The 57,671-nt window shown below is 68.6% G+C and carries 50 protein-coding genes (1 of these 50 running past the window's edge); 33 read left to right on the top strand and 17 right to left on the bottom strand.

What is annotated here, in order from left to right; all coding sequences use genetic code 11:
• Positions 1–1,157, top strand: the 3' portion of a protein-coding gene (locus AB0N89_RS27215) for a sensor histidine kinase (RefSeq protein WP_364209661.1). Its footprint begins 376 nt before the window's first position; only the last 1,157 of its 1,533 coding nucleotides appear in the window; its start codon lies beyond the left edge, outside the window; the stop codon is at positions 1,155–1,157.
• Positions 1,154–1,816, top strand: coding sequence for a response regulator (locus AB0N89_RS27210; RefSeq protein ID WP_364209658.1), 663 nt, complete (start codon positions 1,154–1,156; stop codon positions 1,814–1,816). The genes AB0N89_RS27215 and AB0N89_RS27210 overlap by 4 nt, the downstream gene beginning before the upstream one ends.
• A 146-nt stretch (positions 1,817–1,962) precedes the next feature.
• Here the strand turns inward: AB0N89_RS27210 and AB0N89_RS27205 are convergent, their stop codons facing one another.
• Entirely contained in the window at positions 1,963–2,778 is an 816-nt protein-coding gene (locus tag AB0N89_RS27205) for an isocitrate lyase/phosphoenolpyruvate mutase family protein (RefSeq protein WP_364209655.1), read from the bottom strand.
• Between the two features lie 4 nt (positions 2,779–2,782).
• Positions 2,783–4,072, bottom strand: a complete 1,290-nt coding sequence (locus AB0N89_RS27200; protein ID WP_364209652.1) for a PLP-dependent aminotransferase family protein — start codon at positions 4,070–4,072, stop codon at positions 2,783–2,785.
• Positions 4,073–4,474: 402 nt separating this feature from the next.
• Between AB0N89_RS27200 and AB0N89_RS27195 the strand changes: the two genes are divergently transcribed.
• Positions 4,475–5,272: an AfsR/SARP family transcriptional regulator gene (locus tag AB0N89_RS27195; RefSeq protein WP_364209699.1), complete on the top strand. Its 798-nt coding sequence runs from the start codon at positions 4,475–4,477 to the stop codon at positions 5,270–5,272.
• Positions 5,273–5,383: 111 nt separating this feature from the next.
• Here the strand turns inward: AB0N89_RS27195 and AB0N89_RS27190 are convergent, their stop codons facing one another.
• The 7 genes from AB0N89_RS27190 to AB0N89_RS27160 are packed head-to-tail and all read right to left on the bottom strand — an operon-like array spanning position 5,384 to position 12,404.
• The gene (locus AB0N89_RS27190; protein WP_364209649.1) at positions 5,384–5,638 is read right to left on the bottom strand and encodes an acyl carrier protein; all 255 of its coding nucleotides are present in this window, start codon (positions 5,636–5,638) and stop codon (positions 5,384–5,386) included.
• Between the two features lie 28 nt (positions 5,639–5,666).
• Positions 5,667–6,926, bottom strand: coding sequence for a ketosynthase chain-length factor (locus AB0N89_RS27185; RefSeq protein WP_364209646.1), 1,260 nt, complete (start codon positions 6,924–6,926; stop codon positions 5,667–5,669).
• Positions 6,923–8,197: a beta-ketoacyl-[acyl-carrier-protein] synthase family protein gene (locus AB0N89_RS27180; RefSeq protein ID WP_364209643.1), complete on the bottom strand. Its 1,275-nt coding sequence runs from the start codon at positions 8,195–8,197 to the stop codon at positions 6,923–6,925. Before AB0N89_RS27180 ends, AB0N89_RS27185 begins: the two co-directional genes overlap by 4 nt.
• 16 nt (positions 8,198–8,213) lie before the next feature.
• Positions 8,214–9,224 carry a class I SAM-dependent methyltransferase gene (locus AB0N89_RS27175; RefSeq protein WP_364209640.1) on the bottom strand — a complete coding sequence of 337 codons (1,011 nt, stop codon included), beginning with the start codon at positions 9,222–9,224 and terminating at the stop codon, positions 8,214–8,216.
• 34 nt (positions 9,225–9,258) lie between these two features.
• The gene (locus AB0N89_RS27170) at positions 9,259–10,032 is read right to left on the bottom strand and encodes a cyclase family protein (protein WP_364209637.1); all 774 of its coding nucleotides are present in this window, start codon (positions 10,030–10,032) and stop codon (positions 9,259–9,261) included.
• A 30-nt stretch (positions 10,033–10,062) separates the two neighbouring features.
• Positions 10,063–10,806 (bottom strand): SDR family oxidoreductase, encoded by a 744-nt coding sequence (locus AB0N89_RS27165; protein ID WP_364209634.1) that lies wholly within the window; start codon positions 10,804–10,806, stop codon positions 10,063–10,065.
• A complete protein-coding gene (locus AB0N89_RS27160) occupies positions 10,803–12,404 on the bottom strand; it encodes an FAD-dependent oxidoreductase (RefSeq protein WP_364209631.1) in 1,602 nt (533 codons plus the stop codon). The genes AB0N89_RS27165 and AB0N89_RS27160 overlap by 4 nt, the downstream gene beginning before the upstream one ends.
• A 154-nt stretch (positions 12,405–12,558) precedes the next feature.
• On the opposite strand from AB0N89_RS27160, the gene AB0N89_RS27155 reads away from it, so the two are divergent.
• From AB0N89_RS27155 to AB0N89_RS27140, 4 genes are read left to right on the top strand one after another with little or no spacing between them, the layout of a single operon-like run.
• Positions 12,559–14,133: a class I adenylate-forming enzyme family protein gene (locus AB0N89_RS27155; protein ID WP_364209628.1), complete on the top strand. Its 1,575-nt coding sequence runs from the start codon at positions 12,559–12,561 to the stop codon at positions 14,131–14,133.
• Between the two features lie 27 nt (positions 14,134–14,160).
• The gene (locus AB0N89_RS27150) at positions 14,161–14,463 is read left to right on the top strand and encodes an antibiotic biosynthesis monooxygenase family protein (protein ID WP_364209625.1); all 303 of its coding nucleotides are present in this window, start codon (positions 14,161–14,163) and stop codon (positions 14,461–14,463) included.
• A gap of 36 nt (positions 14,464–14,499) precedes the next feature.
• Complete coding sequence (locus AB0N89_RS27145; protein WP_364209622.1) at positions 14,500–15,522, top strand: methyltransferase; 1,023 nt, start codon at positions 14,500–14,502, stop codon at positions 15,520–15,522.
• Entirely contained in the window at positions 15,519–16,409 is an 891-nt protein-coding gene (locus AB0N89_RS27140) for an SRPBCC family protein (protein ID WP_364209620.1), read from the top strand. The genes AB0N89_RS27145 and AB0N89_RS27140 overlap by 4 nt, the downstream gene beginning before the upstream one ends.
• A gap of 13 nt (positions 16,410–16,422) precedes the next feature.
• On the opposite strand, the gene AB0N89_RS27135 is transcribed toward AB0N89_RS27140, so the two are convergent.
• Positions 16,423–16,971: a TetR/AcrR family transcriptional regulator C-terminal domain-containing protein gene (locus AB0N89_RS27135; RefSeq protein ID WP_364209617.1), complete on the bottom strand. Its 549-nt coding sequence runs from the start codon at positions 16,969–16,971 to the stop codon at positions 16,423–16,425.
• A gap of 102 nt (positions 16,972–17,073) precedes the next feature.
• On the opposite strand from AB0N89_RS27135, the gene AB0N89_RS27130 reads away from it, so the two are divergent.
• Positions 17,074–18,516: a DHA2 family efflux MFS transporter permease subunit gene (locus AB0N89_RS27130; protein WP_364209614.1), complete on the top strand. Its 1,443-nt coding sequence runs from the start codon at positions 17,074–17,076 to the stop codon at positions 18,514–18,516.
• Between the two features lie 89 nt (positions 18,517–18,605).
• Here AB0N89_RS27130 and AB0N89_RS27125 read toward each other — a convergent pair whose 3' ends face one another.
• Both AB0N89_RS27125 and AB0N89_RS27120 read right to left on the bottom strand, forming a co-directional pair.
• Positions 18,606–20,219 (bottom strand): FAD-dependent monooxygenase, encoded by a 1,614-nt coding sequence (locus AB0N89_RS27125; RefSeq protein WP_364209611.1) that lies wholly within the window; start codon positions 20,217–20,219, stop codon positions 18,606–18,608.
• Between the two features lie 22 nt (positions 20,220–20,241).
• A complete protein-coding gene (locus AB0N89_RS27120; protein WP_364209608.1) occupies positions 20,242–20,685 on the bottom strand; it encodes a nuclear transport factor 2 family protein in 444 nt (147 codons plus the stop codon).
• Positions 20,686–20,881: 196 nt separating this feature from the next.
• Between AB0N89_RS27120 and AB0N89_RS27115 the strand changes: the two genes are divergently transcribed.
• From AB0N89_RS27115 to AB0N89_RS27010, 22 genes are all read left to right on the top strand, one after another.
• Complete coding sequence (locus tag AB0N89_RS27115; RefSeq protein ID WP_364209605.1) at positions 20,882–21,805, top strand: SRPBCC family protein; 924 nt, start codon at positions 20,882–20,884, stop codon at positions 21,803–21,805.
• Complete coding sequence (locus AB0N89_RS27110) at positions 21,802–22,464, top strand: class I SAM-dependent methyltransferase (RefSeq protein WP_364209602.1); 663 nt, start codon at positions 21,802–21,804, stop codon at positions 22,462–22,464. The genes AB0N89_RS27115 and AB0N89_RS27110 overlap by 4 nt, the downstream gene beginning before the upstream one ends.
• Before the next feature lie 121 nt (positions 22,465–22,585).
• Positions 22,586–23,788 (top strand): ROK family transcriptional regulator, encoded by a 1,203-nt coding sequence (locus AB0N89_RS27105; RefSeq protein ID WP_191258179.1) that lies wholly within the window; start codon positions 22,586–22,588, stop codon positions 23,786–23,788.
• Positions 23,789–24,147: 359 nt separating this feature from the next.
• Positions 24,148–25,410: an ROK family transcriptional regulator gene (locus AB0N89_RS27100; RefSeq protein ID WP_364209599.1), complete on the top strand. Its 1,263-nt coding sequence runs from the start codon at positions 24,148–24,150 to the stop codon at positions 25,408–25,410.
• The gene (locus AB0N89_RS27095) at positions 25,407–26,909 is read left to right on the top strand and encodes a sugar ABC transporter ATP-binding protein (protein WP_364209597.1); all 1,503 of its coding nucleotides are present in this window, start codon (positions 25,407–25,409) and stop codon (positions 26,907–26,909) included. Before AB0N89_RS27100 ends, AB0N89_RS27095 begins: the two co-directional genes overlap by 4 nt.
• Complete coding sequence (locus tag AB0N89_RS27090) at positions 26,906–27,922, top strand: ABC transporter permease (RefSeq protein ID WP_364209594.1); 1,017 nt, start codon at positions 26,906–26,908, stop codon at positions 27,920–27,922. Before AB0N89_RS27095 ends, AB0N89_RS27090 begins: the two co-directional genes overlap by 4 nt.
• Before the next feature lie 34 nt (positions 27,923–27,956).
• Positions 27,957–29,009 carry a substrate-binding domain-containing protein gene (locus tag AB0N89_RS27085; protein WP_364209591.1) on the top strand — a complete coding sequence of 351 codons (1,053 nt, stop codon included), beginning with the start codon at positions 27,957–27,959 and terminating at the stop codon, positions 29,007–29,009.
• Between the two features lie 42 nt (positions 29,010–29,051).
• A complete protein-coding gene (locus tag AB0N89_RS27080) occupies positions 29,052–30,221 on the top strand; it encodes a Gfo/Idh/MocA family oxidoreductase (RefSeq protein ID WP_364209588.1) in 1,170 nt (389 codons plus the stop codon).
• Between the two features lie 108 nt (positions 30,222–30,329).
• Positions 30,330–31,487, top strand: a complete 1,158-nt coding sequence (locus AB0N89_RS27075; RefSeq protein ID WP_364209585.1) for an inositol-3-phosphate synthase — start codon at positions 30,330–30,332, stop codon at positions 31,485–31,487.
• Complete coding sequence (locus AB0N89_RS27070) at positions 31,484–32,332, top strand: SCO3242 family prenyltransferase (RefSeq protein WP_364209582.1); 849 nt, start codon at positions 31,484–31,486, stop codon at positions 32,330–32,332. Before AB0N89_RS27075 ends, AB0N89_RS27070 begins: the two co-directional genes overlap by 4 nt.
• Positions 32,329–33,741, top strand: a complete 1,413-nt coding sequence (locus AB0N89_RS27065; RefSeq protein ID WP_364209579.1) for an EboA domain-containing protein — start codon at positions 32,329–32,331, stop codon at positions 33,739–33,741. Before AB0N89_RS27070 ends, AB0N89_RS27065 begins: the two co-directional genes overlap by 4 nt.
• A 4-nt stretch (positions 33,742–33,745) precedes the next feature.
• A complete protein-coding gene (locus tag AB0N89_RS27060) occupies positions 33,746–34,609 on the top strand; it encodes a TatD family hydrolase (protein WP_364209576.1) in 864 nt (287 codons plus the stop codon).
• On the top strand, positions 34,606–35,685 hold the full coding sequence (eboE, locus tag AB0N89_RS27055) for a metabolite traffic protein EboE (RefSeq protein WP_364209573.1): 1,080 nt from the start codon (positions 34,606–34,608) through the stop codon (positions 35,683–35,685). Before AB0N89_RS27060 ends, eboE begins: the two co-directional genes overlap by 4 nt.
• Positions 35,682–37,055: a nucleotide pyrophosphatase/phosphodiesterase family protein gene (locus AB0N89_RS27050; protein ID WP_364209570.1), complete on the top strand. Its 1,374-nt coding sequence runs from the start codon at positions 35,682–35,684 to the stop codon at positions 37,053–37,055. Before eboE ends, AB0N89_RS27050 begins: the two co-directional genes overlap by 4 nt.
• Before the next feature lie 206 nt (positions 37,056–37,261).
• Positions 37,262–40,321, top strand: a complete 3,060-nt coding sequence (locus AB0N89_RS27045) for a ThuA domain-containing protein (RefSeq protein WP_364209696.1) — start codon at positions 37,262–37,264, stop codon at positions 40,319–40,321.
• Entirely contained in the window at positions 40,321–41,325 is a 1,005-nt protein-coding gene (locus AB0N89_RS27040) for a sugar phosphate isomerase/epimerase family protein (RefSeq protein WP_364209567.1), read from the top strand. Before AB0N89_RS27045 ends, AB0N89_RS27040 begins: the two co-directional genes overlap by 1 nt.
• Before the next feature lie 10 nt (positions 41,326–41,335).
• Complete coding sequence (locus tag AB0N89_RS27035) at positions 41,336–42,220, top strand: sugar phosphate isomerase/epimerase (RefSeq protein ID WP_364209564.1); 885 nt, start codon at positions 41,336–41,338, stop codon at positions 42,218–42,220.
• Positions 42,221–42,234: 14 nt separating this feature from the next.
• Positions 42,235–43,254, top strand: a complete 1,020-nt coding sequence (locus AB0N89_RS27030; protein ID WP_364209561.1) for a multicopper oxidase domain-containing protein — start codon at positions 42,235–42,237, stop codon at positions 43,252–43,254.
• A gap of 19 nt (positions 43,255–43,273) precedes the next feature.
• Positions 43,274–47,239 carry a ThuA domain-containing protein gene (locus AB0N89_RS27025; protein ID WP_364209558.1) on the top strand — a complete coding sequence of 1,322 codons (3,966 nt, stop codon included), beginning with the start codon at positions 43,274–43,276 and terminating at the stop codon, positions 47,237–47,239.
• Between the two features lie 69 nt (positions 47,240–47,308).
• Positions 47,309–49,192, top strand: a complete 1,884-nt coding sequence (locus AB0N89_RS27020; RefSeq protein WP_364209555.1) for a copper-binding protein — start codon at positions 47,309–47,311, stop codon at positions 49,190–49,192.
• 144 nt (positions 49,193–49,336) lie between these two features.
• The gene (locus AB0N89_RS27015; RefSeq protein WP_364209552.1) at positions 49,337–50,200 is read left to right on the top strand and encodes a sigma-70 family RNA polymerase sigma factor; all 864 of its coding nucleotides are present in this window, start codon (positions 49,337–49,339) and stop codon (positions 50,198–50,200) included.
• Between the two features lie 30 nt (positions 50,201–50,230).
• Entirely contained in the window at positions 50,231–50,707 is a 477-nt protein-coding gene (locus AB0N89_RS27010) for a carboxymuconolactone decarboxylase family protein (protein ID WP_364209549.1), read from the top strand.
• A 66-nt stretch (positions 50,708–50,773) separates the two neighbouring features.
• Here AB0N89_RS27010 and AB0N89_RS27005 read toward each other — a convergent pair whose 3' ends face one another.
• Both AB0N89_RS27005 and AB0N89_RS27000 read right to left on the bottom strand, forming a co-directional pair.
• Positions 50,774–52,519 (bottom strand): BCCT family transporter, encoded by a 1,746-nt coding sequence (locus AB0N89_RS27005; protein WP_364209546.1) that lies wholly within the window; start codon positions 52,517–52,519, stop codon positions 50,774–50,776.
• 230 nt (positions 52,520–52,749) lie between these two features.
• Positions 52,750–52,893 carry a hypothetical protein gene (locus tag AB0N89_RS27000; RefSeq protein WP_191258159.1) on the bottom strand — a complete coding sequence of 48 codons (144 nt, stop codon included), beginning with the start codon at positions 52,891–52,893 and terminating at the stop codon, positions 52,750–52,752.
• Positions 52,894–52,980: 87 nt separating this feature from the next.
• Here AB0N89_RS27000 and AB0N89_RS26995 point away from each other — a divergent pair, with 87 nt between their 5' ends.
• Complete coding sequence (locus AB0N89_RS26995) at positions 52,981–53,937, top strand: helix-turn-helix domain-containing protein (RefSeq protein WP_364209543.1); 957 nt, start codon at positions 52,981–52,983, stop codon at positions 53,935–53,937.
• 17 nt (positions 53,938–53,954) lie between these two features.
• On the opposite strand, the gene AB0N89_RS26990 is transcribed toward AB0N89_RS26995, so the two are convergent.
• The 3 genes from AB0N89_RS26990 to AB0N89_RS26980 all read right to left on the bottom strand — a co-directional run bounded on the left by AB0N89_RS26990 (position 53,955) and on the right by AB0N89_RS26980 (position 55,448).
• A complete protein-coding gene (locus AB0N89_RS26990; RefSeq protein WP_364209540.1) occupies positions 53,955–54,449 on the bottom strand; it encodes a hypothetical protein in 495 nt (164 codons plus the stop codon).
• Positions 54,450–54,486: 37 nt separating this feature from the next.
• Positions 54,487–54,675, bottom strand: coding sequence for a hypothetical protein (locus AB0N89_RS26985; protein WP_364209537.1), 189 nt, complete (start codon positions 54,673–54,675; stop codon positions 54,487–54,489).
• 80 nt (positions 54,676–54,755) lie between these two features.
• Positions 54,756–55,448, bottom strand: coding sequence for a hypothetical protein (locus AB0N89_RS26980; RefSeq protein ID WP_364209534.1), 693 nt, complete (start codon positions 55,446–55,448; stop codon positions 54,756–54,758).
• Between the two features lie 108 nt (positions 55,449–55,556).
• On the opposite strand from AB0N89_RS26980, the gene AB0N89_RS26975 reads away from it, so the two are divergent.
• Both AB0N89_RS26975 and AB0N89_RS26970 read left to right on the top strand, forming a co-directional pair.
• Entirely contained in the window at positions 55,557–56,120 is a 564-nt protein-coding gene (locus AB0N89_RS26975) for a TetR/AcrR family transcriptional regulator (protein WP_364209531.1), read from the top strand.
• A 19-nt stretch (positions 56,121–56,139) separates the two neighbouring features.
• Positions 56,140–57,336: an FAD-dependent monooxygenase gene (locus AB0N89_RS26970; RefSeq protein WP_364209528.1), complete on the top strand. Its 1,197-nt coding sequence runs from the start codon at positions 56,140–56,142 to the stop codon at positions 57,334–57,336.
• Positions 57,337–57,671: the final 335 nt, after the last annotated feature.

The following is a 57,671-nucleotide window of genomic DNA, read 5'->3' as shown; positions in this document are numbered from 1 at the left end:
GCTCGATCGTGGCGCACGTCCCGGTGCTCGACGAAAAGGGCGGCAAGGTGGTCCGGATGGTCGCGGCGGGCTCGAAATCGCCCGGTTTCTTCGCCGGGTTCCTCGACTCGCCGGACAACGCCCTGCGCGTGCTGGGTGTCGCGCTGGTGATCGGCGTGAGCGGTTCGCTGCTGCTGGCGCGCCGGGTGAAGAACCAGACGCTCGGGCTGGAACCGCACGAGATCACCGCGCTGGTGGAGAACCGTGAGGCGCTTCTGCACGGCATCAAGGAGGGTGTCGTCGGCCTGGACCCGGAGCACCGGATCACCCTGGTGAACGACCACGCCCGCGAACTGCTGGCCCTGCCGGAGGACGCCGTCGGCCGGTCGGTCGAGGACCTCGACCTCAACGAGCGGATCCGCGACCTGCTCACCGGCCGCGCGACCGGCGCCGACCAGATCGTGTTGCGGCAAGGGAAGGTGCTGACGCTGAACCGGATGCCGATCGACGTGCGGGGCGCCGTCGTCACCCTGAGGGACCGCACCGATCTGATGACCCTGCGGGACGAACTCGACGCCAGCAGGCACGCGACCGACACGTTGCGGGCGCAGGCGCACGAGTTCAGCAACCGGCTGCACACCATCTCCGGGCTGCTGGAACTCGGGGAATACGACGAAGTCCGCGGGTATGTCAGCCGGATCAGCTCGGCGCAGGGCGAGTGGCGCGCGGAGGTCGGCTCCCGCGTCGGCGACCCGGCCGTGGCCGCACTGCTGATCGCGAAGGCGTCCCTGGCGGCGGAGCGCGGGGTCGGCTTGCGCATGGCCCCGGACAGCGAACTGGACCGCGTCGAGGACGCGCTGTCCACGGATTTGGTGACCGTGCTGGGAAATCTCGTCGACAACGCGTTGGACGCCTTGGGTGGCGAGCAGGGCTGGATCGAGGTCGGCGTGTGGCAGGAGGAGAGTGAAGTGCGGGTGGAGGTCCGCGATTCCGGGCCGGGAGTCGCGCCGGAGATCGCGGAGGAAGTGTTCGAGCACGGCTTCACCACGAAGGCCGCGGCGCACGGCCAGCGCGGTCTCGGGCTCGCGCTGATCCGGCAGGCGTGCGTCCGGCGGGGCGGTTCGGTCGAGGTGCACAACTCCGGTGGCGCGGTGTTCACGGCGAGGTTGCCGCGATGATCCGGGTGCTCGTCGTCGACGACGATTTCATGGTCGCGAAAGTCCACAGTGGATACGTCGCGCGCACGGAGGGCTTCGCCGTCGTGGGTGTCGCGCACACCGGCGCCGACGCGATCCGCCTGGCACGGGAGCTGAAACCGGACCTGGTGCTGCTGGACGTCTACCTGCCGGACGTCGACGGGCTGTCCGTGCTGCGGGAATTGCGCGCCACCGAAGACGTCGACGTCATCCTGATCACCGCGGCGACCGACGTGGAGACCGTGCGGCAGGCGATGCGGGGCGGCGTCCTGCACTACCTGATCAAGCCGTTCGAGTACGCGTCGTTGCGGGATCAGCTCACCCACTTCGCGTCACTGCACCGGCGGCTGGACCGGCTGGCCGAGGCCGGGCAGGCCGACGTCGACCAGGTCTTCGGCTCGCGGCCGAGCGCGAAACCCGTGCTGCCCAAGGGACTCACCGCCGAGACCGCGCGGCTGGTGGAGACCGCGCTGCGCGGCGCGTCCGGCGGGATGTCCGCGAGCGAATGCGCCGAGGCGACCGGCGTCGCCCGGGTGAGCGCGCGCCGGTACCTGGAGCATTTCGTGGCGACCGGGAAGGCCGAGGTCACGCTGAAGTACGGCGGGACGGGACGGCCTGAGCGACGGTACCTCTGGTCCTGACCCGCCCCGCGCTGCATTTCGTCCTCTGAATGCGGCAGGACACCGCACTCGCGTGATCAGAGCCGGAACTCCGAGTGCGGCGTCCACTCACGTGAGTTCCGGCTCCAAGCACGCGAGTCACGTGTCCGATCACGCGAGTTACGCCTTCACCCTCGGCGATCCCTGTGGTTGGCCGTCTCAACGCGTGGGGTGAGGAGGGTGTTCAGGGCGCCATAGTCGAAGGACTCCTCCAGACGCGAGTACGTGCCGGTCGAGAAGAGCTCCCGGGCGCTTTCCCGCACGAGGGCGTACGCGGACTGGCTGATCCCGGAGCCGACGCTCACCCGCGCGACCCCGAGTCCGGCCAGTTCCTTGACACTCGGCGCGCCCGGGTGGGCCATCACGTTCACCGGCGCGTCGATGCCCTCGACGAGCGCGGTGATCACGGCGGGGTCGGTGGCGCCGGGCACGAAGATCCCGTCGGCGCCCGCCGCCAGGTACGCGGCCGCGCGCTCCAGCGTCTCCGGAACGCCGCCGAGTCCTCGGAGGAAGGTGTCGATCCGGGCGTTGACGAACACGTCGTCGCTCGCCGCGCGGGCCGCCGCGATCCGCGGGACCACCTCTTCGGGTGGCCGTGGGCCGTCCTCGATGTTGATCCCGACCGCGCCGGCCGCCACCACCGCGGCGACGGTTTCGGTGACGCCCTCGGGCGTGTCCGCGTGGCCGCCCTCGATGTCCGCGGACACCGGAACCGTTGTCACACGGGCGATCCTGGCGATCAGGTCCACCGCGAGGTCGCGGCCGATCAGGTCGCCGTCGGGGGCGCCGAGGCTCCACGCCACTCCGGCGCTGGTGGTGGCGATCGCGGCGGCGCCCGCGTCTTCGACGATCCGGGCGCTCGCGACGTCCCACGCGTTCGCCAGCACCAGCGGACTGGCCGGGACGTGCAGGGAGCGGAACAGCCGGGCTTGTTCGGTTGTCATGGCTTCAGTCCAGCAGGTTTGCGACATCCCGGTCTGGCGGATTCGCGACATCGACGTCGCGGGGCGAAGACGCCCTGATGAACCCGGCCAGTCGCCGGATGCCCTCCTCGAGTTCGTCACGGGTCAGCGAGCTGAAGCCAAGCCGGATGATGTTGGCTCCGCCGTCACCGACGTAGAACATCCGCATCGGCGCCCACACCACACCGTGATCGCGGGCCGAGGTCTCCAGGGCGGGGTAGCCCGCGTCGAACGGGACCTCCAGGAGCAGGAAGAACCCGCCACCCGGCACGTTCCATCGCACACCGTGCTCGGGGAACCGGGCTTGGGGGAAGTGCTCTTCCAGGCAGCGCACCGTGGTTTCGAGATGCCCGACGTAGAGGTCGGCCAGTTCACGGGTGGCTTTGCGCAGGCTGTGCCCGGCTTCGGCGAGCAACCCGCCGATCAGCGCTTGTGAGACGCCCGCGGTGTTCACCGTGAACATGCTCTTGACCTTGGCCAGTTCTTCGGCGAAGGGCCTCGGGTCACCGGTGCCGCCGAGCACCGGCTGATCGGCGACGAGGTAGCCGACCCGGGCACCGGGGAAGGCGGTCTTGGCGAAGGAGCCGAGGTAGATCACCCGCTGCTCGGTGTCGAGCGCCTTAAGGGTCGGGATCTCCTCGCCTTCCCGGCAGAAGAGCCCGTACGGGTTGTCTTCGAGGAGCAGCAGGTCCTCGTCGCGGGCGACCTCCAGCAGCTCACGCCGGGTCTCCAAGGACAGCGAGTGCCCGGACGGGTTGGAGAAGTCGGCGGTCACGTAGCAGGCGACGGGACGACGGCCCGCGGCCTTGACCCGCCGCGCGACCTCGGCGAGCGTCGCCGCTTCGAGCCCGTTCTCACCCTCCGGGACCGGTTCTATGTCGATGTCGAGCAGTTTCGCTGCCCCGGCGATGCCCACGTAGCAGGGGGAAACGGTGAGAAGCACGTCGTCCGGGGAAGCGAACAGGCCGCGGAGCGCGATCATCATCGCCTCCTGGCAGCCGTGCGTGATGAGGATCGACTCCGGTCCGACGTGAATGCCCTCGTCCGCGTTCAGCATGCGGGCCACCGCGTCGCGGATCACGCCGTTGGTGGGGCCGTACTGGAATACCGCCTTCTTGACGCGTTCCTCGGGCAGCCCGCGCGCCAGCGAATCGTCGACGAATCGGTCGAGATAGCGGTGCAGGTCGGCGAACTCGAAGAAACCCTCGTATGGCCTGCCGGAAGCGAACGACAACGCCTTCGGGTAGCGGAAGGACGTCTCGCTAAGCAGGCGCATCGAATCCATCCGGGGATCGGCGACACCAGGATGCAAGCAGGACAGGTGCAGGCCTGAACTCATCGGTAGCCTTCCTTCAGAGCTGGACAGTGCGGATTCGGCTGAGTAGGGTCCGGCGATTCGCCGCGATCCCCCAATGCGACTGTTCCAGGGCTCGCTCGAATACGGGTATCGCAATACTCGAAGGCAAAGTGACGCGCCGTGGTCCAGCTCACCCGCGCTGGTCTTTTCGAGTGAGCAGTCTTGTCTGCCTGGATAAATCCTTGACCCGCACTGGTGGTGTTCGTATACATGGAAGAGGGTCTTCTGCGGGGTTAATGAGACCTCTATCTGGAATGTGCATTGTTTTCCCGATTAATCCGGATAGTAAACGTGGAAATTATTCTTTGGGGGTTGACTTTCGTGCATATCGACCTGCTCGGTCCATTGGTGGCGCACCAGGGCGGCATTTCCTTCGTGCCCACCGCGGTGAAGCCGAAGAAGGTTCTGGCCCTGCTCGCACTGAACGCGAACCGGTTCGTGCACCTGGGGGCCATCGAGAACGAGCTCTGGGGTACTACGCCGCCGAAGAGCGCGCTGACCACCATCCAGACCTACATCATGCAGATCCGCAAGCGAATGGACGCCGCACTGGCCGACGGCGGGTCCTCGGCGAAGGATGTCCTGGTCACCGGAACAAGCGGCTACCGGTTGCGGATCGCGGCACCCGCCCTGGACGTCGCCCGCTACCAGGATCTCGTGGCCAGGGGTGAAGCTGCCCTCGTCTCGGGGGAGTATCGCCACGCGGCTTGCCTGTTCGCCGACGCGCTGGCCGTCTGGCGGGACGACGCGCTGGTCGACGTGCGCCACGGGCCCGCCATCGAGACGGAGGTCAGGGAGCTTGAAGCGTCTCGGACGCTCACCCTGGAACGCCGCATCGAAGCCGAACTCCGGCTCGGCCAGCACTACGGCGTGCTGACCGAGTTGACGGTGCTGACCAGGCGGCATCCCTTCAACGAGAACATGCACGGACAGTTCATGCGCGCGCTCTACCGTTCCGGGCGGCGGGCCGAGGCGCTTTCGCTTTACCGGCGGCTCCGGGAACGGTTCATCGGCGAGCTGGGTATCGATCCCTCTCCCTGGCTGCGAGAGCTGCACCAGGTCGTCCTCAACTGTGACGACTATCGGGACGAGGTGTTCTCGCTGGGGTCCCCGGCGTGAAATCCGCCTGCCGAAATGGACAATCAAGACAATTCCGATAATTCATCGAGTGACGAGTAAAGCGATTCGGCGGGATCCCCGATCATCGGGAGTCCCGCCGAATGGCTGTTCCTATGCCGATTCGGCGACGGCGAGCGCTTCATTGACCCGATCCAGCAGAAATCGGGGGGTGGTGGCTTCGGTTACGACGTCGTCAGGGAGCGAGATCCCGTTCTCTCGTTCTATTCGGCCGACCGTGTTGAATAGGGCGAGCGAGTCGTATCCGAGTTGCTCGAAGGGGGTGTCCAAAATGTCCCCATCAAGGTCGACGCCTTCCTCCTCGCCGGCGCTTTCCCGGAGGACGGAGGTCAGTTCCCGCAGGTTCATCTCGTTCCTTTCTCGTGGCGAAGATGGCTTAGTCCGCCCGGCGGAGGACCATCGCGGAGTTGAACCCGCCGTGTCCCCTGGCGAGCACCACCGCGACCTGCGGCGCAGTCGCCCTCGGCTCGTCGCGGACGAGGTCCAGCAGGTCGGGGTGTGCCGGGTGTCCGATATGGATGGTCGGCGGGACGACGCCGTCGCGGAGCGAGAGCGCCGCCGTCGCCAGGTCAAGGGCTCCGCCGCCGGCGAGCAGGCGGCCGGTCATCGTCTTGGGCGCGGTCACCGGGACGGCTCGCGGCCCGAACACACCCGCGATGGTCTCGGCCTCGACGGAGTCGAGGCTGGGCAGGCCACTCGCGTCAGCGAAAACGACGCCGACCTCGTCGGGTCGGGTCCTGGCCCGCTCCAGCGCCAGGTCGATGGCCCGGCGCAGAGCCGGACCCCGGCCGGAGCCGGGGCGCGGGTCGAACGTCGCGGCATACCCGGCGATTTCGCCATAGCTCCGGGAAACGCCTCTCGCCAGGGCATCCGCCCGGTCCTCGATGGTCAGCAGCGCCCCGCCCTCACCGGGCGCGTGCCCGTTCGCATGGCTGTCGAAGGGGCGGTATCCCTCCGCCGCGTCGGCGGCCGTGGTCAAGCCACCGGAGGCGATCATGCAGATCCATCCCCACGGGCATAGCGAGCCGTCGACCCCGCCGCTGACCATGAGAGACGTCCCGAGCCGCAGCCGCCGGACCGCCTTGGCGACCGCGTCGAGCCCGCCTGCCCCTTCGGCGACGACGGCGCCGCTCGCGCCGCGGATGCCATGCCGGATGGAGATCTGCCCGGTGTTGACCGGGTAGAACCAGGCGAACGACTGATAGGCGCTGACGTATGAGCCGCCCTTGCTCCACAGCGCTTCAAGCTCCCGCTGACCGAACTCGAAACCCCCGCCCGAGGCCGCCGTCAGCACGCCGACGGCGTAGTCCGGCAGTTGGCGGGGATCGGCGCCCGCGTCGGCGAGGACCTCGTCCGCCGTGATGAGGGCGAGCCGGGTCATGTGGTCGGTCTGCGGCAGGAGCCTGCCCGGCAGATGCCGTTCGGGGACGATGTGGGCCTGGCCGGCCAGTCGGGCCGAATAGTCGCGGGTGTCGAATCGGGTCACCGGTCCGATGCCGCTCTTCCCGGCCAGCGTCGCGGCCCAGTACTCCTCGACGCCCAGCCCGGTCGCGGCGACGACGCCGAGCCCGGTCACCACCGGCCGGACCGTCCTCGGGGCACCGCCGGTCCGGGCGGTCTCAGTCGCGGCCGTCATGGCTGCCGCCAATCCGGCGCGGTCAGCACGATCGCGCTTTGGAACCCACCGAACCCGCTGCCGACGCTGAGCGCGACGTCGACCCGGCGTTCCCTCGCCGCCAGCGGGACGTAGTCGAGGTCACAGGCGGGATCGGGTTCGTGCAGGTTGGCCGTCGGCGGGATCACCCCGTGTTCGATGGCGAGCGCGGAGGCGGCGATCTCCAGTGAACCGATGGCCCCGAGCGAATGCCCGACCATGGACTTGATCGAGCTGATCGGGACCCGGTACGCGTGCTCGCCGAGCGCGAGCTTGTACGCGCCCGTTTCGTGCCGATCGTTCTGTTTGGTCGCCGAGCCGTGGGCGTTGACATATCCGAGATCGGCGGGCTCCGTCCGGGCCCGCGTCATCGCGCCGTGAACGGCATCCGCCAGTTCACGGCCGTCGGGCCGCAGGCCGGTCATGCTGAACGCGTTGCAGCGCGATGCGTAGCCGCCGACCTCGCAGTAGACGTGCGCGCCTCTGGCCAGTGCGCGTTCCCGTTCCTCGAGGACGAAGAACGCCGAACCCTCACCGAGCACGAACCCGTTGCGCGTCCGGTCAAACGGCCGGGACGCGGTGTCCGGCTCGTCGTTGCGGGCGGTCGTCGCCTTGATCGCGTCGAAGCACGCGGTGGTGATCGGCGAGATCGGCGCGTCGGACGCGCCGGCGATCATCACCTCGGCAGAGCCGTCGGCGATCAGATCGGCGGCGTGCCCGACGACGTCGATCCCCGACGTGCACCCGGTCGACACCACGCCGACCGGTCCCTCCGCCTCGACGAGCCAGGCGACCTCCGCCGCCATGGACGACGGGACGAAGTAGTCGTACAGCTGGGACGAGCCGAGCTTTTCATCCACCAGCCAGTCACGGCCGCCGCGGCTGACCACGCCGTACTCGCGGTCCAGGCTCATCGTCAGCCCGACGGCCGTCCCGGTGAGCACACCGGTGGACGTCGGGCCGAGTTCGCCGAGCAGGCCGCTGTCCAGCACTGCCTCGCGGGCGGAGACCAGAGCGAACTGCGTGGCCCGGTCCCAGCGTCCGACGTCCTCCGGGGCCAGCCCGGCGGCGACCGGGTGGAAATCGCATTCGGCGGCGACGCGGGAACGGAACGAGCTCGCGTCGAACAGCGAGATCGTCCGGGTGGCGGTCCGGCCCGCGGTCAGCAGGTCCCAGAACTGCTTGGTCCCGGTGCCGCCCGGCGCGACGACGCCGATCCCGGTCATCACCACTCTTCTTTCCTCGGGATGCATGGGTCTCCTCGCCTTATCAGGCCTTCTCGGCGATGAAAACGGTGTGCTGCGCTTTCGGGCCCGTGTACCTCCGCGTGCCTGTGAACCCGCTCGCCGCGAGCATCCGCTCGTAGGTCTGGATCGAGTGGGTCTCGCCGTCGTGCGTCTGTACGAGCATGCTGACCGAGAACAGGAATGGCATCGGCGTACGCGCCGGATCCGCACCCTCGGGGAAAGTGTGGCCGACGACCGCGATCCGCCCGCCCGGCTTCACCGCGGCGGACAGTCGTTCCAGCAGCCCGGTCGCGGTCTCCTCGGCGAAGTGGTGCAGCACGTTGGTGAGCAGGACGAGGTCGTATGGACCGCCCAACGGGACCGAGAACATGTCGCCGGGAATCAGTTCGAGCCGGTCGGCCAGCCCGGACCGTTCGGCGTTGCGCCGCGTGTGAGGCAGGACGTTCGGCCAGTCCAAGCCCCAGATGCGGGCGCGCGGTTCCCGGCGGGCGAAGGCGAAACCATACGATCCGTGACTGCACGCGACGTCGAGGACGTCCACGCTCTCGCGGTCCTTCGCCCACGGCATCAGCTGGTCGGCGAGCAGATCCGCGGCACCGTTGTTGAACCAGGTGGTGTGCTCCGCGAAATCCTCCCAGTAGTCCAGATCTGGGGTGAGGTAGTGCTCGTCGAGTACGGTGCCGCCCTTGCGGACCGAGTCGGTGAGCCGCTTCTGCGCGTCCCACTCCCAGTCGCTCGCGCCGAGCCGCACGGCTCCGCCGAAGTACTGCGGGCTGGACGTCGGCAGATAGTTTTCGCCGCCGGGAGCGAGCCGGTAGCCGCTGCCCGCCTTCGTCAGCAGCCCGATCGCGACCAGGCCGTCGAGCAGGATCCGCAACGCCCGCGCGTCCACGCCGAGGGTGGTGGCGATCGCGCCGGAATCGGCAGGGGCGTCCACCATCGTGTCGAACAGCCGCAGATCGATCGCGGTGCGCAGCATGGCGGTCTTCAGATAGCCGCGGGAAATCTCGTGCAGCGTCTGCTTGGTGATCATGATTGCCTTTCCGTTTTCCTGGGGGTGGAGGGGTTCAGGACTCGACGAGGGCGGCGGCGCGGGCCCAACCCGCCCCGGCGCCGGCGATCTTCACCGGCAGGCAGAGCACGGTGAAGCCGGTCGCGGCGGGCAGCGCGGACAGATTGGCCAGCCGTTCGATCTGGCAGTACTCTCGGCGTCGTCCGGCGAAATGCGCGGGCCACAGCACGTTCTTGTCGTGGGTGCGCCGGTATTCGCCGATCATGTGGCCGAACGGGGCGTCCAGGCTGAACGCGTCGGTGCCTATCACCCGCACCCCGAGGTCGAGCAGAAGGTTGGTCGCCGGACCGTCGAGGCCGGTGAAATCGGTGAAGTACTTCGGGGTCCCGGCGAACTCGTCCGCGCCGAACCGCAGCAGCACGATCTCACCCGGCCGGGGGCGGTGGCCGATCTCTTCGAAGGCCGCTTCGAGGCGTTGGACGCCGACCGTGCCGACGGGTTCCTCGCCCAGATCGAGCAGCACCCCCGAGCCGATGAACCAGTCGAGCGGGAGTTCGTCGATGTGCCGGGGCCTGCCGTAGGCGGCCTTCGAGCCGTAGTGAGACGGCGCGTCCACGTGAGTGCCGGTGTGCGTGGTCAGGGTGAGGGTGTCCAGCGACAGCAGTTCGCCGTCCGGCAGATCGGCCGGGTCGAACTCGACGCCGAACTTCTCCGCCATCGCCTCGGCCATGTGCCGCCCGCCTTCTTCGGGCGAGAGGATCCGGTGCTCGACCGGATCTGGTTCCCACTGCCCGGCGTCGACCGGGGTGGACAGGTCGATGATCCGCATGAGTCTCCTCGTATCCGTTCGTGATCGGTGTCAGGCGAGCAGGGAGAGCCCGCCGTCCACGGTGAGCACCTGTCCGCGCAGTGCGGCGGCTTCGGCCTGGCAAAGCAGGAAAACGGCGTCCGCGAGTTCTTCGCGACGCGCCAGCCTGCCGGTCGGGGTTCGGACGGCGACCATCGCCGATATCGGGTCGTCGCCCTGTTCCACTCGCTCGTCGAGCTTCCCGCCGGCGACCGCGTTCACCGTGACACCGCGCGCCGCCAGGTCGACGGCGAGGTAGCGGACCAGGTTCTCCAGCGCCGCCTTGGCCATGCCGAGCCCGACGTAGCCGGGTATCACCGAACGCGCGCCCAGGCTGGACACCACCACGACGCGTCCGCCCTCCGCGGGGAACAGGTCGGTGAGTTTCTTGGTGCCGTACAGGAACGGCCCGAGGGCGACCCGCATGTCCGTCGCGCAGGACTCCGCGTCCAGATCGGACGACGCCATCGGGTGATAGGTGGCGGCGTTGTGCACGAAGACGTCGAGCCTGCCGTGCTTCTCACGGATCCCGTCGAGCAAGTCGTCGACCCCGGCGGCGGCGCTGATGTCCGTGCGGACCGAGGTGACTTTCCCCGGCAGCACGGACAGCGCGCGGACCACGGCCGCCGCACCGGTGTCGTCCTGCGCGTGGGCGATGATGACGTCGCAGCGCTCGGACGCGAGTTTTCGTGTGATGGCGAGGCCGAGCCCCCGGTTCCCGCCGGTGACGACGGCGACTTTCCCGCGCAGGCTCATCGGCTCGCCTTCGGACGCAGGTGGACGTCGCTCAGCACCGAGGTCAGGTCCGTGCCCGCGAGGGTGCCGCGTGCGGCCAGGTAGCCGTCCGGCCTGATCAGGAGGAAGTCACCTTCACGAGCGTCGAGCCCGCCGCGCAGGAGGTCGCCGGGATCGGTGAGCCGATGCGGAAAGGAGTCCACTGTGGATACAGTGCGGACCGACACGGCACCGGAGAAGTGTTCGTCGATCTCGGCCAAGGTGTCCTTGAAGCCCGCTTCGGTACCCGGGAACGCCAGCAGGGTCCAGCGGGGATCGGCGAGTTCGGCGCACAACGCCCGCCAGCCGGGAGAGGCCTGTTCGGTCTCCGCCGAGCAGCCGACCCGGTCGCCCGCCTGCAGCCCGTCCGCTTCCTTGACGCCCTGGCTCAGCGGACTCTCCCGGTAGTGCAGGGCGAGTCCGGACATTCCACGCAAGATCTTGCGTTCGATCCTGCGCCTCAACGGCGTGACCCGCTTGAGTATGCCGAGCCCGACCGGGAGCAGCACTGGTGCGCCGAAGTTGCGCAAAGCGATCAGCGCGGTCGCCGTCTTGGTGGAACCCAGCAGGACCTCGCCCACCGGGACGCGTTCCACGCCATAACTGTCCAAAAGAGACTCTTCCGCTTCGCCGCGGACGACCTGCGCCAGCTTCCAGCCGAGGTTGTGCGCGTCCTGGATCCCGGTGTTCATCCCTTGCCCGGAGGCCGGGCTGTGCACGTGCGCCGCGTCCCCGGCGACGAAACAGCGGCCGGACCGCATGCTCGGGATCATCCGCTGCTGGATGGTGAACGCCGAGACCCACGTCGGTGTCGAAACTTCCACAGGCTTCCCCAACGCGAGCCTCAGCTTCCCGGCGAAACGGGCGCCGACGGCGGCGTAGTCGCCGGCGTTGTCGACGTCGGCGGTGTCCAGCAGCCGCCACTTCCCCGGAGTGGCGAACGGGACCAGCAGCACGGTGCCGTTCCCGGTGTGCAGCCAATGGAGGCTGTCCCTCGGCAGATCCAGGTCGATCATCGCGTCCGCGACCAGCCAGGTCTCGGTGGAGTCGCCGAGCAGTTTCAACCCGAGGCTCCGGCGGACGAAACTGTGTGCCCCGTCGGCACCGACAAGCCACGGGACGGCGAGCTTCTCGGTGCCGCCGTCACGGCTCAGGTCGACGGTGACGCCGCGCGCGTCCTGGCCGAGCCCGGTCACCTCGCACGACCATTCGACGTCGGTCCCGAGTTCGCTCAGCCGCTTGCGGAGCACCTCCTCGGTGAAGACCTGATCAATCTGCAGGGTGAACGGGAACCTGGTCGGGAGTTCGGAGTAGTCGGTTCCGAGCCGGGCCAGCATCCGCCCGCCGCGGTGCATCGAGAAATGCCCGACCCGCTGCCCCCGCGCCAGCAGCTCCTCGAGCACGCCCATCTGGTGGTAGACCTCGAGAGTCCTCGCGTGGGTCGCGGTGGCGCGGCTGGTGGGCGCCGGGCCGTCCGCCCGGTCCACCACCCGGACGCCGACGCCGCGGCGGCGCAGTTCGTGCGCGACGGTCAATCCCACCGGTCCCGCTCCGACGACGAGCACATCGACCGTGTCCATCACGTTCCTCCAATCGGCATGACGCCAGCCTCACCGCAGCTGCTCTAGTCCGGGCACAACGGCGGTGGAACGTCGCGTCCTCGGTGTTCGACCCGTTTTCCAGTCAGTGCTGTGAGCCTGGAATCCGCGAACGGAAACCGGCGGAAGGACGGCCATGGCGGCGGGTGTGGAGAAAACGGGCGATCGGACGGTTTCGGGCCCGGGCCTGGATGCCCTCGGCTCACTCACCTGCGGGCCGAGGATCGACGATCTCCTTGCCCGGGCGGCGAAAACGGCGCCGGAACACATCGCCCTGCGATCGCCGGACGCCGCCGTCACATACGGAGAGCTGGACCGGCGGGTGACCTCTTTCGCCGCCGCGTTGTGCGAGCCGGGGGTGGACGCCGGGGAAACCGTCGCGCTGGCCGTCGGCCTCGATCTCGCCTTCGCCGTGGCCTATCTGGGGATTTCCCGGGCGGGGCGGGTGAGCGCGATCGTGAACCCGCTACTGCCGGACGATCGGCTGGCTGGCTCACTGGCCCGATCCGGTGCGACCACCGTCGTCGTGACTCCCCCGGTGTACCGGCGGCTGGCCGCCCTGCGGTCGGGTTTCCCGGCGGTGCGGCGGATCGTGCTGACCCACCGTGACGCCGAACTGGACGCCGAAGGGGCATCTTTGTCCACAATGGACGAACTGATCGCAGCGGGCTTCAGGTTGCCCGAGGTCACGGTGGGCGAGGTGGCCGCGCTCCAGTTCACGAGCGGCACCACCGGCCCGCCCAAGACCGTACGGCTGACCCATCGGAACCTGACCGTGAACGCGGCACAGACCGCGTACGGGAACCGGCTTTCCGGCACCTCGGTGCTGTTCAACTTCCTGCCGACTTTCCACCCGATGCACCTGACCACCGGGATCGCGGCGGGAGCGACGCACGTCCTCTTCCCAGGGAAGGATCCGGTCGAAGCGGTCCGGTTCGCCGCCGAGGCCGGTGCGACGCACTTCTACAGCCTGCCGATCCGGTTGTCCCAGCTCGCCGGCGATCCGCGGCTGCCGGGCCTGAAGGTGCCGACCCTGCGCGCGATCCTGTGCGGTGGCTCGGCACTCCCGCCCGCGGCCGCCGAGACGCTTTCCGCGCGGTTCGGCGTCCCCGCGATGCAGGGCTACGGGCTCGCGGAGACATCGCCGTCGGTCACCCTCGGGGATCCGGACCTGCCGAAGCCCGGATCGTCCGGGGTGCCCGTGCCGGGTACGGAGTGCCGGGTGGTCCATGTCGACACTGGATCGGTGCTCGGGCCGGGAGAGAAGGGGGAGATCCAGGTCCGCGGGCCACAGCTGATGAAGGGCTACCTCGGCGGCCCCGACCTGGCGCCGGGTGACTGGTTCGCGACCGGTGATATCGGCCGGTTCGACGACGAGGGCCATCTGTTCGTGGTGGACCGGATCAAGGACGTCTTCAAATGCGACAACTGGCTGGTCGCGCCCACTGAGATCGAGCGGGTGCTGAAAAGCCATCCCGCCGTCACGGACTGTGTGGTCTTCGACCGGCCGGACGACCTCCACGGCGCGGTCGCCTGCGGAATCGCGGTCCTCGCCGAACCCGTCGAGGAGGACGAACTCCTCCGGTTCGTCAACGTCCAGGTCGCCGAATACGAACGGCTGCACGAACTACGGCCGGTATCGGAGATTCCCCGCTCGCCCAACGGAAAGATCCCCCGGCGCGCACTGCGAGACCGGTTCCTTGCCAGTTGAACTCGAGAAACCGAGAGAAGGAGAGCGATGTTCCACTTCATCAACCGTTTCACCGTGACCGGCGACCACGCCGAGTTCCAGCGGATCCTGGGTGACATCAACAAGTACATGTCGGCGCAGCCCGGTTTCCGCAAGCACCGGCTCTACCACTCGGCCCGTGACTCACGGATCTACGTCGAGACGGCCGAATGGGAAAGCGCCGAGCTGCACAAGAAGGCGATCAGCGGCAACGAGTTCCTCGATGGCGTCAAGCAGATCATGGCGCACGCGACGGCCGAACCCGCTCCGTTCACCGTCGTGCGCGAGAACAGCGCCGCCGGTGTCCGCTGACCCGTTTTCCCGTCCATACCGCGAAAGGCGGTCCTAATGACCAGCACAGTTCCCCCCGCCGTGCGGCAGTTGCGGGAGATGGCCCTCAGCGCCGCGTGGGCGGCGTCGATCCGCGCCGCCGCCAAGATCGGAGTCGCCGACGCCCTCGGCGACGAGCCGGCCCCGGTCGACGATCTCGCCAAGGTGGTGAAAGCCGACCCGGAGGCGCTCAACCGGCTCCTGCGGGCGCTCGCGTGCCACGGCATCTTCGACGACCGCGGCGACGGATGGTTCGCCCACACCGACGTCTCCCGGTTGCTTCGCGACGATCACCCGAACAGCCTGCGGTACATGACCCTGTGGGCCACCGAACCGTGGACCTGGGAGCTGTGGGCGCGTCTCGACGAGGCGATCCTCTCCGGGGAGAACGTCTTCCAGTCCTTGCACGGCAAGGACTTCTTCGACTACCTCCACGCCGATGCCCCCGAATCGGCCGAGGTGTTCGACAAGGCGATGACCCAGGCGAGCAGGTTGTCGGCCCGGCGTCTCGCCGAGACACTGGACCTGTCCGGCGTCGAGACCGTGGTCGACATCGCGGGCGGACAGGGGCAGGTGCTCGCGACCCTGCTGGAGTCCGCTCCCCATGTCCGCGGGGTGCTGTTCGATCTGCCCGAGGTGGTGGCGAACGCCGATCCGAGGCTGGACGAGGGTGGCGCGCTCGCCGCCCGCGCCGAACTGGTGGCGGGCGACTGCCGTCGCAAGGTCGGCGTGCCCGCGGATCTGTATCTGCTCAAGAACGTCCTGGAATGGGATGACGACAGCACCGTCGACACCCTGCGGAATCTCGCCGTCGCCGCGAAACCGGGCGCGCGCATCGTGATCGTGGAGAACCTCATCGACGGCAGCCCCGAATCGCGGTTCACCACCGCGATGGACCTGTTGCTGCTGCTGAACGTCGGCGGCAAGAAGCACACCCAGGACGGGCTGCTCAAGCTCGTCTCGATGGCCGGGCTGCGGGTCGAGGAGGTCCGCCCGGTGAACGCGTACCTGCACATGGTCGTGGCGACGGTGGCCTCGTGAGCGGCGAGCACGCGCTGGTGCGGGCGGAGATCGACTCGCCCGCCAAGGTGGTCTACGACCTGCTGACCGATCTGCACACCTGGCCGTGGCTGTTCCCGTGGATCCTGCACACCGAACGGCTGGCCGGGGACGGGACCGAGGACATCGTCCGCTACTGGGGCGTCACCGCGGACGAGACGATCCGGACCTGGGTGTCCAGCCGCCGTCTCGACCCGGCAAGGCTGCGGATGGACTTCACTCAGCAAGGGTCCGTCGGCGAGGTGACGCGGCTCAGCGGTTCGTGGACCTGCGTCGAGCTGCCCGGCGGCGGGACCAGGGTCGAATCCGACCACGAGTTCGAGGTCGGAGAGGGAGTGTCGAAGGAGAAGGTCGCGGCGATGTTCGCCGGACGGGGAGAGGTCCAGGTGGCGCGGCTGCGTGAATGCGCCGAGCGCCAAGTGGACGTCGAGCGCCGTATGTTGTCCTTTGTGGACAAAATGTTCATCGCGGCGGACGCCGACACGATCTTCACCATCCTGGAGGACGCCGGCGCCTGGGCGGAGCGGCTTCCCGGTGTCCAGCGTTCGGACGTCGTCCGCTCGGAGGCGGACGTGCGGTTCGTCGAACTGGAGACCGCGGCCGGTGCGAGCCGGTCCGCGCGGCTTTCCCTGGCGGAGAAGCGGAAGGTGGTCTGGAAGCAGCTGGCCCCGGCGGACGGCCTCGGTCTGCGCGCAGGGCACTGGGAGTGTGTACCCACGCCCGAGGGCACGATCGTGCACGCGACGCAACTGGCGATCATCGAACCGTCGGCCGAGCCCGTCGAGCAGGCCCGGCGCCGGGTGCGCCGGGACCTGACGGGGGAGAGCGTCGCATTCCTGACAGAGGTGAAGGAGACCACGGAGTCCTGACCGGACTCCTCCGTCACGGGGTCGAGCGCCGGAGCCCGGAGATCAGCAGCTGCAGGCCGAATTCGAAGGAGGCGGCCGGATCTTCCTGGTGCTCGATCCCGCCCTCGTCCCCGACGTGCTGCTGCTCGTCGATCGCGCAGCCGAGGGTGTACCGGCTCACCGTCAGTATCGCGTAGACGGCGTCCTGTTCCGGGAAACCGGCTTCCAGCAACGGTTTGATCAATGGGGTCATCGAGGACTGTTCGGTGGGCCGGGAGCCCGCGTGCAGACGGGCGCCGTCCCGATAGGACAACAGTGTCCGGCGGATGGTGCGGGCGCGTTCGGCGAGCCATTCGGCCCAGTCGGTCATGGTGGCGGGGTCGTCCAGCGGAGCCAGTCGATCGTCCAGCATGGTCTCGGCCATTTGATCCAGCAACGCCTGCTTGCTCTTGAAATGCGTGTACAGGGCCGGGCCCTGTACACCGAGTTTCTCCCCGAGTTTGCGCAGGCTCAGCCCGTCCAGCCCGACCTCGTCGAGGAGCTCGAGCGCGGCACGTACGTAGCCATCGCGTCTAACGACCATGGGCACAACCTTCGCCGGTGGATGTCCGGCTTGACAACCCGAAGCCGGTCCAGCCAATATTAGCATCGCTAAGTTCTTAATGGTGCTAAGGTTTGGATCCCGATGACGAAGATGGCCCCGGTGGAGGCCCCTGACGACGAGCGCATCACGCCTGCGCTCTGGGGAATGGCTTCGATCTTGACCCTGGGCGGGGTCATGTCCATGTTCACGTCGACCGTGGTCAACGTGGCGCTGGGCACGGTCAGCGAAAAGCTGAACGCCCCGCTCGGCACGGTCCAGTGGATCGCCACCGGCTACCTCATCGCGCTCGCCGCGATGGTGCCGGTGAGCGGCTGGGCCAGCAGGCGATACGGCGCGACCAAGCTCTGGCTGGTGTGTGTCGGCCTGTTCGCGGTGTTCTCCGCGCTCAGCGCGATGGCGACGTCGATCGAGATGCTGATCGTCTTCCGTGTTCTGCAGGGCGTCACGGGCGGCCTGCTGGTGCCCGCCGGGCAGATCTTGTTCGCGGTGGCGGCGGGCCCGAAGCGGCTCGGCCGGATGATGAGCGTGCTCAGCATCCCGATCTACCTGGCCCCAGTGCTCGGCACGCTGTTCGGCAGCATGCTCACCGAGGGGCTCGGCTGGCCGTGGCTGTTCCTGGTGAACGTGCCGATCTCGGTGATCAGCCTGCTGCTGGGCTGGAAGTGGCTGCCGCGGCAGACCCCGACCGGTGAGCAGCCGCTGGACTGGCCGGGGCTGCTGCTGGCCATGGTCGGCCTGCCGCTACTGGTGTACGGTGTCGCGGAGTTCGGCGAGTCCGGTGGCCAAGCCGGGGCGATGCAGCTGATCCCGACGATCGCCGGCGTGATCCTGCTCACGGCGTTCGTCGTCAACGCGCTGAGGTCGAGCCATCCCCTGCTGAATTTGCGTTTGTTCCGCGACAGCGCGTTCTCTTCAGCCGCCGTGGTCATCTTCTGCATGGGCATCGCGCTGTTCGGCGCGATGATCGTGCTGCCGCTGTACTACCTGGACGTTCGGCACGAAAGCCTCGTCGACACCGGTCTGCTCACCGCGCCGCTGGCGCTGGGCACGGTGGCGGCATTGCCGCTGGCCGGCAGGCTGACCGACAAGATCGGCGGCGCGCGGGTGATCTTCGCCGGGCTGATCGTCACGATCATCGGCACGGTTCCGCTGGCGATGATCACCGAAACCGACAGCTACTGGTGGCTTTCGGCGGTGCAGGTCGTCCGCGGTATCGGCATCGGCCTGACCACGACGCCGGCACTGGCCACCGGGCTGATCATGGTGCCGAAGGAACAGATCTCCCACGCGATGCCCATCTTCAACATGCTCCAGCGGATCGGCGGCTCCTTCGGGACCTCGATCCTCACCGTGATCGTCGCCTTCCAGCTGGCCACCTCCGCCCCCGGGACGGCTGCCGGAGCGGCGGCGGCCATCGCCTACACCCATTGGTGGATCGTCGGGGTCACCGCGATCGTGCTGATCCCGTCCGTGATCCTCGTCCGGGCCGAAGCCCGGCGACGACGGGAGTCCGCCGCCGCCTGACCCCGAGACCGGGTTGTACGCGATAGGCACGTGAAGGACTCCTTCCCTCGGCTCAGGCCAGGGAAGGAGTCCTTCACGCTCTTCTGGGGTCAGCGCAGAGCGGCGATCTGCCGGACCGCGGTTTCGAGGACGGCTTCGGGCGACTCGGCGTCGCCGGTCACGCGCCAAGCGACCTGGCCGTCGGGGCGCACCAGCAGGGCGCCCGACGGGCCGATGCCCGCCTTGCGTTCCCAGATCCCGCCCGTGTCGAGGACGAACGCGGCGATCGCGACACCGGTCGCCTTCGCCACCGTGCTCGCGGCCTCCGTCCAGGCAGTCCCGTCCTGACCCGTGAGCAGGGTGAAGCGCTCCCGGGCCAGGTCCACAGTGGAGAGGCGAATGCCCTCGTGGTCCAGTTCGAGATGCGGTACGCGGGTTCCCGGCGAACCGTCGAGGTTGGCGCCGGCGTCGGTCCCGGACAGCGGTTCGGTGCGTGGCTCGACGATCGCCGCCGACCGGTACACGTCGCACAGGTGCGCGATGGAATGTTCCGCGATTCCCGCCGCCGCACGATCCTCCGCGGTTCCCTTGCCCCAGTGGAGATCGGGATGCCGCATGCGCAAGAGCACCTGCTCGGTGAGGAACACCGAACGCGGACGGCGTTCGGCGTCGTAGGAGTCGAGCAATCCTTCGCCCGCCTCGCCCCGGAGGACCATGGCGAGTTTCCACGCGAGGTTGTAGGCGTCGCAGATCCCGGTGGTCAGTCCGAACACGCCGACCGGCGGCAGAGTGCGAGCGGAATCCCCAGCCAGGAAGACCCGGCCCTCGCGGAACCGGTCGGCCAGCCATGAGGTGGGCCGCCACGGCGAGGTGCTCAGGATTTCCAATTCCTGGTCCGGTTTTCCCAGACCGGCCCGGATCACTTCGCGGCAGCGCTCCTCGGTGTAGTCCGCCGGTGTCGCGCCGCCGTCTTCCGGGACCATGATGTGATAGCACCACCGATTCCGTTCGGACAGGGCGATCAGCATCCCCGCCGCGTCGGGATGGGTGATGATGCTGGGGGAGAAGAAGCCCTTGCTCGCGATCAGTTCGCTCAGGTCGGCGCGGAACAACACGTTGATGTGATAGCCACCCACGATCCCCCGGCCGTCCCGGCCGATCCCGGCCAGCTCGCGTACGCGGCTTTCCGCGCCGTCGGCGCCGATGAGATAGTCCGCTTCGATCACGGTTGTCTCCTCGCCCGCGCGTACGGTGGCGATGACACGGTCCGCCTTCTGCTCGAAGGAAAGCAACTCGGTGGAGCGGCGCACCTCGCCGCCACCGGCTTCGACCACCCGCATCAGGATGGGATCCAGCTGGTGCTGTCCGCAGCCGCCGAGGTCGAAGGCCGGGGTGTGGTCCCGGATCAAGCCCACAAAGGACTTCGATACGTCCGACGGCGGTCCCGCCGCAGCTGGATCGAATTCGGCGATGCTCCTGGCCTTGATCGGCGGTTTGCTCTCGCTGCGTCGTTCCGCGACCGAGAGGAACTCCTCGCTCCGCCCGGCGCTGAGCAGCGCTTCCCAGGCGCGCGGTCCGATCGAGGTCGCCCGCGGATGGTCGGACAACGCGGCCCGCTGTTCCAGCAGTAGCGGTCGGATGCCTTGCCGGGTGAGGAAGGCGGCGGCCGCCAAGCCGACGGTGCTGCCGCCGGTGATCAGCACCGGCACACGTTCCGGATTCATCGGATCCCGTTCTCCTTCCGGCTCAAGCCAGGTCGTCGCGAGTGACGAAACGGTCCCGTACGCGCAACGCGCCGTCCTCCCGGACCAAGACGTCGCGGCAGACGCAGACCCGGTGCAGCCGGGAGGGCCCGCCCTCAGGTGAAGCGAAGACGAGCGCATAGCAGACGACGTCGAGCGCGCCGTCCGGCCGGTCGTCGACGGTGATCATCCCGTGCCAGTGGCGGTGCTTCTCGCCTTTCTCGGCGAGTTCCGCCCTCGTGCGCCGGACTGCGGCGATCAGCGCGGCGCGCCCGCGAGTCGGCTCGGGCAGAGTGGGCACCGCGAAGGTGCCGTCCTCGGTGAAGGTTTCCGCCCACGCCTCGGCTTCGCCTGCGTCGAGCAGTTGCAGGTGCCTCGAATAGAACCGTTCGATTTCGAGATAGGTACCGTCGGAAACGGTTTCTTCGGCCAGTCGCCGGGTCCGCATCGCCACTCCTCGCAGTCTTCGTCCTTCGTTCACCGACACCATCCCCATCCTCGTTCGAACGGCGCTGGAGGATCCGCGGCGCGACCTCCACCGGCGGTGAACCCGTGCTCCAGTCCCGATCCCGAGAATCGTCTTGGTCAGAGACCTGGCAGGCACAGGATGGAGGAACCGGGCAATGACTCGGAAAATTCACCGGGTGGAAGAGAGTCGTGTCATCGCGGCAGCGGCCGAAACGGTCCGTGGCCTGATCGACGATCTCGACACCTGGTCGCACTACCACCCAGCGGCGGTTCACGCCGAATACCTGGAGCGCAAGGGCGACGAGAGCCTGGTCGAGCAGTGGGCGCTGACCGGCGGCGAGACGGTGCGCACCTGGAAGATGCGGCGTTGGGACAAAGAGGGCGGAATCGCCTTCGCGCACGAGCCCGCCGCGGCTCCGTTCGCCGACGTGCACGGGGAATGGGTTTTCGAGAAACGGGACGACCAGAGCACCCTCGTGCGGATGGTGCACGAGTTCAAGCTGGCCGAAGAGGATGCCGCCGCCGCCGAACGGCACCGGGAGAAGATCCGGCAGGGTAGTGTCGGATTCCTCGACACGTTGCAGAACGTCTCGGAGAACCGCGAGGAACTGTCCCGGTTGACGATCACCTTCGAAGACCCGCTCTTCATCGCCGGGTCGATCGAAGACGCGTACGCCTACCTTTACGAGGCCGACAAGTGGCCGGAGCGCATGCCGCACGTCGCGGCGCTCCAGCTCGAAGAGACGGTGCCCAACATCCAGTTCTTCGACATGGACACCGCCGATCCGGACGGCGCGCACCGGCACAGCACGCGTTCGGTCCGGATCTGCCTGCCACACCGCAGGATCGTCTACAAGCAGATCAAACTGCCGAAGCTGCTCGACGGGCACACAGGACACTGGGACTTCTCGGAAACGCCCGAGGGGATCGTCGCGACCACCCGGCACACCGCCACCATCAAGCCATCCGCGCTGGACGTGCTCGGAGAGGGGACGACCGTGCAGGACGCGCGGAACTACCTCCGTCGTGTGCTGACCAACAACAGCATGAGCAACCTGCGCTTGACCAAGGCCTATGCGGAAGAGCGTGCGGGCTGGTGACCGCGCACGAAGAGCGCGCGCTCGCCGGCGTGCAGAGCTACAGCCGGAAGATGCTCGCCGTCTACGACCTGTGGATCCTCGGGGTGGTCTGCCCGGTGGTGTGGCACTGTTCGCGCGGGACGATGGCGGCGCACTACGCCCGCAACGTCGGGAAGCGACATCTCGACATCGGTCCGGGCACCGGATATTTCCTGCGACGCACCAGGTTCCCGGTTGAGCGGCCGGAGATCACGCTGGTCGATCTCAACGAGGACGTGTTGTACACGGCGTCCCGGCGGCTCGCGAAGTACCGGCCGTCGACCTTCCGCCGCGACGTGCTGCGCCCGCTCGGCCTCGGCGACAGCCGGTTCGACTCGGTGGGGATGAACCTGCTGCTGCACTGCCTGCCGGGTGATCTCACCGAGAAGGCGGTCGTCTTCGACCATGTGCTGCCCCACCTCGAACCGGGTGGACGCGTTTTCGGCAGCACTGTGCTCTCCCATGGGGTGAAGCACGGGCTCTTGGCGCCCAAGGCGCTGGAAGCGCTGAACCGGGACAACGACATGAGCAACGCCGAAGACTCGCTGGAGCAGCTGGAAACCGCGCTGGCGAAACGGTTCTCCGAGCACCGGATCACCGTCCGCGGATCGGTCGCTTTGTTCGAGGCGAAGCAGGCTTAGCCCACCTTCGCCGCCGCGTGGGTTTGTTGCCGCCCACGCGCGGCGGAGGGTTCCGAATGTCGTGGCGAGTCGAGTCGTGGCATTCGGGACACTCGGTGGACAACGCCGTAGGCTCGGGGGAATGAGCACGGCATCCACCACGGAGCATCCGATGGTCGAAACCCGGCACCAGACCCAGTTGCTCACCCTGTTGCGCGACGAGGGACCGATGTCCCGGGTCGAACTGGGGGAGCGGCTGGAGTTGCCGCGTGCCCGGGTGGGCGCCGAGGTCGCGCGCCTCGCCGAGGTCGGCCTCGTCGAAACCGCGGGCCCGTCGGCGAGCCGGGGCGGCAGGCGGTCCACGCTGGTCCGGCTGGCGGGAGACCTGCGCGTGCTCTCCGTCGACGTCGGCGCGACGTCGGTCGGGGTCGCCCTCACCGACGCTTCGTGCGAGGTGCTGGTGCACACCGTCGAGGATTGCGACGTCCGGCAGGGGCCGCACGCGGTCCTCAAACGCGTGACCGCCCTCGCGGAGAAGATCCGCGAAGAGGCGCCCGGAAAGCTGATCGCCGCCGGCATCGGGCTTCCCGGGCCGGTGAGTTTCGCCGAGGGCATGGCGGTCGCGCCGCCGATAATGCCCGGCTGGGACCGGTTCTCGGTGCGCGACCATCTCGGCGGGCTGCTGCGCTGCCCGGTCACCGTCGACAACGACGTGAACTCGATGGCGCTCGGGGAACGGCACGCCGGGGTCGCCCGTTCCATCGACGACCTCGTGTTCGTCAAGATCGGTACCGGTATCGGCTGCGGGATCGTGCTGGGCGGCAAGGTGTACCGCGGCGTCGCCGGCACCGCGGGCGACATCGGGCACATCCGCCTCGACGACTACGGGCCGACCTGCGCCTGCGGTGAGACGGGCTGCCTGGAGGCGTACTTCGGCGGCGCCGCGCTGGCCCGCGACGGTTTGACGCTGGCCCGCAGCGGCCGGTCGACCTACCTCGCCGACGTCGTCGCGGCCCGCGGCGCGATCACCGCCCAGGACGTCGGCCGCGCGGCGGCGTCGGGCGACTTCGGCGCGGTCAACCTGATCCGCGACGGCGGACGGCGGCTCGGCCAGGTGGTCGCCTCGCTGGTGAGTTTCGTGAACCCGGGCATGGTCGTGATCGGCGGCGGCGTCGCGCAGCTCGGGCATCAGCTGCTCGCCGAGATCCGCAGCTCGGTGTATCGGCGGTCGCTGCCTCTCGCGACCGGGAACCTGCCGATCGTGCTGTCCGAGCTGGGTGACACCGCCGGGGTCATCGGGGCCGCCTGGTCGGCCACGGACCGGGCTTTCACGCTGAGCAGCTGACGCGGCGGCGGGAGCCGTGAGCGGCGATCCGGCTTCTCTCGTGACTGGATGGACGACGCGCGTGATCAGACGGACGACACGTGTGATCAGGCGGACGACAGGCCGTGCGGCGGGAGGTCCTTGCTTCGGCTCCATGCCACGTTGGGCACCCACCTGATTCCGATTAGTAACGTCAAGATCGTACAGACTTTCGCTCGAACAGTGCAAAAGTCTGCGTCGATTTGGACGTCTATTCGGGTGATGGCGGGCTTTAGTCGACATTTCTGTCCTGTTGTCACCTTGACGAGTGACGGGCGCCACCCTACTTTCGCTGGCTAAGTAACAAAGTTTGTTACGGCCGACTTGTAAGTGAGGGATGTGTGTCCGCCACGGAACCCGGGCAGCTCGACCCGGTCAGCCCACGCACGGCGAACGGCGGTGACGGGTTCTCGGCGGGAAAACGTACCTCGAACCTCGCCGTGCTCCTGCGGGCGTTGCGCGTGGGCCCCCTCTCGCGTACCCAGCTCGCGGCGCGCTGCGGACTCACCAAGGCGGCCGTCTCCGGGCTGATCACCGAGCTGACCGACCGCGGTCTCGTCCGCTCCGCCGGACTCCAAGGCGGCGGCAACGGCAGGCCCGGCCAGCTGGTCGAGCTGAACGGCGCCAGCGCGTGCGGGCTCGCGCTCAGTGTCGAGCCCGACCGCTTCGCCGCCGTCGTCACGAACCTCGAAGGCAGTGTCGTCGCCGAACGCACCGAGACCGCCGACGTCGCCGCGCTCGGACTGCACCGGAGCATGGACGAACTCGCCTTCCTCGCCGGACAGGTGCTGGGCGACGAGCAGCCGGTCGGCGTCACGGTGTCCGTTCCCGGCCTGGTCGACTCGGCCGCCGCGGTGCTGCGATTCGCGCCGACCCTGCGCTGGCGCGACGCCGAGATCGCCGATCTCCTCGCCGCCCGGCTCGGCGTCTCGGCCGACGCCATCACCGTCGACAACGAGGCCAACCTCGGCGCGGTCGGCGAGGCGGTCGCCGGGGTCGGCCGCGGCGTGCGGGAGCTGTTCTACCTCAGCGGCGGGACCGGCGTCGGCGGCGGACTCGTGTCCGGCGGCGCGATCCTGCGCGGGGCGAGGGGATTCGCCGGCGAGGTCGGGCACATCGCCGTCGACCCGTCGGGCGAAAAGTGCCCCTGCGGCCGGGTCGGCTGCCTGGAGACCAAGGCGGGACTCAACGCCGTACTGCGCGGCGCCGCGTCGCCCGGCGACCCGCTGCACGATCCCGCGCTCGGCGTCGACGGCCGGGTCGGGCTGCTCAAGCACCGCGTGCGACGCGGTGACCAGCGCGCCGTCGCGGCGGTCTCGGAACTCGGGGTCGCGCTCGGCATCGCGGTGTCCACCGTGGTCGACGTCCTCGACCCGGACGTCGTCGTGCTCGGCGGCTACTTCGCCGAACTGGGCGAATGGCTGGTCGAGCCGGTGCGCCGCGAACTGTCCGCGCGTCCGCTCGGGCACGAGCCCAGCTGCCGCGTCGAGCCGTCGCCGCTGGGCACCACCGCCGCGCTGCGCGGCGCCGCACACCTTGCCACCGAACGGCTTTTCGCCGACCCGACGCTAGTTCCCAACTCGGCCGAGGAGGCGCCGGCATGACCCTGCTATCCGTCCGGGGGATCGTGAAGACCTTCCCCGGGGTCCGTGCGCTCGACGGGGTCGACTTCGACGTCGAACCCGGCGAGGTGCACTGTCTCCTCGGGCAGAACGGCGCGGGCAAGTCCACGCTGATCAAGACGCTCGCCGGGGCCCACCGCCCCGACGGCGGCGAGATCTTCTGGCAGGGCGAGCCGGTGACACTGCCGTCGCCCGTCGCTGCGCTGAAGATCGGCATCGCGACCATGTACCAGGAACTCGACCTGGTGCCCGGGCTTTCCGTGGCGGACAACATCTTCCTCGGCCGCGAGCGCGCGACGTTCGGGTTCACGCGGATCAGCGAGTCCCGGAACAAGGCCGCGAAGCTCATGGCCCGCCTCGGACATCCCGAGATCACGCCGTCGACCGAGGTCGGCAAGCTGTCCGCGGCGGGGCAACAGCTGGTCTCGATGGCGCGGGCGCTCGCGTACGACGCGAAGCTGCTGGTGATGGACGAGCCCACCGCGGCGCTGGCGGGCGAAGAGGTCGACAACCTGTTCCGCATCGTCGGCGAACTGACCGCCGAGGGCGTCGCGATCGTCTACATCTCCCACCGGCTCGAAGAACTGCGCCGGATCGGCCACCGCGTCACCGTGCTCAAGGACGGCAAGACCGTCTCCACCGGCCTCGACGCCAAGGAGACGCCGACCTCCGACCTCGTCGCGCTGATGGCGGGCCGCAAGGTCGAGACCGTGTTCGGCCCGCGTCACCAGGAGCACGTGGACCCGGCCAACGAGGTCCTGAAGGTGGAGAACCTGACCACCGTCGGCGAGTTCGAGAACGTGAACTTCACCGTGCGCGCCGGAGAGGTCCTCGGGATCGCGGGCCTCGTCGGCTCGGGACGCAGCGAACTGCTGGAGACGATCTTCGGCGCGCGCAAGCAGGACACGGGTTCGGTGTCGGTCGACGGCGAACCGGTCCGGCCGGGCAGCGTGTCCGCGGCGGTCAAGGCCGGGATCGGCCTGGCGCCGGAGGAACGCAAGAGCCAGGGGCTCCTGCTCGACCTGCCCGTCGTGCACAACGTGACCCTGGCGAGCCTGAGCAAGTACGCGACGTTCGGTTTCACCGAGCGGGGCAGGGAACTCGACGACGCCGGGGAAAGCCTGCGGCGTCTCGATCTCCGGCCCGCCGACCCGCACCGGATCATCCGCACGCTGTCCGGCGGCAACCAGCAGAAGGCGGTGCTGGCCCGCTGGCTGGTCCGCGGCTGCCGGGTCCTGCTGCTGGACGAGCCGACGCGCGGGGTCGACGTCGGCGCGCGGGCCGAGCTGTACCGGCTGATCGAGGAACTGGCCGCGACCGGGGTCGCGATCGTGCTCGTCAGCAGCGAGATCCCCGAGGTACTCGGACTGTCCGACCGGGTGCTGGTGCTGCGTGAAGGACGTGTCCTGGCTGAAAAGCCGTCTGCGGAGCTGACAGAGGCGGATGTGCTCGACGTGATTCTCGAAGGGAGTGCGGCGTGACCGACCAAGCCGAGTCGGTGCGCACGGAAGCCGCCGTGGAAACCGTGCCACCCAAGAAGAACGGATTCAAGTTCACCGCCGATCCCCGGCTGCTCGGGCTGACCGGTGTGCTGGTGATCCTGTGCGTCGTCGGCCAGGTGACCCGGCCCGACCAGTTCTTCACCGACGGCAACATCTCCACGATCCTGCGGCTCGCCGCGGCCATCGGGGTGGTCAGCGTCGGGATGACGTTCGTGATCATCGCCGGCGGCATCGACCTCTCGGTCGGGTCGATCGTGGCGCTCTCCAGCGTCTGGCTGACCACCTTGGCCACCCAGTCCTACGGCCCGTGGGTGATGATCCTTTGTGGACTCCTGGTCGGCCTCGGCTGCGGGCTGGTCAACGGGATCCTGATCTCCTACGGGAAGATAGTGCCGTTCATCGCGACACTGGCGATGTACGTCTCGGCCCGCGGGCTCGCGGAACGCATCAGCGGCCGCCGCACGCAGGTGGTGTCGGACGCGGGCTTCCTGGAGTTCTTCCGCGGCGACCTGCTCGGCGTCCCGGTGCTGATCTGGATGTTCGCGCTGGTGTTCGCCATCGGCTGGGTGGTGCTGAACCGCACCACGTTCGGCCGCCGCACCTTCGCCGTCGGCGGCAACGCCGAGGCGTCACGGCTGGCGGGCATCAACGTCAAGCGCCACACCGCACTCGTCTACGGCGTCGCCGGCCTGTGCTGCGGCATCGCCGCGCTGATGGTCGTCGCCCGCACCACCGCGGGCGCCTCGACCAACGGCCTGCTCTACGAACTCGACGCCATCGCGGCGGTCGTCATCGGCGGCACCCTGCTCACCGGCGGCCGCGGCTCGCTCATCGGCACCCTGATCGGCGTGCTGATCTTCACCGTGCTGTCCAACATCTTCACGCTCAACAACCTGGACACCGACATCCAGAACATCGCCAAGGGCGTGATCATCGTGCTGGCCGCGCTCCTGCAGTTCCGCTCCGTCAAGAAAACCAAGACGAGTACTTAGTGGTCACCCCCGTCACCGTGGATGGAGAGTCCTCATGACCGAACAATCCCTGCACCGCCGCCGTTTCCTGCTGGGAGGCGCGGCCGTCGGAGCGGGTGCGCTGCTGACCGCGTGCACCTCGAACGAGGCACCGGCGCAGAACAACGCGGCCAACGTGGCCAACGCCGGGGCGAACTCGCAGCCCGGAACCCCGGTCACCATCGGGTTCTCGGCCCCGGCCGCGGACCACGGCTGGATGGCGGCCATCACCAAGAACGCCCGCGCGCAGGCGCAGAAGTTCAGTGAGGTCACGCTCAACGCGACCGAGGGCACCAACGACGTCAACCAGCAGATCTCCCAGGTGGAGACGCTGATCAACGCCAAGGTCAACGTCCTGGTGATCCTGCCGTTCGACGGCAAGGCGCTGACCGCGGTGGGCCAGCAGGCGATGGACGCCGGCATCCAGGTGATCAACCTGGACCGCGTGTTCGACACCCCGCTCGCGTACCGCACCTGGATCGGTGGCGACAACTACCGCATGGGCGTCAACGCCGGGAACTACATCGCCCAGCAGATGAAGGCGAAGAACATCGCGAGCCCGGTGATCGGCGAGGTCGCCGGCATCGATTCGCTGCCGCTGACCCAGGAACGCAGCAAGGGTTTCAAGGACGCCTTGGCCCGTCAGGGTTTCCAGGTCGGCCCGCGGGTCTCGGCGGAGTTCACCCCGGAGTCGGGCGAGAAGCAGACGTCGAACCTGCTGCAGTCGGCGGCCAAATTGGACGCTCTCTGGAACCACGACGACGACCAGGGGGTCGGCGTCATCGCGGCGATCAACAACGCCAACCGCAAGAACTTCCTGATGGTCGGCGGCGCCGGTTCGAAGAACGCGATGAACCTGATCAAGTCCGACGCCGAACCGCTGAAGGCGACGGTGCTCTACAGCCCGTCGATGGCTTCTTCGGCGATCTCGCTCGCGCGTCTGCTCGGCCAGGGCAAGGGGGCCGGCGACTTCGCCGAGCACGAGATCCCCGCCGAGATCACCACGTACTCCGCGGTGGTCACCAAGGAGAACGTCGACAAGTACATGGACGTCGGCTTCGACTCGTAAGACCCGCGTACCCGACACACGCACGCGCATTTAGGAGGGGTATTGAGCACGGCAAAGGAAACGATCGGGATCGGCATGGTGGGCCACGCGTTCATGGGTGCGGTGCATTCGCACGCGTGGCGCAGCGTGCACCGGTTCTTCACGCCACCGCTGATCCCGCGACTCGCCGTGCTCGGCGGCCGTGACGAGGTGCGGGCGAAGGCCGCGGCCGAACGGTTCGGCTGGGAGGACGTCGAGACGGACTGGCGCGCCCTGATCGCCCGCGACGACGTCGACCTGGTCGACATCTGCACGCCGGGCGACAGCCACGCCGAGATCGCGATCGCCGCGCTCGAAGCCGGGAAGCACGTGCTGTGCGAGAAGCCGCTGGCCAACACCCTCGCCGAGGCCGAAGCGATGGCCGAGGCGGCGGCGAAGGCGCGGGCGAACGGCGTCCGGTCCATGGTGGCGTTCAACTACCGCCGGGTGCCCGCGCTCGCGCACGCCAGGAAACTGGTCGCGAGCGGGGCGCTCGGCGAGATCCGCCACGTGCGGTCGGTGTACCTGCAGGACTGGCTGTCCGACGCCCAGGCGCCGATGACCTGGCGGCTGCACAAGGACAAGGCGGGTTCGGGCGCGCTGGGCGATCTCGGCGCGCACATCGTCGACGCCGCCCAGTTCGTCACCGGCGAGAAGATCACCGGGGTTTCCGCGCTGACCAACACTTTCGTCAAGGAACGGCCGGACGGCGACGGCGGCACCGGGCAGGTCACCGTCGACGACACCGCGCTGTTCCTCGGCCGGTTCACCGGCGGGGCGGTGGCGAGTTTCGAAGCGACCCGGTTCGCGCTGGGCCGCAAGAACGCGATGCGGCTGGAGATCAACGGATCGAAGGCGAGCCTCGCGTTCGACTTCGAGTCGATGAACGAACTGTCCTTCTTCGACGGCGGCCAGCCCGCCACCGAAGCCGGATTCCGCCGGATCCTGGTCACCGAACCCGAGCACCCGTACGTCGGGGTCTGGTGGCCGCCGGGGCACCTCCTCGGCTACGAGCACACCTTCACCAACGAGGTCGCCGATCTGCTCACCGCGATCGGGGACGGCACGGATCCCGAGCCGTCGTTCGAGGACGGGTTGAGGGTCCAGCAGGTCTTGGACGCGGTCGAGCGCAGCGCGTCCGAAGAGGCGCGATGGACCGCCGTACCCGGCGTGGCCCCGAAGGGAAGTGACTGAGAAGTAGATCCAGCCGAAAGTCGCATGACGGCTATCACTGCGACTTGGTTCGATCCGAAACATCCGACCATCGGAGGTCGGGTTCTCGGGTTTGGAAAGGTGGAGGAAATGCCTGCTCAGGAACGCACGGGCATCTGGTTGATCGGGGCGAGGGGATCTGTCGCCACCACCGCCGCGGTGGGGCTGCTGGCCCTTCGCGCGGGGGTGACGGGCGGAGGCGGCTGTGTCAGCGAACTGCCCGCGTTCGCCGGGGTTCCGTTGCCCGGCTGGGATGATCTCGTCCTCGGCGGGCACGACATCGTGCACACCCCGCTGGAGAAGCGCGCCGAACAGCTGGCCCACGCCGGCGTGTTCGGGCACTCGGTGTTCTCGGCGGTCCGATCCGGGCTGGCCGAGGTGGACGCCGAGATCCGCGACGGCTACCACCCGGCGACGCATACGGGCGCCCAGGCCGACGCGGCCGCCCGGCTCACCGCGGACATCCGAGCTTTCGCCGGCCGTCACGACCTCGCGCGGGTCGTGGTCGTGAACGTGTCCTCCACCGAGGCCCCGTGCCCCCACCTGCCCGAACACGACGACCTCGACGCGCTGGAAGCGGCGCTGGCCGATCCCGCCCGGGCGGTGCTGCCCTCCAGTTCCCTGTCGGCCTATGCGGCCCTGAAGGCGGGAAGCCCGTACGTCGAGTTCACGCCGTCTGCCGGGGTCACCCTGCCCGCGCTGCGGAAGCTCGCCGAGCGGGAGGGCCTGCCGTACGCGGGTTGCGACGGCAAGACCGGCGAGACCCTGCTTCGCACCGTCCTCGCGCCGATGTTCAGCGCGCGGGCGCTGAAGGTCCGTTCCTGGGCGGGCACCAACCTGCTGGGCGGCGGCGACGGCGAGACCCTCGCCGACCCGGTGACCGCGAACAGCAAGCTGGAATCCAAGGCCCGCGGGCTCGCCGCGCTGCTCGGCGAGGACGTCACCGCGCCGCTGCACATCGACAACGTGCCGGACCTCGGCGAGATCAAGACCGCGTGGGACCACGTGTCGTTCGAGGGTTTCCTCGGCGCGCGCATGAGCCTGCAGTTCACCTGGACCGGCTACGACTCCGCGCTCGCGGCGCCGCTGATCCTCGACCTCGCCCGCTTCGTCACCGCCGCGCACGCCGGCGGCCAGAGCGGCGCGCTGACCGAACTCGGGTTCTTCTTCAAGGACCCGCTGGGCAGCGATGAACACCGCTTCGCCGAGCAGACCGCTCGCCTGGTCGCCTGGGCGGGAGCCCTGTGAAGGCGTACGTAGAACTGGTGCGGGCGCCCGCCGCGCTGACGGTGCTCGGTGACACGGTCGCCGGATCCGCCGCGGCGGGGCTCAAGATGACCGGGCGCCGACTGCTGCTGCCGCTGTCCTCGGTCGCCTTCTACTGGGCCGGGATGGCCCTCAACGACTGGGCGGACCGGAATCTCGACGCACGAGAGCGGCCCGAGCGGCCGATCCCGTCCGGGCGGGTGAGCGCGAGTGCCGCGCTCGCCACCGGCGCCGCGCTGACCGCCGCCGGGCTGGGCCTGGCCGCGCTCGGCGGCGGAGGCCGGGCGATGCGGGTCGCGGTCCCCCTGGCCGCTTCGGTCTGGGCCTACGACACCGTGCTCAAGCCGACCCCGGCCGGACCGGTCGCGATGGCGGCCTGCCGCACGCTCGACGTCCTGCTGGGAGCCGGTGACGAACCTCGGCTCGCGGCCACCGCGGCGGCGGCGGTGGGCGTCCACACGCTCGGCGTCACGGCCCTGTCCACCGGGGAGGTCCACGGCGCGAACCCGGCGACGGCCCGTGCCGCACTGGCCACCAGCTGTGCGGCGACAACGTTGGCATTGGCTGGACCAGCACGGGGAGGCTGGCATCGCGCGGCCTCGATGGCCGCCGGTTCGGGCTACGCGGGCCTGGTCGGCCGGGCCCAGGCGGACGCCGTCCGCGACCCGTCGGCGAAGTCCGTCCGCTCCGCGACCAAGAGCGGCATCCACGGCATGGTCCCGCTCCAGGCGGCGGTCACGGCCAAGGGGTCGGTCCTGGCGGCCGCGCTGGTCGCCGCCGCGCTCCCGATCGCCCGCAAGCTGTCGAGGAAGGTGAGCCCCACATGACGTTCTCGCTGGGATACGGCACCAACGGGTTCTCCAACCACCGCCTCGACGACGCCCTCGCGATCATCGCCGACCTCGGGTACACCGGGGTGGCGCTGACGCTGGACCACGACCACCTCGACCCGTTCGCCGACGATCTGGCGCGGCAGGTCGACCACGTGGCTTCCCGGCTTTCCGCGCTCGGCCTGAACCGGGTCGTCATCGAGACGGGCGCGCGGTATCTGCTCGACCCGTGGCGCAAGCACTCGCCGACGCTGCTTTCGGACGATCCCGCGCTGCGGGTCGACTTCCTGGCCCGGGCTTTGCGGATCGCCAGGGATCTCGGCGCGGACTGCGTCTCGTTCTGGTCCGGAGTGTCTACAGTGGACACCGGCGTCGCGTGGTCGCGGTTGCGTGACGGCGTCGCCGCGGTCCTGGAGCACGCGGACCGGCTGAACGTGCGGCTGGCGATGGAACCCGAGCCCGGGCACCTCGTGCAGCACCTGGGCCAGGTCCTGGACCTGCGCAAGGAGCTCGGCGAGCCGGAGCTGTTCGGCGTCACGCTCGACGTCGGGCACTGCGTCGCGGTCGAGCCGGTCAACGCGGCCGAATGCGTCCGCCTCGCTGGCCCGCTGCTGTGGAACGTGCAGCTGGACGACATGCTGCCGCGCGTCCACGAGCATCTGGAGTTCGGCGACGGGCATCTGGACCTGCCCGGGACACTCTCCGCGCTGGCGGAGATCGGCTACACCGGGCTGGCCGCGGTCGAACTGCCCCGGCACAGCCACGCCGCGCCGGACACCGCGCGCCGGGCCTTCGAGGCGCTCACCGCCGCGATGCCGCAGACGTGGTCGGCCAAGGCGGAACGCCGGATCCGGGAGAAGCCGTCGATGATCGGCTCGCTCTTCCCGGCGGTCGGCCGCGAGGTCGGCCGGGCCGCGCTGCGGCCGGACACCGATCCGCAGGGGCTGATCCACGGCACCGTCGACGACCGGGCGCGGGTCCGGCTCGTGACGGTGCTGGCCGACGTCCTCGACGACGCCGCGCTGGCCACGGAACTGCGCGATCTCTACCGGTTCGGCGACGACGCCGAGCGGCGCGGGGTCCTGCGGGCCCTCGCGGCGCTGGAGTCCCCGGGCGCCGAAGTCACCGACGCCGGGATCAAGCTTGTTGAGGACGCCTTGCGCGCCAACGACATCAGGCTGGTCGCCGCCGCGATGGGTGCCTTCGCCCGGTTCCTGGACGACCACACCTGGCGCCACGGCGTCCTCAAATGCGTCTTCGTCGGCGTGCCGCTGGCCGCCGTCGCGGATCTCGGCACCCGCGCGGACGACGAGCTTCTGAGAATGCTCGCCGATTTCGCCGACGAACGCAGGGCGGCCGGACGTGACGTTCCCGCCGACGCCCTCTCATTGCTCAAGGAGAACTGAGCCGATGCGCATCTTCGATCCCCACATCCACATGTCCTCCCGGACCACCGACGACTACGAAGCCATGTACGCGGCCGGTGTCCGCGCGCTGGTCGAACCCGCGTTCTGGCTGGGCCAGCCGCGCACCAGCGTCGGCTCGTACACCGACTACTTCGACGCGCTCATCGGCTGGGAACGGTTCCGCGCCGCGCAGTTCGGCATCCGGCACCACTGCACGATCGCGCTGAACCCCAAGGAGGCCAACGACCCTCGCTGCCGCGAGGTGCTCGACGTGCTCCCGAGGTACCTGGCCAAGGACGGCGTGGTCGCGGTCGGCGAGGTCGGCTACGACTCGATGACCAAGGAAGAGGACGAGGTCTTCTCACAGCAGCTGGCGATGGCGCTGGAGCACGACCTCCCGGTCCTGGTGCACACCCCGCACCGCGACAAGCTGGAAGGTACCAAGCGCACCCTCGACGTCGTCCGCGAGGCGGGCGTCGCGCCGGAACGCGTGGTCGTAGACCACCTCAACGAGGTCACCGTCAAGCTGGTCAAGGATTCCGGCGCGTGGATGGGTTTCTCCATCTACCCGGACACCAAGATGGACGAGCACCGGATGGTCGAGATCCTGCGCCAGTACGGGCTGGACAACATGATCGTCAACTCCGCCGCCGACTGGGGCCGGTCCGATCCGCTGAAGACCGCCAAGACCGGCCAGGGGATGCTCGACGGTGGCTTCACCGAGGCCGACGTCGACAAGGTGCTGTGGCGGAACCCGGTCGACTTCTACGGCCTGAGCGGCAGGCTCACGCTCGACCCGCTGCCCGGGTTCACCGGCGAGGCCGTGACGTTCGAGGGCAACTCGGTGCTGCGAGGTGCCCGCAAATGATCTCCTACTGCACGAACGTCCACCCCGCCGAGGACGTCGACGGCATCGTCGCGCAGCTGGAGCGGTACGCGCTCCCGGTGCGCGAGCAGCTGGGCGACGACAGGCTCGGCGTCGGGCTGTGGCTCTCCGCACCGGTCGCGCGCGGGCTCGCCGACGATCCTCAGGCACGCAAGGCCTTCCGGTCCGAGCTCGACGCGCGCGGGCTCAGTGTGTACACGCTGAACGCGTTCCCGTACGGCGGGTTCCACGACGAGGTCGTCAAGCACGCGGTCTACCGTCCTGAGTGGACCAACAGCGATCGGGTCGCGTACACGATCGACTGCGTCACGGTGCTGTCGGATCTGCTCGCCGAAGACGCCGCTTACGGCAGTATCTCGACACTGCCGTTGGCTTGGCGTGAACCGTGGACCGGACACGACGACCACAGCGCGGCCGCGGCCTTCGAACAGGTCGTCCGCGCGATCCGGGCCACCGGCGACCGGCCGATCCGGCTGGCCGTCGAACCCGAACCCGGTTGTGTGCTGGACACCGTCGCCGACGCGCTGGGCTGGCTGTCCGGGCGCGTCGACCCGGAATACGTCGGGCTGTGCCTGGACACGTGTCACCTCGCGGTGTCGTTCGCCGATCCGGCGGAGACCCTCAAGGCGATCGCCGAGTCCGAGGTGGACATCGTCAAGGTGCAGGCGTCCGCCGCGCTGCACGTCGAAAAGCCGGCCGAAGCGCGCGAGGCGCTGGCCGCTTTCGCCGAACCCCGTTACCTGCATCAGGTCCGGGAGTTTTCGGGAGGCGTCGTGCACAAGGCCGACGATCTGCCGGAGGCCTGGTCGGAACTGCCGGGGGAGGGGCCGTGGCGCGTGCACTTCCACATGCCGCTGCACCAGGCCCCGGCCGCGCCGCTGGCCACCACGACGGACGTCCTGCGCACCGTCGCCGCCGGGCTGCCCGGCGAACCGCACGTCGAGGTCGAGACCTACACCTGGAGCGTGCTCCCGGACGCGGGCGACCTCGTCGGCGGGATCGCCGCCGAACTCGCTTGGGCGAAGGCGAACCTGGTCACGGAAGGGGTTTCCGCATGAAGCCGCTGGTCGTCATCGACGTCGTCGGGCTGACCCCGAAGGCATTGCGGGACATGCCGAACCTGTCCGCCGTCGCGAAGGACGGCTGGCAGGCCGAGCTGGGCACGGTGCTGCCCGCCGTCACCTGCAGCGCGCAGTCGACGTTCCTCACCGGGCTCATGCCCGCGCAGCACGGGATCGTCGGCAACGGCTGGTACTTCCGCGAGCTCGGCGAGATCTTCCTGTGGCGCCAGCACAATCGGCTCGTCGGCGGCGAGAAGCTGTGGGAGACCGCGCGGGCGGCGCATCCCGGGTACACCTCGGCGAACGTCTGCTGGTGGTACGCGATGGGGATGAGCACCGACGTCACGGTGACGCCGCGGCCGATCTACCACGCCGACGGCCGCAAGTCGCCGGACGCCTACGTGCGGCCGCCCGAGCTGCACGACCAGCTGACCGGCGCGCTGGGGGAGTTCCCGCTCTTCCAGTACTGGGGTCCGACGGCGTCGCTCAAGTCGAGCAAGTGGGTCATCGGCGCGTCGCGGCAGATCCTGCGGGAGAAGCGGCCGGATCTGCTGCTGGCCTACGTCCCGCATCTGGACTACGACCTGCAGCGCTTCGGTCCCGACGGATCGCAGGCGCGACAGGCGGCACGGGACCTGGACAACGCGCTCGCGCCGTTGCTCGACGACGCTCGCAACGCCGGGGCGACCGTGGTCGCGCTCAGCGAATACGGCATCACCAACGTGCACCGGCCTGTGGACATCAACCGGGCGTTGCGGCGCGAGGGCCTGCTGGAGGTCTACACCCAGGCGGGTATGGAGTACCTCGACCCGTGGGCGTCGCGCGCGTTCGCCGTCGCCGACCACCAGGTGGCGCACGTCTACGTCCGCGACTCCGCGGATCTCGAGCGGGTGCGGTCGATCGTCGGCGAGCTGACCGGCGTCGACGAGGTCCTCGACCGCGAGGCACAGGCTCGGTACGGGATCGACCACGAACGAGCCGGCGAACTCGTCGCGGTCGCCGAGCCGGACTCGTGGTTCACCTACTACTACTGGCTCGACGACGAGCGGAAGCCCGACTTCGCGCGCGGCGTCGAAATCCACCGCAAACCGGGCTACGACCCCGCCGAGCTGTTCTTCGACCCGGAGGACAAGTTCGCCAAGGCGCGGGCCGGGCTCAACCTGGCGAAGAAGTTCGCCGGGCTCCGGTACGCGATGGACGTCGTCCCGACCGATCCGCGCTGGGTGCGCGGTTCGCACGGACGACTACCGGATTCCGCTGAGGACGGTCCGGTGCTGCTGTGCTCCGACCCGGCCTTCCAGCCGTCCGGCCGGGTGGGGGCGACCGACGCGCATCCGCTGTTGTTGTCGCTGCAAGGGCTCAAGTGATGTCGTGAGTGATTTGGGTCGTTAGAACGACCCAAATCACTCACGACACCCTCCCTCCCCACCGCACAGAAAGGCGCTCCACCCCGCATCCCCTTCCTTGATCGCCGCCGCTCATCGAAAGGATCGCCACCGCCATGTCCTTAAAACGACGATTAAGCGTGCTCGTCACCTCCGTGGTCACGGCTCTGACAGGCGTCGCGCTGCCGATGCAAACCGCGTCGGCGCACGACGCGGCGACAGTGCTCGTGTTCTCCAAGACCGCGGGCTTCCGGCACGATTCGATCCCCGACGGCATCAAGGCGATCAAGGATCTGGGGGCGCAGAACCACTTCGCTGTCGAGGCGACCGAGGACGCGGCGGCCTTCACCGACGCGAACCTCAAGCGCTTCAACGCGGTGGTCTGGCTGTCCACCACCGGTGACGTGCTGAACGCGGACCAGCAGGCCGCGTTCGAGCGGTACGTGAAGGGAGGCGGCGGGTACGTGGGCGTGCACGCCGCCTCCGACACCGAATACGACTGGCCCTGGTACGGCGACCTGGTCGGGGCGTACTTCAAGTCCCACCCGCAGATCCAGCAGGCGAACGTCAAGGTCGAGAACCACGAGCACGTGTCCACTGTGGACTTGCCGGAGACCTGGCCGCGCACCGACGAGTGGTACAACTACCGCGCCAACCCGCGGAGCAAGGTCAACGTCCTCGCCAGCCTGGACGAGAAGAGCTACCAGCCCGGTGACGGCGCGATGGGCGATCACCCGATCGCCTGGTGCCACGAGAACTCCGGCGGCCGCTCCTGGTACACCGGCGGTGGGCACACCAAGGAGTCCTACGCCGAACCGGCCTTCCTCAAGCATCTGGCCGGGGGCATCAAGTACGCCACCAAGCTGAGCGAGGCGGGCTGCGCGAAGCAGACCCAGGAGGACCCGGTCGACGCGGACTTCGACCAGATCACCCTGGCCAAGGGTGAGGAGAAGACCGGCGAGCCGATCGCGCTCTCCGTGCTGCCCAACCGCGACGTCCTGCACACCTCGCGCGACGGCCGCGTCTGGTACACCAGCTCGTCGGCGACGACCACGCTCGCCGGGCAGATCCCCGTCTACAACCACGACGAGGACGGTCTGCAGGGCGTCGCCATCGATCCGGACTTCGCGAAGAACCGCTGGGTCTACCTGTACTACGCGCCCAAACTGAACACCCCCGCCGGTGACGCGCCGGAGAACGGCGCCCCGGCCGACTTCGAGCCGTTCAAGGGCTACAACCAGCTCTCGCGGTTCAAGCTGGGCACCGACACCAAGCTCGACCTCGCGAGCGAGCAGAAGATCCTCCAGGTCCCGGCCGAACGCGGCATCTGCTGCCACGCCGGCGGCGAGATCGACTTCGACGCGCAGGGCAACCTCTATCTGTCCACAGGGGACGATTCCAACCCGTTCTCCTCCGACGGTTTCACCCCGATCGACGAGCGAGCCGACCGCAACCCGGTCTACGACGCCCAGCGCTCCTCGGGCAACACCAACGACCTGCGCGGCAAGGTGCTGCGGATCAAGGTCGGCGCGAACGGGAAGTACACCGTCCCCAAGGGCAACCTGTTCCCCAAGGGCAAGGCCAAGACCAAGCCCGAGATCTACGCGATGGGCTTCCGGAACCCGTTCCGGTTCGCCGTCGACCGCAAGACCGGCTGGATCCACCTCGCCGACTACGGCCCCGACGCCGGTGCGGCCGACCCCAAGCGCGGTCCCGGTGGCACGGTCGAGTTCAACCTGATCAAGAAGCCCGGCAACTTCGGCTGGCCGTACTGCATCGGCGACAACCAGCCGTTCATCGACTACGACTTCGCCACCAAACAGTCCGGCGCCGCTTTCGACTGCGCCAAGCCGAAGAACACCAGCCCGCGCAACACCGGGCTGACCGAACTGCCGCCGGTCGAGAAGGCCTGGATCCCCTACGACGGCGGTTCGGTGCCCGAGTTCGGCACCGGCCCCGAGTCGCCGATGGGCGGTCCGGTCTACCAGTTCGACGCGAAGAACCCGTCGCAGACGAAGTTCCCGGAGTACTTCAACGGCAAGACCTTCGCCTACGAATGGGAACGCGGCTGGATCAAGGAGATCACCGTCGGCAAGAACGGGGAACGCGGCGCCATCAAGCCGTTCTTCGACTCGATGGACCTGGTGCGCCCGATGAACATCGAGTTCGGCCCGGACGGCGCGCTCTACGTCCTCGACTACGGCACCGGTTACTTCGGCGGCTCCAAGGAATCCGCCGTCTACCGGATCGACTACACCAAGGGGCGCAAGACCCCGGTCGCCCAGGTGGCCGCGGACAAGACGTCCGGCCAGGCGCCGCTGACCGTCAGGTTCGACCCGGCCGGGACGAACGACCCCGACGGCGGCGCGCTCACCTACGCCTGGGACTTCGACGGTGACGGCACGACCGACTCCACCGAAGCCGCCCCGGTTTCCCACACCTACAGCGCGAACGGCCAGTACACGGCGAAGCTGTCCGTCACCGACTCCACCGGCCTGACCGGCTCGGCGAGCGTGGTGGTCACCGTCGGCAACACGGCACCGGTGGTCACGCTGCAGACCCCGGTCAACGGCAGCGTGTTCAGCTTCGGCGACACGGTCCCGTTCAAGGTCGAGGTGACCGACGCGGAGGACAACCCGATCGACTGCTCGAAGGTGACCGTCGAATACATCCTCGGCCACGAGGGACACGGACATCCGCTGAGCCGCGCGACCGGCTGTGAGGGCACCATCGCCACGCCCGCCGACGAAGGACACGGCGCGGACGCCAACGTCTTCGGCGTCATCAACGCCAGTTACACCGACAACGGCGGCAACGGCGTGCCCGCGCTCACCGGCGACGCCGAGTCCATCCTCCAGCCCAAGCTGAAGCAGGCGGAGTTCTACACCCAGTCCAGCGGGATCGAGGTCGTCGGGCACGCCGGCGCCAGCGGCGGCAAACGCGTCGGCCACATCGAATCCGGGGACTGGATCAAATTCGACCCGGTGAACCTGGTCGGTGTCCGCGGCATCGGCTACCGGGTCTCGTCCGGTGGCGAAGGCGGCACGATCGAAGTCCGCTCGGGCGCGGTGGACGGGCCGCTGGTCCAGACAGTCACCGTCGCCAACACCGGCGGCTGGGACACCTACGCCGACATCCCGGCCTCCGCCATCACCGACCCCGGCGGTACCGGCTCCTTGTTCCTCGTGTTCAAGGGCGGTTCCGGTGGCTTGTTCGATGTGGACGCACTTAATTTCGAGGAGAACTGATGAGCCGTCCGATCACCCTGTTCACCGGTCAGTGGGCGGATCTCCCGTTCACCGAGGTGTGCAGGCTGGCCAGCGAGTGGGGCTACGACGGCCTCGAAATCGCGTGTTCCGGCGACCACTTCGAGGTCGACCGCGCACTGTCCGAAGAGGACTATGTGCCCGGCCGCTTGAAGTTGCTCGCCGAGCACGGCCTGAAGGTGTGGGCGATTTCCAACCACCTCGTCGGGCAGGCCATCTGTGACGACCCGATCGACGAACGCCACCAGGCCATCATCCCTTCGAGGGTGTGGGGCGACGGTGAACCGGAAGGCGTCCGGCAGCGGGCCGCGCAGGAGATGGCCGACACCGCCCGCGCGGCGGCGAAACTCGGTGTGGACACGGTGATCGGCTTCACCGGTTCGAAGACGTGGAAGTACGTCGCGATGTTCCCGCCGGTCTCGCAGGCGGTCATCGACGAGGGGTACACCGACTTCGCCGACCGCTGGAACCCGATCCTCGACGTCTTCGACGAGGTCGGCGTGCGGTTCGCGCACGAGGTGCATCCCTCGGAGATCGCCTACGACTACTGGACCACGAAACGTGCGCTCGAAGCTGTCGGCGACCGTCCGGCATTCGGGCTGAATTGGGATCCTTCGCATTTCATCTGGCAGGACCTCGACCCGGTCGGTTTCATCCTCGATTTCGCCGACCGGATCTACCACGTGGACTGCAAGGACACCAGGAAGCGGTTCGACGGACGGAACGGAAGGCTCGGCTCGCATCTCCCCTGGGGAGATCCCCGACGCGGCTGGGACTTCGTTTCGACCGGGCACGGCGACGTGCCTTGGGAGGACTGTTTCCGCGCACTGAATTCGATCGGCTACGCCGGTCCGATCTCGGTGGAGTGGGAGGACGCCGGCATGGACCGGCTCCGGGGCGCGGCGGAAGCCGTGACCTATCTGCGGGGGCTCCTGTTCGACAAGCCGTCGGCGGCCTTCGACGCGGCTTTCAGCAACCAGAAGTGAGGGCGGTTTCATGTGCGGTGAAGAAGCTGAGCGGTTCCACTCTCGACGGTCGCTCCTGCGGGGCGCCGCGACGGCGGCCGTCGCGGTCGGCGCGGCGGTAGCCCTGCCGGGACTGGCGAACGCCGCCCCGGCGGCGCAAGCAGAGACACAGAGTCACGGCCACGGCCGGGTCCCGGTGGACAAGATCAGCATCCAGCTCTACTCCCTGCGCACCGCGTTGCAGGCCGATCTGCCGGGAACCCTGTCCGCGCTGGCGGACATCGGCTACCGGAAGGTCGAACTCGCGGGCACCTACGGCCGGACGGCGCAGGAGTTCCGCGGTCTGCTGGACAAGAACCACATCAAGGCGTCGTCCACGCACGTCGGCATCGACGGTGACCTCGACAAGACCATCGCGGACGCGAAGGTCCTCGGGAACACCCGCGCCAATGTGCCGTTCGCGGCCTTCGACACCATCGACGGCTGGAAGCAGTTCGCCGGACGGCTCGACACGGCGGCGCGGAAGTTCCGCCGGGCCGGGATCCCGCTCGGTTACCACAATCACGCGCACGAGTTCGCGGCCATCGACGGCGTGCGCCCGTACGACGTGCTCACCAGGGGCACCAACCCGCGTTACGTGCACCTGGAGATCGACCTGTTCTGGGCGGTGGAAGGCGGTGTCGACCCGGTTTCCCTTTACCGCCAGCACTTCCCGCGCGTGGTGCAGTACCACGTCAAGGACCGGACGGCGGACGGAAAGATGGTCGACCCCGGCAAGGGCGTCATCGACTTCCCCCGCATCTTCGGGTGCACCCGCCCGAACCTGCACGAGTACATCGTCGAGCACGACAACCCCACGGATCCCCTGAGCACCGCCCAGACCGGATTCACCTATCTCCGTAACGTTCGCTTCTAGCCGGGGAATCCACCATGGACAAGAACAAACGCGGGCTGTCCCGCAGATCGATGCTCGCGGGCACCGCGGCCGGGGTCATCGCCCCGGTCGTGGTGTCGGCCAGCGCCGGTTCGTCGCCCGCCGCGGCGGCCGGGATGACCCGCAACATCACCGTCTACGCCGACTACGTTCCCGGTTCGACCCGGGTCGGTTACGGGCTGGAGCCCGGAAAGCCGACGATCCCCGGACCGCTCCTGGAGTGCTACGAGGGCGACACGCTGGTGATCGAACTGGTCAACAACACCGACCAGCGGCTTTCGATCCACCCGCACGGCGTCAACTACGACACCAAGTCGGACGGCTCGCCGTTCAACGATTCCTTCAACAAGCCCTACGAGACCAAGACCTACACCTGGAAGACGCGGACGGCTTACCAGGCGGCCAACGGTTTCTGGATGCCGGGCAGCGCGGGGTACTGGCACTACCACGACCACGCGTTCGGCGGCGACCACGGCACCGCGGGCCTGATGAAGGGTCTCTACGGCGGCCTGATCGTGCGCAAACGCGGGGATCTGCTGCCCAGCAAGCAGTTCACCGTGGTGTTCACCGAAATGTGGATCAACCACCAGGTCGCCCCGAACACCCCGATCTTCGAGGCGAATCTCGGCGAACGCGTCGAGTTCATCTGCATCGGGCACGGCAACCTGATGCACACCTTCCACCTGCACGCGCACCGCTGGGCGGACACCCGCACCGGCATGCTCACCAGCGCGACCGACAACGCCCCGATCCTCGACAACAAGACCCTGGACCCCGGCAACTCCTTCGGGTTCCAGGTGATCGCCGGTGACGGCGTCGGGCCGGGCGCGTGGATGTACCACTGCCACGTCCAGCAGCACTCGGACGACGGCATGTCCGGAGTGTTCCTGGTCCGCAACGCCGACGGTGGGATGCCCGCGGGCGCCCAGGAGGCGATCGACCGCTTCAAGGGACATCAGCACGGCACCATGTCCGCCCCGAACGCCACGGGCGCTTCCGCCCATACCCACCACTAGACTCGAAAGGAGCGAGATCTTGAGACGAATCTTCTCGCAGCGCCGTCTCCGCAGACGGTCACTGGCCGCGCTGGCGGTCGGCGCCGTCGTCACGTCCGGGCTTCCGCTGGCCATCGCCCCGGTGACCGCCGAAGCCGCGACGAACGTCCCGGTCAACGTCCTGGTCTTCCACGGCACCGCCGCGGACCAGAAGGACCCCGTCTTGCGCGCCACGGACGCGATCGCGAGCCTGGGCCAGGCGAACGGGATCTCCGTCGCGTCCTCTTCGGACCCCACGGTGTTCACCAGCGCCAACCTCGCGAAGTACCGCGGCGTCGTCTTCCTTTCCGCGCAGGGCGTCACGCTCAACCGCGACCAGGAAACCTCGCTGCAGAACTACATGAAGGCGGGCGGCGGCTTCATCGGGCTGTCGGACGCCGCGCGGGCCCAGGACGGCTCACAGTGGTTCTCCGGCCTGATCGGCGCACGTCCGGTGGGGGCGCGTCCCACCCCCGAAGCGGTCGCCTCGGTCACCGCGAGCGCGGAGAACGCGCCCAACGAGGGCAAGGAGAAGCTGGCCGACAACAACGAGAACACCAAGTGGCTGGCCTTCGCCAGCACCGCGTGGATCGCCTACAAGCTGGCCGCGCCGGTCGCGGTGAGCAGCTACGCGCTCGTCTCGGCGAACGACTACGCCGGGCGTGACCCCAAGAGCTGGACCCTGCAGGGCTCCAACGACGGGACCACGTGGACCGATCTCGACACCCGCACCAACGAGGTGTTCGCGGACCGGTTCCAGAGCCGGACCTTCACCTTCGCCAACACCACGGCCTACGCGAACTACCGGCTGAACATCACCGCCAACGCCGGTGAGACGGCCACCCAGCTGGCCGATTTCAAGCTGTTCAAGGACCAGTCGAACACCCCGCCGCCGCCCGAGACGGAACCGGCGCAGGCCACGGTCGACGTCCTCGACAAGGCGAACCCCGCCACGGCGGGGCTGCCGCAGAAGTGGGTCCGCACGGACCGGTGGCTCAACTGGGAGGTCAACCCGGTCGGCACCGTCCACACCGTCGCCCAGGTCGAGGAATCGACCTACAAGCCGGGCGTCGGCGCGAACGGCGCCTTCCACCCGATCTCGTGGTGCCGTGACTACGACGGCGGCCGCTCCTTCTACACCGGGATGGGCCGGACCGAGGCGAGCTACGGCGAAGCCCAGTTCCGCAGCCACATCCTCGGCGCGCTGAAGTGGACCACCGGCATGGTGCGCGGGGACTGCAAGGCGGGCATCGCGGCCAACTACAAGGTCGAACGCCTGACCGCGAAGAACCAGGCCGGGCAGATGGACCAGATCGGCGAACCGCACGGCCTGACCATCTCCCCGGACGGCAAGGTCTTCTACATCGGCCGCGCCGCCTGCGCCGGCAACGTCGTGCCCGCCCCGAACGACTGGAGCAACCCCGAGATCGGCGCCGGCTGCGGCACGATCCACCAGTGGGACCCGGTCACCAAGAAGCCGAAGCTGCTCACCACGCTCAAGGTGATGGGCAACCGCGGCAGCGGCGACGAGCTGGTCAAGAACGAGGAAGGCCTCCTCGGACTCGAACTGGACCCGAAGTTCGGCGAGAACGGCTACATGTACGCCTACTGGATGCCGCACGAGTCGATCGACCGCGACAAGCAGATCGGCAAGCGCACGGTGTCGCGCTTCACCTACGACCTGAAGAAGCAGACGCTGGACCAGGCGACCCGCAAGGACCTGCTGTCCTGGGACGTCCAGATCCACAGCTGCTGCCACGCCGGTGGCGGCATGGCCTTCGACAAGGACGGGAACCTCTACATCGGTTCCGGTGACAGCAACTCGTCGCAGGGCTCCAACGGGTACTCCGGCAACAACTGGAGCCAGGACTACAAGGGCGTCTCGTTCCAGGACGCGCGCCGCACCGCCGGCAACACCAACGACCTCAACGGCAAGATCCTGCGGATCCACCCCGAGGCCGACGGCACGTACACGAACCCGGCCGGCAACCTGTTCCCCGAGGCCAACGACCCCGGGAACAAGACCAGGCCCGAGATCTACGTGATGGGCGTGCGGAACATCTCGCGTCTGCAAGTCGACAAGAAGACCAACTGGCTGACCGCCGCGTGGGTCGGACCGGACGCGTCTTCGCCGAGCCCGGAACTCGGCCCGGCCAAGTACGAGACCGCCACGATCATCACCGAGGCGGGCAACCACGGCTGGCCGTACTGCATGGGCAACAAGCAGCCCTACCGTGACCGCAGCAGCAGCGACGCGGCGGTCCTCACCGGCTGGTACGACTGCGACAACCCGGTCAACACCTCGCCGCGCAACACCGGCCTGGTGAACCTGCCGCCGGTCAAGAAGAACATGATCTGGTACTCGCCGGACGGTGGCGGGCCGGTGTTCCCCAACCGCCCCAACAGCTCCGTCCCGTCGTACAACGCGGCCGAGGCCACCTACACGCAGCCCTACCTCAAGGGCGGCGGCCAGGCGGTCATGACCGGGCCGACGTACCACCGCGACCTGGTCAACACCACCAGCGGTGTCGCGTGGCCGTCGTACTGGAACGACAAGTGGTTCATCGGCGACCAGAGCAACGGGCAGAACCGGATCGCGGTCACCGTCGACCCGAACGGCGTCGCCAAGCAGGATCCGCCGGTGTTCGCCGAGACCCTGCGGCAGATCATCCCGACCGGTGGCGGCGACACGAAGCTGCAGAGCTGGATGGACGCCGAGTTCGGTCCGGACGGCGCGCTGTACGCGCTCGACTACGGCAGCGGTTTCTTCACCCTGCAGGACAACCAGAAGCTGGTGAAGATCAGCTACACCGGCGGCGAGGCCACCCCGTCCGCGGCGGCGATGTCGACGATGGTGCAGAACAAGCCGCTCACCGCGGCCTTCACCGGGTCGAAGTCCGGCGGCGTCTCCTACAAGTGGGAGTTCGGCGACGGCACGATCTCGACCCAGCCCGACCCGCGGCACACCTACCCGCGCACGGGTCTCTACACCGCCAAGCTGACCGTGACCTACGCGGACGGCGAGACGGTGACCACGCGGAACTCGGTGAGCATCGGGTGCCTGGTGCCGGATTCCGGCGCCACGGTGACCATCGGCGACACCGACACCGGGGTGACCAACCGGAACGCCGGTGGCGGCTGCACGGTCGACGACATGATCGACGACGAGAGCACGTGGACCTCCCACGCGGGCTTCGTCAATCACGTCACCCAGGCCGTGGACCGGCTGGGCGACCTCGGCGTGCTGAACGCGACCGAGTCGGACAAGATCAACGCCGCGGCCGCCGCGTCGCCCATCGGCAACAAGGGCGTCACCGGCTACGACGCGATCTACGACGGCACGGCGGAGTCGTTCCGCAACTGGTCGCAGGCGCCGTCCGGGCAGTTCGCCATCCAGCCGGACGGGTCGCTGCGGCCCTCCGGTGGGCTCGGCATGCTGTGGTACTCGGCGCGGCAGTTCGGCAACTTCTCGGTGAAGCTGCAGTTCAAGGACATCGCGCCGACGGGCAGCGCCAACAGCGGCGTGTTCGTCCGGTTCCCGGATCCGCGCACTCCGCTGGAGCAGCGGCCGCCGGGAAGCTGCGGCACGGTCGGGTCGGCGAAGACGTCGCAGGCCTGGGTCGCGATCTACTGCGGTCACGAGGTCCAGCTGTACGACGGGGCCACCGGTGAGCCGCAGAAGACCGGGTCGATCTACAACTTCGACCCCCGGCCGCTGGACCAGGCGGGCGTGAAGCCGAAGGGGACCTGGAACGAGTACGAGGTCAAGGTCGTCGGGCAGAAGTACACGATCATCCGCAACGGCGTCGTGATCAACGAGTTCGAGAACGCGCCGGGCATCCAGTCCACGCGCGCGGGTGACCCGTCGACCGACTTCCGGCAGTTCGTCAGCGGATTCATCGGTCTGCAGAACCACAGCGACAACGACGTGATGGAGTTCCGCAACATCCGGGTGCGGCAGCTGTAGCGCGAAAACCGGCCGGGCGCGGCCTCCCTCGCGCCCGGCCGGTCTCCCTGTACGGAAGGTTTCCCTGCGATGTCCCCAAGAACCCTCGTCGTGGCCTTGCTGGCCGCGGCGCTCGCGATAGCGGGCCTGGTGTTGCCCGCCTCGTCCGCACCCGCCGTCGCCGCCCCCGTCCAGACCCTGGAATGGACCGCCGGCGACAGCACCGACCACTACCTCAGCGCGCCGACCACCGCGGTGGCGGGCGAGACCACGATCCTGTTCAAGAACACCGAAGCGCTCGGCTCGACGATGTCGCACACGCTGACGTTCGACACCACGACCGAGGGCTACAACCACGACGTCAACCTGAACATCCTCGCCAACCCCTACGACGAGCAGAACGGCGAGCACCAGGCGACCGTGACGCTGACCCCGGGGAAGTACCGCTTCTACTGCACGATCCAGGGGCACAGCAAGATGGTCGGTGAGCTCGTCGTCACCGACGGCGGCGGTTCCGACACGACCCCGCCGACCGTGACCGCGAACGTCACCGGCACCAAGGACACCGCCGGGAACTACGTCGGTTCCGCGACGGTGAACCTGGCCGCCAGCGACAGCCAGTCCGGAGTGGACAAGGTCGAGTACAAGCTCGACAGCGGTGCCTGGACCGCGTACACGGCGCCCGTGGTGGTCAACGCCGCCGGCGCGCACATGGTCCACTACCGCGCTTCGGACAAGGCGGGCAACGTTTCGCCGGAAGGGATGTCGTCGTTCACCGTCGTCACCGGCCAGCCCGGTGACACGACCCCGCCGACGGTGACCTCCGAAGTGACGGGGACCAAGGACGGTTCGGGGAATTATCTCGACACCGCGACCGTGAAGCTCACCGCCACCGACGCCGGTTCGGGCGTCGACAAGGTCGAGTACAAAGTGGACGAAGGCGCGTGGACCGCGTACACCGCACCGGTCGCGGTCACCGCGCCGGGCATGCACATGGTCTCCTACCGTGCTTCGGACAAGGCGGGCAACGTCTCGCCGGAGGGCATGGCGCACTTCACCGTCGTCAGCAGCGACACCACCGCCCCGGCGGTGACGTCCGAGGTGACCGGGAACAAGGACGCCGACGGCAACTATGTCGGCAAGGCGACCGTGACCCTCACGGCCACCGACGCCGGTTCGGGTGTCGGCAAGGTCGAGTACAAATTGGACGGTGGCCCGTGGCTGACGTACTCGGCGCCGCTCGCGCTGACCGTCGTCGGCGCGCACACGGTCACCTACAAGGCGACCGACAAGGCGGGCAACGTCTCGGCGGAAGGCACCGCGACGTTCACCATCGTCGAAGGCGACGACAGCACCGCGCCGGTCGTCTCCGTGGTGGTGAGCGGTGATCTGGACGGAAACTGGTCGTACATCGAGGACGCGACCATCACCCTGACCGCGACGGACACCGGGTCCGGCGTGGACAAGATCGAGTACAAACTGGACGGCGGGGCCTGGGTGGCGTACACCGCGCCGGTGAAGGTGACCGCGCTCGGCACGCACACGCTGACCTACCGCGCGTCGGACAAGGCGGGCAACGTCTCGGCGGAACAGGGCGGCGCGTTCACCATCGTCGCCGCGCCGCCGGGGCCGGACGCCTGCCCGGACTCCGACGTCCGGGACACCGTGTTCGTCGGCACGGCGGACAGCCAGGTCGAGAACCGGGACACCGGCAACGGCTGCACGATCAACGACGTGATCGACGACGAGTCGGACTACTCGTCGAACGACCAGTTCGTGGCCTACGTGCGGGCTGTGACGCAGGAGCTGCTCGACGGCGAGGTCATCTCGTCCGATGAGCGGAACCTGATCGTCACGGCGGCGATCGACTCGGGCATCGGCGGCCCGGCCGTCGAGCCGGAACCGCAGAAGAAGCCGGAGACGAAGAACCCCGGCATGAAGAAGACCGTGAAGACGCCCATCCGGGAGCTCTGAGCCGGTCTTGTCCGTGAAGGCCTCCTTGAGGGACCCAGAGTCCCTCAAGGAGGCCTTCACGGACTTCGGGCGAGCCCCACCGGTTACCTTTCTCGCGCCGTACTCGTCATGTCCATGACGGATCGGCGCGAGAAAGGTATCGACATGACCGGCGAAGCCCTGGCCAGCACGTTCGAGGAGCAGCGCGGGCGTCTGGTGGCGGTGGCCCACCGGATGCTCGGTTCGCGCGCGGACGCCGAGGACGCCGTCCAGGAGGCCTGGCTGCGGCTGGCCCGCCAGGACGCCGACACGATCGACAACCTGTCCGGCTGGCTCACCACCGTCGTCGGCCGCGTCTGCATCGACGTCCTGCGCTCCCGCAAGACCAGGCCCGAGGAGTCCTACGACGAGCCACCCGAGCTGCTGATCCTCGAAGACTCGCCGGAAGAGGACACGCTGCTCGCCGAATCGGTCGGACTGGCGCTGCTCGTGGTGCTCGACACGCTCGGCCCGGCCGAGCGGCTGGCCTTCGTGCTGCACGACCTGTTCGCTGTCCCGTTCGCCGAGGTCGGCGAGATCCTCGGCAAATCCGCGGACGCGGCCAAGATGCTCGCCAGCCGTGCCCGCCGGAAGGTCCGGGGACAGCGTCCGGCCGACGAACCGCGGCAGCGAGCCGTGGTCGACGCCTTTCTCGCGGCGGCGCGCGAAGGCGACTTCGACGGGTTGATCGAGATGCTCGACCCCGAGGTGACGTGGCGCTCGCAGACCCCGCACGGCGTGGTCGTGCGGCTGGGTGCCGCCGAGGTGGCCACGCGGGTCCAGCGCGGCGTCCGCGCCGTGGCGGCCACGCGCCCCGCCCTCGTCGACGGCAAGCCCGGCATCGTGACCTGGGACAAGCGCGGCAGGCTGGGCGGCGTGATGGCGTGCACCGTCGTCGACGGCCGCATCGTCGCGATCGACTCAGTGAGTGATCCACGTCGCCTCGCGGCCCTGGGTGTTACCTCTCTCGAGGCCCCCTCGTCCAAGTAAGTGAACAACGGACGAGAAGGAGAGAATCCCATGCAGGCACGACTCGAACTCTTCAAGACCGCTCTCGCGCCCAAGCTGGTGAAGCACCTCGTCTCGGCGGGAAAGGTCCTCGAAAGCACCGAACTTCCCGCCACGACAAGGGAATTGGTGAACATCCGGGCCAGCCAGATCAACGGCTGCTCGGGCTGCCTGGACATGCACACCAAGGAGGCCGCGGCGGCGGGGGAGACGTCGACCCGGCTGAATCTGGTCGCGGCGTGGCGGGAGGCGACGGTCTTCACCGAGGCCGAGCGCGCCGCGCTGGAACTCACCGAACAGGGCTGCCGCATCGCCGACAGCGCCGGTGTCACCGACGAGGCCTGGGCAGCGGCCGCCAAGCACTACGACGACGAGCAGCTTTTGGCGCTGGTGACCCAGATCGCGCTCATCAACGCCTTCAACCGGCTGAACGTCATCACCCGGCAGCCCGCCGGCGACTACACGCCCGGCCAGTTCGCGGCGCTCTGAAGTACAGGAAGGCCCCCATCCCGCACCTAGGCGCAAGGATTGGGGCCTTCCTGTACTACCCGGGACTCAGGTGCGCTGCTTGGAGCGTCCGAGGAGGCGACGGCGGTGATGGCCGTTGGTGCGTTCCTCGTGCAGTTCCTTCAGCGACAGCATCATCGCGTCTTCCTGCTTCATCAGCGGGTCGTTGCGCAGGTCCTTCCAGACCGACACGCACAACCCGACCATCACGAACACGAACGGCACCGCGATCAGGATCGTGAGATTCTGCAGCCCGGTCAGCGCTTTGTCCCCGCCGACCAGCAGCATCACCGCCGCGACGGCACCCATCAGCACGCCCCAGAAGATGACGACGCTCTTGCTCGGATGCACGCTTCCGCGCTGCGACAGCGTGCCCATCACCACCGACGCCGCGTCCGCGCCGGAGACGAAGAAGATGGACACCAGGATCATCACCAGGATCGCGATCGGGACGAACCACGGCAGGGTTTCCAGCAGTTTGAACGTCGCCGATTCGGCGCTGCCCGCGCCCGCGATGTCCGTCCCCGCCCGTTGCCTGCTGATCGCCGCGCCGCCGAAGATCGCGAACCAGATCAGGCTCACGACACTCGGGATCGCGATGACACCGAAGATGAACTGCCGGATGGTGCGGCCGCGGGAGATCCGCGCGATGAACATGCCGACGAAGGGCGTCCACGAGATCCACCACGCCCAGTAGAAGACCGTCCAGCCGCCGAGCCACGTCTGCATCTCGTCGCCGCCGGTCATCCCGGTGCGGCCGGACATCTCCGCCAGTTCGCGGAAGTAGTCGCCGATCGCGCCCGGCACGATGTTGAGGATCAGCACGGTCGGCCCGACCACCAGCACGAACACCGCGAGCACCGCGGCGAGCACCATGTTGATGTTGGACAGCCACTGGATCCCCTTGGCCACGCCGGACACCGCCGAGGCGATGAACGCGATGGTGAGGATCGCGATGATCGCGACCAGCAGGCCGCGGCCGGGGCTGTCGATCCAGCCGACGGCGCCCATGCCGCCACCGACCTGGAGCGCGCCGAGGCCGAGGGAAGCGGCCGAACCGAACAGGGTGGCGAAGATCGCCATGATGTCGATCGCCTTGCCCAGCGGGCCTTCGGTGCGCCGCTTGCCGATCAGCGGCGCGAACACCGAACTGATCAGCTGGCTGCGGCCCTTCCGGAAGGTGCTGTAGGCGATCGCGAGACCGACGACGGCGTAGATCGCCCACGGGTGCACGGTCCAGTGGAACAGCGTCGTCGCCATCGCGGTGTGGACGGCTTCGTCGGAATTCGGGGCGGCGGTGCCCGGGGGCGGGCTCGCGAGGTGGGAGACCGGTTCGTACACACCGAAGAACATCAGGCCGATGCCCATGCCGGCGCTGAACATCATCGCGATCCACGACGACGTCCGGAATTCGGGGAGTTCCTTGTCCCCGCCCAGCGGGATCCGGCCGTAGCGGCTGATCGCCAGGCAGACCGCGAACAACACGAAACCACTGGCGGTCAGCACGAAAGCCCAACCGCCGTAAGGGATCACGGCGTCGTTCAGCAGGGTCGACGCGACATTCGCGAGGCTGTCCGGGAAAAGCACACCCCAGACGATGATCGCGAGCGCGAGGGCCGCGGCGATGCCGAAAACGGTACGGTCGGTTTCGGCGGGCCGGTCGGCTGCGAGGTCGAGGGGGACGTGCTCATCGGGCGGGTGGCCCGGACCTGTCGTGTCCGGTGCGTGGGCGAGGTCGGCCGCGGTCTCCGCGACTGCCTCTTCTTCCGCTTGTTTACCGTCCTGCGAACTCATGTTTCAGCCCCGCGCCGATGACGGCGCGATCTCCTTCCGCCCGAGTTAACCCGTTTGCACCACTGCACCCTAACCAGAAAACTGGTAACCGGCAGAAAATACGGGCGGAAAGGTTTAAACCGGTGATTGTGGGCCTGACCTCGACGGATGTGGGCCTCCGTCACCGGTCTCGGCGGCGAACGTGTCGCTCGTGACACCGTGCCGCCGAAACCCTGGGTACCCGATGGTGTTCAGACGGTGGCGCCTCCCCGCCAGAAGGGCTGGTAGAGCGGATCGCCACCGGCGACGTCCGGGCGGCCTTGCCGGGTGTGGTTGCGCTCCAGGAGGTAGGTGACGAGGGCGATCAGGGCGAGGGTGACGATGATTGCGGTCATGGCAGTAATTTTGCGCCACGGGACATCCTGCCAAAAGTGGCAGTTCTGTCGTTGTGCGACAAAATCCTGCCAGCTATGCTGCGGGGCATGCTGAAGAGCGTCGCCGTGGTGCTGCTGGACGACTTCGCCCCCTTCGAGTTCGGCGTCGTCTGCGAGGTGTTCGGCTACGACCGGACCGAGGACGGAGTGCCGCTGCTCGACTTCCGCGTGTGCGGGGAGCGGGCGGGGGAGTCGCTCAGCCTCGGGCACGGCGTCAAGGTGACCCCGGAGCACGGCCTCGAAGCGACCGGGGACGCGGACCTCGTCGTCGTCCCCGCCTGCGACGTGCGCGACGAATACCCGCCCGCGGTGCTCGACGCGCTCCGTGCGGCTTCGGCGCGGGGCGCCACGCTGCTTTCGGTCTGCACCGGCGGGTTCGTGCTCGGCGCTGCCGGACTGCTCGACGGGCGGCGGTGCACGAACCACTGGCGGCAGAGCGACCGGTTCCGGAAGCGGTTCCCCGATGCCCTGCTCGACCCGGACGTCCTGTTCGTCGACGACGGCGACATCATCACCAGCGCGGGCACGGCCGCCGGCATCGACGCCTGCCTGCACCTCATCCGCCGCGAACTCGGATCCGCCGCGGCCACCGCCATCGCCCGGCGCATGGTGGTGCCGCCGCAACGGGAGGGCGGGCAGCGTCAGTTCGTCGAGGTGCCGATCCCGGAATGCACCGGCGACAGCCTCCAGCCGGTGCTCACCTGGATGCTCGACACCATCGCCGACGAGCACCCCGTCGCCGATCTCGCCCGTCGCGCGCAGATGTCCGAGCGCACGTTCGCCCGCAAGTTCGTCGCCGAGACCGGCACCACGCCGCATCGCTGGCTCTCCACGCAGCGGGTGCTGCACGCGCGGTCACTGCTGGAGGAGACGTCGATGGGCGTCGACGAGGTCGCGCGCCGCTGCGGCTTCGGCTCGGGCGCCCTGCTGCGCCACCATTTCCACAAGGTGGTCGGCGTTTCCCCGCAGGACTATCGCCGGACCTTCGCGCCCGCGAGGGTGTAGTCCACAAAGGACTTCCGTCAGGCCGGCCGCCGCCCGACCGCCTCGAAGATGTCGTGGGCCAACACGGCGGCGCCCTCGGTGAACCCGTTGATGAGGATCTTCCGGCCGTCGGTGAGCTTGACGAGGCAGCCGACGTCGCCGCCGAACGCCTTGGCGAGGACGTTCTTCCTGGCGTGGTCGACGGCCACCTCGACCGCGGTCCACGGCACGATGACGGTGGATTTCCGCCAGGTGTGCACGAAGCCCTGCTCGTACAGGGTGAAGGCTTCGCCTCGTTTGCCGACGGCCTGCCAGCAACCCCACGCGCCCAGCAGTGCCAGCCCCAGCCCGCAGCCGACGACGAGCCCGATGAACGTCTCCCCGCCGGAGACCCCGGCCTTGTCGTTCATCACGAACAGCAGCACTCCGACGAAGGCGACCGGTGCGCCGATCAGGATCGCGGCCGCCCCCCGGAGCGCGCGGCTGCGCGTGTTCGTCTCGAAGCGTTCGACGTAGGCGCCCAGTTCGGTCACGGGCAGGACGCTAGCCGTGGGCGAGGGGGACCGGTCCCTAGTCCTTCTGCTTCTTGTTGAACAGGCCGAGGGACTGGGCGAACGTCGCGGCCCCGACCAGGAAGACGAGCGGCAGCGTCTTGGCCCAGAAGGCGCCTACGTCGAGCGAGATGAGCAATGCGAGGAGCCCGCCCGCCAGCGCGGCCAAGACGAGCATTCCCAGCGCGACGCGGGGTTTCGAGACCATGTGTCCTCCCGAAGGTTCGGAAGGGCAAGCCTGGCGACGGCGCCGGCGCGGAAAGAGGTCATTTTTGCCGCGTCCCGCTTTCAGGCGGCCTCGCGGAGCACGACGTGCAGCACGCCGCCGGGCAGGCGGCTCGTCGCGTGGACGAGGAACCTCGGGCCGAGGTCGATCTCCGCGCAGTCGTGCGTCGTCGGCGAGTCCCCGGACTCGGCGGAGCCGTCCTCGGCGAGATGGCGAAGCTGATCGCTTTCGAGTTCGAAGGCGCGGCGGCTGCCGACGAGGAAGAGGGTGTCCGCGGCGATGCCCGGGCGAAGCTGATCGCGATCGACCCGGTAAGCCCGGTGTTCTTCGTGGCTGAAGACCGGGAAGGCGTTCGGCGGCAATCGCACCGTGTGAGGTGCCCCCGTGCTGAGCCTGCCGCGCACGCTTTTCCAACGGGACAACGGGAACTGAAGGCTGTGGTGGAGCAGGACCAAGTCCAGCTCCGGGCCTTCGTGACCCTGTTCGCGGACTGTCCGGCTCGCGCGGCAGGGCAGGTACACCAGGCTCCGCGGGGAACGCGCGGCCAGCCACCAGGCCGCGGCCAGTTCGCGCGCCGAGGGCTCGTCCACGTCGAGTTCCGCGCCATGCCGGCTCTCGACCAAGGGACCACGCGAGACGGGGCCTGCCGGACGGATGACGCGGTAGGTCTCCTTGCCGAGGCGGACCTGACTGATCAGCGTGCGCCATTCGTACCCGTCCAGTTTCACCGTGGTGCGTTCCCTTCTCGTCGGCAAGGGAACTGTAGGGAGCGGGCGACGCCGTGACCACCGAGTTTGCGGGCGGAGCGGACCAGGGCATACGATCAGGGCAGTCGTACAGGACGAACGCCCTGGGAGGCGAAGGTGGCAGGTTCTCCGGCCGCGGAACGTGGTCAGGTCGCTCGGCGGCGATTGCTCGAAGCCGCTGTCGTGTTGGTGCCCGAGCTCGGCTGGTCCGCGGTCAGCACCCGGATCCTGGCCGAACGCGCGGGTGTCACGCCGAGCGTCGTGCACTATCACTTCCCCTCGTTGCAGGCCTTGATGATCGAGGCCGTGCTGGGCGCGATGCGCGAGGTCGCCGGTGCCTTCGAACCGGCGCTCGAAACCGTCGAGACGCCGGCGGAAGCGGTGGACGCGCTGCTGGCGTCGGTCGGCGAGTACTCCGGCACCGATCCGATGTCGTTGCTGTTCGCCGAGGCCTACCTGGCCGCGACCCGCGATGACACCTTGCGCCAGGGCATCCGCGACCTGCTCGCCGACTTGCGTGCCAGGTTCGGCGGGTGGCTGGCGAGGCACGGCGTCGCCGACGCCGCGGGCACGGCCGCGGTCCTTTTCGCCACGGTGGACGGGCTGCTGCTGCATCGCGCGCTCGAACCGGACTCCGATCGCGAGGTGCCCTCGGCGGTCCTGCGCAGGCTGGTCGGCTGAACCGAAAGGGAGGAACCCGATGAAGGTGGCGATCTGCGGAGCCGGGATCACCGGCCTGGCGCTGGCGCACCGGCTCGCGGCGCTGGACGTCGAGGTCGTGGTGCTGGAGCGAGCGGCGGGGCCGCGCGAACAGGGCTACATGATCGATTTCTTCGGTCCCGGGTTCGACGCGGTCGAAGAGATGGGCCTGTTGCCTCGGGTCGAAGACGTCGCGTACCAGGTGGACGAGGCGAGCCTGCTGGACGACCACGGCCGCCGCCGGGCGGCGATCGACTACGTCCAGTTCGGAAAGTCGTTGCGGGGCAAGCTGTGCAGCATCATGCGGCCCGATCTCGAACGCGTGCTGCGCACGGATCTCCCGTCCACAGTGGACGTCCGGTTCGGCGCCGGGGTCACGGACGTAGAGGACCTCGGCGACCGGGTGCGGGTCACTCTGGTGGACGGTCAAGTGGTCGAAGCCGACTTGCTGGTCGGGGCCGACGGCATCCATTCGACCGTACGGCGGCTGGTTTTCGGTGAAGAGAAAAGGTTCCTGCGTTACCTCGGATTCCAGACGGCGGCGTTCGTCTTCGAGGACGAGGAGATCCGCGCGCGGGTGGGGGAGCGGTTCTGCCTGACCGACACCGTCGGGATGCAGATGGGTTTCTACGGTCTCCGCGACGGCAAGCTCGCGGCGTTCGCCGTACACCGAGCGACGGACCCGGCCCTGCCGGACGACGCGCGCGCGGCACTGCGCGAGATCTACGGTTCGCTCGGCTGGGCGGTGCCCCGGGCGCTCGAACTCTGCCCGCCGCCCGGCGAGGTGTACTACGACCAGGTCGCGCAGATCGAGATGTCGTCGTGGAGCCGCGGCCGCGTCGTCCTGATCGGCGATTCCTGTTACGCCGTCTCACTTCTCGCCGGTCAGGGCGCCTCGCTCGGGATCGCGGGCGCTTTCGTGCTGGCCGAGCAGCTCACCCGGACGTCGTCGATCGAAGCCGCGTTCGCCGAGTACGAAAGGCTGGTCCGGCCGGTGGTGACCGAGAAGCAGCAGGTCGCCCGCCGGGGAGCGCGATGGTTCCTGCCCGCGAACCGGCTCCTGCTCCAAGCGCGCCGAGTCTTCCTCAGCGTGGCACGGCTTCCAGGACTCGAACGTACGCTCGCGGCCGCCGTCACGGGCAAGTCGACGGCGCTGGTCACGAACCTGCGGCACGGGACCGAGATCCGGAGCCGGTGACGCTTCGGTCCAGGTGGTCGTGAGTGGTAAGTGTCGTTCTAGTGGACTCGTATGTGCTTACCCACTGGTACGGCTGGCGGTCGTGTGGGGAGGATTGGGGACGTTCAACGTCTTGATCCTTCACGCTCGGCCTCGTCTCGGTGCCGAGTGGACCTTGTGCCGGACGGCGGTGTGGTCGACGGCAGATCGCGCGACCTCTCGCGCAGGTCAGGCGTGGGTAGGTAAATACTGGTCCGCTCTAACAGGTCCGGGTGATCGCGGGCAACGCGGGCAGTTCGGTCGAGCTGGTCCTGCCGGACGAGGAGGCGCCCGCCGAGGTCGACGCGCGCCGCGTC

Source organism: Amycolatopsis sp. NPDC089917 (genome assembly GCF_040684635.1).
Classification (GTDB): domain Bacteria; phylum Actinomycetota; class Actinomycetes; order Mycobacteriales; family Pseudonocardiaceae; genus Amycolatopsis.
This window is presented reverse-complemented; position numbering and strand designations above follow the sequence as displayed.

Excerpts from the sequence above, each read along its gene's own strand:
- AB0N89_RS27200 (WP_364209652.1), bottom strand. The coding sequence starts at position 4,072 with ATGCGCCTGCTTAGCGAGACGTCCTTCCGCTACCCGAAGGCGTTGTCG.
- AB0N89_RS27165 (WP_364209634.1), bottom strand. The coding sequence starts at position 10,806 with ATGAGCCTGCGCGGGAAAGTCGCCGTCGTCACCGGCGGGAACCGGGGG.
- AB0N89_RS26995 (WP_364209543.1), top strand. The coding sequence starts at position 52,981 with ATGCTGAAGAGCGTCGCCGTGGTGCTGCTGGACGACTTCGCCCCCTTC.
- AB0N89_RS27145 (WP_364209622.1), top strand. The coding sequence starts at position 14,500 with ATGACCAGCACAGTTCCCCCCGCCGTGCGGCAGTTGCGGGAGATGGCC.
- AB0N89_RS27075 (WP_364209585.1), top strand. The coding sequence starts at position 30,330 with ATGCCTGCTCAGGAACGCACGGGCATCTGGTTGATCGGGGCGAGGGGA.
- AB0N89_RS27015 (WP_364209552.1), top strand. The coding sequence starts at position 49,337 with ATGACCGGCGAAGCCCTGGCCAGCACGTTCGAGGAGCAGCGCGGGCGT.
- AB0N89_RS27060 (WP_364209576.1), top strand. The coding sequence starts at position 33,746 with ATGCGCATCTTCGATCCCCACATCCACATGTCCTCCCGGACCACCGAC.
- AB0N89_RS27175 (WP_364209640.1), bottom strand. The coding sequence starts at position 9,224 with ATGATCACCAAGCAGACGCTGCACGAGATTTCCCGCGGCTATCTGAAG.
- AB0N89_RS27040 (WP_364209567.1), top strand. The coding sequence starts at position 40,321 with ATGAGCCGTCCGATCACCCTGTTCACCGGTCAGTGGGCGGATCTCCCG.
- AB0N89_RS27130 (WP_364209614.1), top strand. The coding sequence starts at position 17,074 with ATGACGAAGATGGCCCCGGTGGAGGCCCCTGACGACGAGCGCATCACG.
- AB0N89_RS26985 (WP_364209537.1), bottom strand. The coding sequence starts at position 54,675 with ATGGTCTCGAAACCCCGCGTCGCGCTGGGAATGCTCGTCTTGGCCGCG.
- AB0N89_RS27160 (WP_364209631.1), bottom strand. The coding sequence starts at position 12,404 with ATGGACACGGTCGATGTGCTCGTCGTCGGAGCGGGACCGGTGGGATTG.
- AB0N89_RS27045 (WP_364209696.1), top strand. The coding sequence starts at position 37,262 with ATGCAAACCGCGTCGGCGCACGACGCGGCGACAGTGCTCGTGTTCTCC.
- AB0N89_RS27000 (WP_191258159.1), bottom strand. The coding sequence starts at position 52,893 with ATGACCGCAATCATCGTCACCCTCGCCCTGATCGCCCTCGTCACCTAC.
- AB0N89_RS27105 (WP_191258179.1), top strand. The coding sequence starts at position 22,586 with ATGAGCACGGCATCCACCACGGAGCATCCGATGGTCGAAACCCGGCAC.
- AB0N89_RS27210 (WP_364209658.1), top strand. The coding sequence starts at position 1,154 with ATGATCCGGGTGCTCGTCGTCGACGACGATTTCATGGTCGCGAAAGTC.
- AB0N89_RS27135 (WP_364209617.1), bottom strand. The coding sequence starts at position 16,971 with ATGGTCGTTAGACGCGATGGCTACGTACGTGCCGCGCTCGAGCTCCTC.
- AB0N89_RS27050 (WP_364209570.1), top strand. The coding sequence starts at position 35,682 with ATGAAGCCGCTGGTCGTCATCGACGTCGTCGGGCTGACCCCGAAGGCA.
- AB0N89_RS27125 (WP_364209611.1), bottom strand. The coding sequence starts at position 20,219 with ATGAATCCGGAACGTGTGCCGGTGCTGATCACCGGCGGCAGCACCGTC.
- AB0N89_RS27190 (WP_364209649.1), bottom strand. The coding sequence starts at position 5,638 with ATGAACCTGCGGGAACTGACCTCCGTCCTCCGGGAAAGCGCCGGCGAG.
- AB0N89_RS27085 (WP_364209591.1), top strand. The coding sequence starts at position 27,957 with ATGACCGAACAATCCCTGCACCGCCGCCGTTTCCTGCTGGGAGGCGCG.
- AB0N89_RS26970 (WP_364209528.1), top strand. The coding sequence starts at position 56,140 with ATGAAGGTGGCGATCTGCGGAGCCGGGATCACCGGCCTGGCGCTGGCG.
- AB0N89_RS27065 (WP_364209579.1), top strand. The coding sequence starts at position 32,329 with ATGACGTTCTCGCTGGGATACGGCACCAACGGGTTCTCCAACCACCGC.
- AB0N89_RS27095 (WP_364209597.1), top strand. The coding sequence starts at position 25,407 with ATGACCCTGCTATCCGTCCGGGGGATCGTGAAGACCTTCCCCGGGGTC.
- AB0N89_RS27185 (WP_364209646.1), bottom strand. The coding sequence starts at position 6,926 with ATGACGGCCGCGACTGAGACCGCCCGGACCGGCGGTGCCCCGAGGACG.
- AB0N89_RS27205 (WP_364209655.1), bottom strand. The coding sequence starts at position 2,778 with ATGACAACCGAACAAGCCCGGCTGTTCCGCTCCCTGCACGTCCCGGCC.
- eboE (WP_364209573.1), top strand. The coding sequence starts at position 34,606 with ATGATCTCCTACTGCACGAACGTCCACCCCGCCGAGGACGTCGACGGC.
- AB0N89_RS27170 (WP_364209637.1), bottom strand. The coding sequence starts at position 10,032 with ATGCGGATCATCGACCTGTCCACCCCGGTCGACGCCGGGCAGTGGGAA.
- AB0N89_RS27020 (WP_364209555.1), top strand. The coding sequence starts at position 47,309 with ATGTCCCCAAGAACCCTCGTCGTGGCCTTGCTGGCCGCGGCGCTCGCG.
- AB0N89_RS27010 (WP_364209549.1), top strand. The coding sequence starts at position 50,231 with ATGCAGGCACGACTCGAACTCTTCAAGACCGCTCTCGCGCCCAAGCTG.
- AB0N89_RS27120 (WP_364209608.1), bottom strand. The coding sequence starts at position 20,685 with ATGCGGACCCGGCGACTGGCCGAAGAAACCGTTTCCGACGGTACCTAT.
- AB0N89_RS27150 (WP_364209625.1), top strand. The coding sequence starts at position 14,161 with ATGTTCCACTTCATCAACCGTTTCACCGTGACCGGCGACCACGCCGAG.
- AB0N89_RS27005 (WP_364209546.1), bottom strand. The coding sequence starts at position 52,519 with ATGAGTTCGCAGGACGGTAAACAAGCGGAAGAAGAGGCAGTCGCGGAG.
- AB0N89_RS27155 (WP_364209628.1), top strand. The coding sequence starts at position 12,559 with ATGGCGGCGGGTGTGGAGAAAACGGGCGATCGGACGGTTTCGGGCCCG.
- AB0N89_RS27030 (WP_364209561.1), top strand. The coding sequence starts at position 42,235 with ATGGACAAGAACAAACGCGGGCTGTCCCGCAGATCGATGCTCGCGGGC.
- AB0N89_RS27180 (WP_364209643.1), bottom strand. The coding sequence starts at position 8,197 with ATGCATCCCGAGGAAAGAAGAGTGGTGATGACCGGGATCGGCGTCGTC.
- AB0N89_RS27035 (WP_364209564.1), top strand. The coding sequence starts at position 41,336 with ATGTGCGGTGAAGAAGCTGAGCGGTTCCACTCTCGACGGTCGCTCCTG.